The sequence below is a fragment of the Aeromonas sp. MR7 genome, assembly GCF_963899385.1.
Taxonomy (GTDB): domain Bacteria; phylum Pseudomonadota; class Gammaproteobacteria; order Enterobacterales; family Aeromonadaceae; genus Aeromonas; species Aeromonas bestiarum.
Map to the genome: position 1 here is coordinate 457,645 of NZ_CAWQXH010000021.1, position 56,232 is coordinate 513,876.

53 protein-coding genes and 1 pseudogene (2 of these 54 cut by a window edge) are annotated in these 56,232 nt (G+C 61.7%); 30 read left to right on the plus strand and 24 right to left on the minus strand.

Translation table 11 applies throughout. The annotated features are described in order from the left end of the window. The 3 genes from AACW87_RS13915 to glyA form a co-directional block, all read right to left on the minus strand. Window positions 1-218, minus strand: the 5' portion of a protein-coding gene (locus AACW87_RS13915) for an NIPSNAP family protein (protein ID WP_098982781.1). 115 nt of this gene lie to the left of the window's left edge; only the first 218 of its 333 coding nucleotides appear in the window; the start codon lies at window positions 216-218; its stop codon lies off the left edge, out of view. Between the two features lie 66 nt (window positions 219-284). Next, window positions 285-713, minus strand: coding sequence for a hypothetical protein (locus AACW87_RS13920; RefSeq protein ID WP_241325235.1), 429 nt, complete (start codon window positions 711-713; stop codon window positions 285-287). A 108-nt stretch (window positions 714-821) separates the two neighbouring features. After that, window positions 822-2,075, minus strand: a complete 1,254-nt coding sequence (gene glyA / locus AACW87_RS13925) for a serine hydroxymethyltransferase (RefSeq protein ID WP_043555030.1) — start codon at window positions 2,073-2,075, stop codon at window positions 822-824. A 350-nt stretch (window positions 2,076-2,425) separates the two neighbouring features. Between glyA and AACW87_RS13930 the strand changes: the two genes are divergently transcribed. The 8 genes from AACW87_RS13930 (at window position 2,426) to AACW87_RS13965 (ending at window position 9,065) form a co-directional block, all read left to right on the plus strand. Continuing rightward, on the plus strand, window positions 2,426-2,656 hold the full coding sequence (locus AACW87_RS13930) for a hypothetical protein (RefSeq protein ID WP_241325236.1): 231 nt from the start codon (window positions 2,426-2,428) through the stop codon (window positions 2,654-2,656). Beyond that, window positions 2,646-2,933 (plus strand): hypothetical protein, encoded by a 288-nt coding sequence (locus AACW87_RS13935; protein WP_241325237.1) that lies wholly within the window; start codon window positions 2,646-2,648, stop codon window positions 2,931-2,933. The genes AACW87_RS13930 and AACW87_RS13935 overlap by 11 nt, the downstream gene beginning before the upstream one ends. Before the next feature lie 23 nt (window positions 2,934-2,956). Beyond that, the gene (locus AACW87_RS13940) at window positions 2,957-3,361 is read left to right on the plus strand and encodes a GFA family protein (RefSeq protein ID WP_241325238.1); all 405 of its coding nucleotides are present in this window, start codon (window positions 2,957-2,959) and stop codon (window positions 3,359-3,361) included. Window positions 3,362-3,509: 148 nt separating this feature from the next. Next, on the plus strand, window positions 3,510-4,154 hold the full coding sequence (gene torD / locus AACW87_RS13945) for a molecular chaperone TorD (protein ID WP_043140137.1): 645 nt from the start codon (window positions 3,510-3,512) through the stop codon (window positions 4,152-4,154). A 4-nt stretch (window positions 4,155-4,158) separates the two neighbouring features. Then, complete coding sequence (locus tag AACW87_RS13950) at window positions 4,159-4,527, plus strand: hypothetical protein (protein ID WP_241278579.1); 369 nt, start codon at window positions 4,159-4,161, stop codon at window positions 4,525-4,527. A gap of 169 nt (window positions 4,528-4,696) precedes the next feature. After that, window positions 4,697-5,836, plus strand: coding sequence for a hypothetical protein (locus tag AACW87_RS13955; RefSeq protein ID WP_103470908.1), 1,140 nt, complete (start codon window positions 4,697-4,699; stop codon window positions 5,834-5,836). Then, window positions 5,826-6,464, plus strand: coding sequence for a MipA/OmpV family protein (locus tag AACW87_RS13960; RefSeq protein ID WP_241325239.1), 639 nt, complete (start codon window positions 5,826-5,828; stop codon window positions 6,462-6,464). Before AACW87_RS13955 ends, AACW87_RS13960 begins: the two co-directional genes overlap by 11 nt. 150 nt (window positions 6,465-6,614) lie before the next feature. Next, entirely contained in the window at window positions 6,615-9,065 is a 2,451-nt protein-coding gene (locus AACW87_RS13965) for a sensor domain-containing protein (RefSeq protein ID WP_241325240.1), read from the plus strand. 40 nt (window positions 9,066-9,105) lie between these two features. On the opposite strand, the gene AACW87_RS13970 is transcribed toward AACW87_RS13965, so the two are convergent. After that, window positions 9,106-9,405 carry a hypothetical protein gene (locus AACW87_RS13970; protein WP_241325241.1) on the minus strand — a complete coding sequence of 100 codons (300 nt, stop codon included), beginning with the start codon at window positions 9,403-9,405 and terminating at the stop codon, window positions 9,106-9,108. 168 nt (window positions 9,406-9,573) lie between these two features. On the opposite strand from AACW87_RS13970, the gene acs reads away from it, so the two are divergent. From acs to AACW87_RS14010, 8 genes are all read left to right on the plus strand, one after another. After that, window positions 9,574-11,520, plus strand: coding sequence for an acetate--CoA ligase (acs, locus tag AACW87_RS13975; protein ID WP_241325242.1), 1,947 nt, complete (start codon window positions 9,574-9,576; stop codon window positions 11,518-11,520). 2 nt (window positions 11,521-11,522) lie between these two features. Continuing rightward, entirely contained in the window at window positions 11,523-11,645 is a 123-nt protein-coding gene (locus AACW87_RS13980; RefSeq protein WP_277606776.1) for a hypothetical protein, read from the plus strand. Window positions 11,646-11,910: 265 nt separating this feature from the next. Next, window positions 11,911-12,360 (plus strand): type II 3-dehydroquinate dehydratase, encoded by a 450-nt coding sequence (gene aroQ, locus AACW87_RS13985; protein WP_043140128.1) that lies wholly within the window; start codon window positions 11,911-11,913, stop codon window positions 12,358-12,360. Window positions 12,361-12,396: 36 nt separating this feature from the next. Further along, on the plus strand, window positions 12,397-12,852 hold the full coding sequence (gene accB / locus AACW87_RS13990) for an acetyl-CoA carboxylase biotin carboxyl carrier protein (protein ID WP_043140125.1): 456 nt from the start codon (window positions 12,397-12,399) through the stop codon (window positions 12,850-12,852). Window positions 12,853-12,867: 15 nt separating this feature from the next. Next, window positions 12,868-14,208 (plus strand): acetyl-CoA carboxylase biotin carboxylase subunit, encoded by a 1,341-nt coding sequence (gene accC, locus AACW87_RS13995; RefSeq protein WP_042866664.1) that lies wholly within the window; start codon window positions 12,868-12,870, stop codon window positions 14,206-14,208. A gap of 127 nt (window positions 14,209-14,335) precedes the next feature. Next, a complete protein-coding gene (locus tag AACW87_RS14000) occupies window positions 14,336-14,599 on the plus strand; it encodes a YhdT family protein (protein ID WP_042866792.1) in 264 nt (87 codons plus the stop codon). After that, window positions 14,589-16,046, plus strand: a complete 1,458-nt coding sequence (panF, locus tag AACW87_RS14005) for a sodium/pantothenate symporter (RefSeq protein WP_103470904.1) — start codon at window positions 14,589-14,591, stop codon at window positions 16,044-16,046. Before AACW87_RS14000 ends, panF begins: the two co-directional genes overlap by 11 nt. An 89-nt stretch (window positions 16,047-16,135) precedes the next feature. After that, window positions 16,136-17,563 (plus strand): PTS transporter subunit EIIC, encoded by a 1,428-nt coding sequence (locus AACW87_RS14010; RefSeq protein ID WP_241325243.1) that lies wholly within the window; start codon window positions 16,136-16,138, stop codon window positions 17,561-17,563. A gap of 2 nt (window positions 17,564-17,565) precedes the next feature. Here AACW87_RS14010 and AACW87_RS14015 read toward each other — a convergent pair whose 3' ends face one another. Further along, complete coding sequence (locus AACW87_RS14015; RefSeq protein WP_043140115.1) at window positions 17,566-18,438, minus strand: LysR family transcriptional regulator; 873 nt, start codon at window positions 18,436-18,438, stop codon at window positions 17,566-17,568. A 100-nt stretch (window positions 18,439-18,538) separates the two neighbouring features. Between AACW87_RS14015 and AACW87_RS14020 the strand changes: the two genes are divergently transcribed. The 4 genes from AACW87_RS14020 (at window position 18,539) to AACW87_RS14035 (ending at window position 22,851) form a co-directional block, all read left to right on the plus strand. Beyond that, window positions 18,539-19,555 (plus strand): zinc-binding alcohol dehydrogenase family protein, encoded by a 1,017-nt coding sequence (locus tag AACW87_RS14020; protein WP_241325244.1) that lies wholly within the window; start codon window positions 18,539-18,541, stop codon window positions 19,553-19,555. A gap of 529 nt (window positions 19,556-20,084) precedes the next feature. Further along, window positions 20,085-20,963 (plus strand): 50S ribosomal protein L11 methyltransferase, encoded by an 879-nt coding sequence (prmA, locus tag AACW87_RS14025; protein WP_098982739.1) that lies wholly within the window; start codon window positions 20,085-20,087, stop codon window positions 20,961-20,963. Window positions 20,964-21,190: 227 nt separating this feature from the next. Then, window positions 21,191-22,165 carry a D-2-hydroxyacid dehydrogenase family protein gene (locus tag AACW87_RS14030; protein ID WP_241325245.1) on the plus strand — a complete coding sequence of 325 codons (975 nt, stop codon included), beginning with the start codon at window positions 21,191-21,193 and terminating at the stop codon, window positions 22,163-22,165. 110 nt (window positions 22,166-22,275) lie between these two features. Next, complete coding sequence (locus AACW87_RS14035) at window positions 22,276-22,851, plus strand: sugar O-acetyltransferase (protein ID WP_241325246.1); 576 nt, start codon at window positions 22,276-22,278, stop codon at window positions 22,849-22,851. A 402-nt stretch (window positions 22,852-23,253) separates the two neighbouring features. Here AACW87_RS14035 and AACW87_RS14040 read toward each other — a convergent pair whose 3' ends face one another. Further along, the gene (locus AACW87_RS14040; protein ID WP_065402631.1) at window positions 23,254-23,802 is read right to left on the minus strand and encodes an NAD(P)H nitroreductase; all 549 of its coding nucleotides are present in this window, start codon (window positions 23,800-23,802) and stop codon (window positions 23,254-23,256) included. Between the two features lie 100 nt (window positions 23,803-23,902). After that, entirely contained in the window at window positions 23,903-25,918 is a 2,016-nt protein-coding gene (locus AACW87_RS14045; protein WP_241325247.1) for an NADPH-dependent 2,4-dienoyl-CoA reductase, read from the minus strand. A gap of 331 nt (window positions 25,919-26,249) precedes the next feature. On the opposite strand from AACW87_RS14045, the gene sppA reads away from it, so the two are divergent. Continuing rightward, window positions 26,250-28,094 (plus strand): signal peptide peptidase SppA, encoded by a 1,845-nt coding sequence (gene sppA / locus AACW87_RS14050; protein WP_241325248.1) that lies wholly within the window; start codon window positions 26,250-26,252, stop codon window positions 28,092-28,094. A gap of 65 nt (window positions 28,095-28,159) precedes the next feature. On the opposite strand, the gene AACW87_RS14055 is transcribed toward sppA, so the two are convergent. Next, window positions 28,160-28,717: an NUDIX domain-containing protein gene (locus AACW87_RS14055; protein ID WP_241325249.1), complete on the minus strand. Its 558-nt coding sequence runs from the start codon at window positions 28,715-28,717 to the stop codon at window positions 28,160-28,162. Between the two features lie 5 nt (window positions 28,718-28,722). Further along, window positions 28,723-29,523 carry a DUF2989 domain-containing protein gene (locus AACW87_RS14060; protein ID WP_241325250.1) on the minus strand — a complete coding sequence of 267 codons (801 nt, stop codon included), beginning with the start codon at window positions 29,521-29,523 and terminating at the stop codon, window positions 28,723-28,725. A 197-nt stretch (window positions 29,524-29,720) separates the two neighbouring features. Between AACW87_RS14060 and AACW87_RS14065 the strand changes: the two genes are divergently transcribed. After that, window positions 29,721-31,151 carry a glyceraldehyde-3-phosphate dehydrogenase gene (locus tag AACW87_RS14065; RefSeq protein WP_241325251.1) on the plus strand — a complete coding sequence of 477 codons (1,431 nt, stop codon included), beginning with the start codon at window positions 29,721-29,723 and terminating at the stop codon, window positions 31,149-31,151. Window positions 31,152-31,212: 61 nt separating this feature from the next. Then, window positions 31,213-31,506: a YeaC family protein gene (locus tag AACW87_RS14070; RefSeq protein ID WP_043140085.1), complete on the plus strand. Its 294-nt coding sequence runs from the start codon at window positions 31,213-31,215 to the stop codon at window positions 31,504-31,506. A 251-nt stretch (window positions 31,507-31,757) separates the two neighbouring features. Here the strand turns inward: AACW87_RS14070 and ansA are convergent, their stop codons facing one another. Beyond that, on the minus strand, window positions 31,758-32,765 hold the full coding sequence (gene ansA / locus AACW87_RS14075; RefSeq protein WP_042866682.1) for an asparaginase: 1,008 nt from the start codon (window positions 32,763-32,765) through the stop codon (window positions 31,758-31,760). 472 nt (window positions 32,766-33,237) lie between these two features. Between ansA and gltS the strand changes: the two genes are divergently transcribed. Continuing rightward, window positions 33,238-34,437 carry a sodium/glutamate symporter gene (gltS, locus tag AACW87_RS14080; protein ID WP_042866683.1) on the plus strand — a complete coding sequence of 400 codons (1,200 nt, stop codon included), beginning with the start codon at window positions 33,238-33,240 and terminating at the stop codon, window positions 34,435-34,437. A gap of 237 nt (window positions 34,438-34,674) precedes the next feature. Here the strand turns inward: gltS and AACW87_RS14085 are convergent, their stop codons facing one another. Beyond that, on the minus strand, window positions 34,675-36,546 hold the full coding sequence (locus tag AACW87_RS14085; RefSeq protein WP_098982718.1) for a methyl-accepting chemotaxis protein: 1,872 nt from the start codon (window positions 36,544-36,546) through the stop codon (window positions 34,675-34,677). 252 nt (window positions 36,547-36,798) lie between these two features. Between AACW87_RS14085 and prfB the strand changes: the two genes are divergently transcribed. Together prfB and lysS are read left to right on the plus strand one after the other, a co-directional pair. Next, a protein-coding gene (gene prfB / locus AACW87_RS14090) for a peptide chain release factor 2 (protein ID WP_098982715.1) occupies window positions 36,799-37,897 on the plus strand; the annotation gives its coding sequence in 2 pieces (ribosomal slippage) (window positions 36,799-36,873 and window positions 36,875-37,897; 1,098 coding nt in all). 23 nt (window positions 37,898-37,920) lie between these two features. Continuing rightward, complete coding sequence (gene lysS / locus AACW87_RS14095) at window positions 37,921-39,459, plus strand: lysine--tRNA ligase (protein ID WP_042866684.1); 1,539 nt, start codon at window positions 37,921-37,923, stop codon at window positions 39,457-39,459. A 120-nt stretch (window positions 39,460-39,579) separates the two neighbouring features. Here lysS and AACW87_RS14100 read toward each other — a convergent pair. Then, window positions 39,580-40,385, minus strand: a pseudogene (locus AACW87_RS14100) (PhzF family phenazine biosynthesis protein). Between the two features lie 199 nt (window positions 40,386-40,584). Here AACW87_RS14100 and AACW87_RS14105 point away from each other — a divergent pair. The 3 genes from AACW87_RS14105 to AACW87_RS14115 are packed head-to-tail and all read left to right on the plus strand — an operon-like array spanning window position 40,585 to window position 44,895. Then, window positions 40,585-42,375 carry an assimilatory sulfite reductase (NADPH) flavoprotein subunit gene (locus tag AACW87_RS14105; RefSeq protein ID WP_241325253.1) on the plus strand — a complete coding sequence of 597 codons (1,791 nt, stop codon included), beginning with the start codon at window positions 40,585-40,587 and terminating at the stop codon, window positions 42,373-42,375. After that, complete coding sequence (cysI, locus tag AACW87_RS14110) at window positions 42,375-44,087, plus strand: assimilatory sulfite reductase (NADPH) hemoprotein subunit (protein ID WP_241325254.1); 1,713 nt, start codon at window positions 42,375-42,377, stop codon at window positions 44,085-44,087. Before AACW87_RS14105 ends, cysI begins: the two co-directional genes overlap by 1 nt. Next, entirely contained in the window at window positions 44,077-44,895 is an 819-nt protein-coding gene (locus tag AACW87_RS14115; protein ID WP_241325255.1) for a phosphoadenylyl-sulfate reductase, read from the plus strand. Before cysI ends, AACW87_RS14115 begins: the two co-directional genes overlap by 11 nt. Window positions 44,896-45,022: 127 nt before the next feature. Here the strand turns inward: AACW87_RS14115 and proX are convergent, their stop codons facing one another. From proX to AACW87_RS14150, 7 genes are all read right to left on the minus strand, one after another. After that, window positions 45,023-46,018 carry a glycine betaine/L-proline ABC transporter substrate-binding protein ProX gene (proX, locus tag AACW87_RS14120; protein ID WP_103472631.1) on the minus strand — a complete coding sequence of 332 codons (996 nt, stop codon included), beginning with the start codon at window positions 46,016-46,018 and terminating at the stop codon, window positions 45,023-45,025. After that, the gene (gene proW / locus AACW87_RS14125) at window positions 46,015-47,166 is read right to left on the minus strand and encodes a glycine betaine/L-proline ABC transporter permease ProW (protein ID WP_043140069.1); all 1,152 of its coding nucleotides are present in this window, start codon (window positions 47,164-47,166) and stop codon (window positions 46,015-46,017) included. The genes proX and proW overlap by 4 nt, the downstream gene beginning before the upstream one ends. Continuing rightward, complete coding sequence (gene proV, locus AACW87_RS14130; RefSeq protein ID WP_241325257.1) at window positions 47,163-48,359, minus strand: glycine betaine/L-proline ABC transporter ATP-binding protein ProV; 1,197 nt, start codon at window positions 48,357-48,359, stop codon at window positions 47,163-47,165. The genes proW and proV overlap by 4 nt, the downstream gene beginning before the upstream one ends. Before the next feature lie 475 nt (window positions 48,360-48,834). Next, complete coding sequence (gene folA, locus AACW87_RS14135; RefSeq protein ID WP_241325258.1) at window positions 48,835-49,329, minus strand: type 3 dihydrofolate reductase; 495 nt, start codon at window positions 49,327-49,329, stop codon at window positions 48,835-48,837. Window positions 49,330-49,353: 24 nt separating this feature from the next. After that, window positions 49,354-49,821, minus strand: a complete 468-nt coding sequence (locus tag AACW87_RS14140) for a threonine/serine exporter family protein (protein ID WP_042866694.1) — start codon at window positions 49,819-49,821, stop codon at window positions 49,354-49,356. Between the two features lie 106 nt (window positions 49,822-49,927). After that, window positions 49,928-50,725, minus strand: a complete 798-nt coding sequence (locus AACW87_RS14145) for a threonine/serine exporter family protein (protein WP_052159096.1) — start codon at window positions 50,723-50,725, stop codon at window positions 49,928-49,930. Between the two features lie 234 nt (window positions 50,726-50,959). After that, window positions 50,960-51,301: a DUF3135 domain-containing protein gene (locus tag AACW87_RS14150; protein ID WP_043140058.1), complete on the minus strand. Its 342-nt coding sequence runs from the start codon at window positions 51,299-51,301 to the stop codon at window positions 50,960-50,962. Between the two features lie 410 nt (window positions 51,302-51,711). On the opposite strand from AACW87_RS14150, the gene mog reads away from it, so the two are divergent. Continuing rightward, window positions 51,712-52,242 (plus strand): molybdopterin adenylyltransferase, encoded by a 531-nt coding sequence (mog, locus tag AACW87_RS14155; protein ID WP_043140056.1) that lies wholly within the window; start codon window positions 51,712-51,714, stop codon window positions 52,240-52,242. A gap of 34 nt (window positions 52,243-52,276) precedes the next feature. On the opposite strand, the gene AACW87_RS14160 is transcribed toward mog, so the two are convergent. The 5 genes from AACW87_RS14160 to AACW87_RS14180 form a co-directional block, all read right to left on the minus strand. Beyond that, the gene (locus AACW87_RS14160; RefSeq protein ID WP_277606777.1) at window positions 52,277-52,693 is read right to left on the minus strand and encodes a DUF2541 family protein; all 417 of its coding nucleotides are present in this window, start codon (window positions 52,691-52,693) and stop codon (window positions 52,277-52,279) included. 90 nt (window positions 52,694-52,783) lie between these two features. Then, the gene (locus AACW87_RS14165) at window positions 52,784-54,010 is read right to left on the minus strand and encodes a beta-ketoacyl-ACP synthase (RefSeq protein WP_241325260.1); all 1,227 of its coding nucleotides are present in this window, start codon (window positions 54,008-54,010) and stop codon (window positions 52,784-52,786) included. A gap of 91 nt (window positions 54,011-54,101) precedes the next feature. Then, complete coding sequence (locus AACW87_RS14170; protein WP_241325261.1) at window positions 54,102-54,827, minus strand: 3-ketoacyl-ACP reductase FabG2; 726 nt, start codon at window positions 54,825-54,827, stop codon at window positions 54,102-54,104. Then, window positions 54,824-55,297, minus strand: a complete 474-nt coding sequence (locus AACW87_RS14175; RefSeq protein WP_043140047.1) for an ApeP family dehydratase — start codon at window positions 55,295-55,297, stop codon at window positions 54,824-54,826. Before AACW87_RS14175 ends, AACW87_RS14170 begins: the two co-directional genes overlap by 4 nt. Then, window positions 55,294-56,232 carry the 3' portion of a beta-ketoacyl-[acyl-carrier-protein] synthase family protein gene (locus AACW87_RS14180; RefSeq protein ID WP_241325262.1) on the minus strand. 243 nt of this gene lie beyond the right edge of the window, so only the last 939 of its 1,182 coding nucleotides appear in the window; its start codon lies off the right edge, out of view — the gene reads right to left on this strand; the stop codon is at window positions 55,294-55,296. The genes AACW87_RS14175 and AACW87_RS14180 overlap by 4 nt, the downstream gene beginning before the upstream one ends.

The following is a 56,232-nucleotide window of genomic DNA, read 5'->3' on the forward strand; positions in this document are numbered from 1 at the left end:
CCATAGAATGCCGCCTGGGAGCGGTTCAGATGCTCAAGGTCATCGTAGGCCCGCATCAGAAAATAGGCGTCCGGATCATGCAAGGAGGGGCCATGGCTCACCACATCCATCCCCCAGGCAAGGTGCAAGGGCAGGCTCTGCTCGGTAACCAGCCGATGAAAAGCCGCACGGCTCCCGGCCTTGAGCCGATAGCTCCGGATCTCCAGCACTCGCTTCATCACGCTTTCTCCTGCTAAAAAATGGTGTAAAAAGGTCCGTATGGCGCCATTCGGTCGACCTGAGGCTCAATCGTCATAGGGCAAGGCGTCGGGGTCGCAGTCCACATGGTCGGGCGCAGGGTCTTGCTCGAACTGCACCGCATCGATATGGGTGTGGCCCTGCATCAGCGCCTTGCTCACCCTGTGCATGCCATCCATGACCCTGCCCGCACTGTCCAGAATGATGGGATAGGCGAGGTCGGCGGCCAGCATCAGCTGACAGTGCTCGACTATGCTGCGCACCGTGGGCCGGATGTTCCCATGCCCGTACCAGTGATCCCTATCGAGCTCCGCGATCTGCGAGAGCGGCACAGCTTGCACCGGCAGCCCGCGGCTCAGCCGCACCAGACGGCGCACATCCCATGCCAGCAGGCCCTCGGGGCTATCGCGAAAATGGTACTGGGCACGGATGGCAGAGATGAGTTCCTCATCACTGATCGCGGTCTGATTTGGCATGGTGCCTCCTCTGTCGGTCGAATGAGTACAGCCCTATGGCAAGGCCGGAGCAGAAACAACAATGCCACCCTGGGGTGGCATTGTTTTTATACCAGAGTCTCTGGCGTATCAGGCATAAACCGGGAAACGACGGCAGATATCCAGTACCTGCTCGCGCACTGTGGCCAGCACGGCATCGTTGTCATGGTTGTCCAGCACGTCGCAGATCCAGTTGGTCAGCTGGATGGACTCGGCTTCCTTGAAACCACGGCGGGTGATGGCCGGAGTACCGATCCGCACACCCGAGGTGACGAAGGGAGAGCGCGGGTCGTTCGGCACCGAGTTCTTGTTGACCGTGATGTTGGCCTTGCCAAGGGCGGCATCGGCTTCTTTACCGGTCAGCTCGCGGCCGATCAGGTCAACCAGCATCAGATGGTTGTCGGTACCGCCGGAGACGATCTTGTAACCACGCTCGATGAAGGTGGCCGCCATGGCCTTGGCGTTTTTCACTACCTGAGCCTGATAGGTCTTGAACTCGGGCTCAAGCGCTTCCTTGAACGCCACGGCTTTACCGGCGATGACGTGCATCAGCGGGCCACCCTGGCCGCCCGGGAAGACGGCGGAGTTCAGCTTCTTGTAGAGCTCTTCGTCGTCGGCGGCGGAGAGGATCAGGCCACCACGGGGACCGGCCAGGGTCTTGTGGGTGGTGGAGGTGACCACGTGGGCGTGAGGCACAGGGTTCGGGTAGACGCCAGCGGCAATCAGACCGGCCACGTGCGCCATATCGACGAACAGCCAGGCACCGATCTTATCGGCGATTTCGCGCATGCGCGCCCAGTCAACCACACCTGAGTAGGCGGAGAAGCCACCTATCATCATCTTCGGCTTATGCTCGACCGCCAGACGTTCCATCTCGTCATAGTCGATCTTGCCGGACTCATCGATGCCGTAAGGAATGATGTTGTACAGCTTGCCGGAGAAGTTCACCGGTGAGCCGTGGGTCAGGTGACCACCGTGGGCCAGGTTCATGCCCAGCACGGTATCGCCCGGCTGCAGCAGGGCCATGTAGACGGCGCTGTTGGCCTGGGAGCCGGAGTGCGGCTGCACGTTGGCATAGGTGGCACCAAACAGTTCCTTGGCGCGCTCGATGGCCAGGGTTTCGACCACGTCGACGTACTCGCAACCACCGTAGTAGCGCTTGGCCGGATAGCCTTCGGCGTACTTGTTGGTCAACTGGGAGCCCTGGGCTTCCATGACGCGGGGGCTGGTGTAGTTCTCAGACGCGATCAGCTCGATATGCTCTTCCTGACGACGGGTCTCGTCTGTGATGGCCTGCCACAGCTGGGGATCATAGCCTGCGATGGTCATGTCACGTTTCAACATCCGTTTCTCTCCTGAAAATCGTTTGCGCGTTAGGTGAAGTGGGCAGCGGCATTGTAACGTGAGCGAGATCAAAGAGACAGTCCAACCACCCAAAAATTTGTTTAAAAAATGTAAAATGTGTCGCAAGTATCCAAGCCAGCGTCAGTTGCCCAGTCTCCCGAGCGGGGGCCGGTCAAGGCCCTCTTTCCCATGCATCCTTCCCTGCTGTTCACTCCTCCACAGCGCAGCAAGCCGCCGCAAGCACAGCCAACAAACAGCAAAAACCAGAGCCGGATCATGGATATAGCGTTTACTAACAGATAACATCTTTGCGGGGCACAGTGGTTGCCCAGCCAAGATGGAGGCTAACAATGCCGAGCAAGGCCCTCACCCTGCTCCCGATGGATCTGGATCTGCACCTTCCCCTGGCGCGCCCCCTCCGCCAGCACACCTGCCGACCCTGGGTTGGTGGCGACGACCGCCTGACTGAGCCGCCCAGCCGCCGCCGGCCGCCCCATTGCAACGCCATGTTCCCGACCCACTTCCGCCTCTCTCTTCCTTCTCTGCACCGGCTCTATACGGGAGTACGCCATGATGGATAACCTGATGCTTTTTCTGATCATATCGGTATTCGCTGTTTTCTATTGGGTCTACTATACCGGCAGTCGCAAGAGCCCCTTTACCCACCAGTGGGAGGCCTTGCCCACCCGGGAGCAGTATCTGGCCGCCCATCCGGAGGCCATCGATGGCGATATCATCTTCTGCATTCATTGCGGCCATCATGAGCAACTGGACGTCGGCCTGCTGCATCAGACCGACTTCCGGCGCCAGCATATCTGCACCCGTTGCAAGCAGGCGCTCTACCGCGAAGAGCGCTGAATCATCAGCCAAGGAACCGCAAGATGAAACAATTGACCGCCAGCTGCCTGTGTGGCGCCGTGGCCCTGAGCCTGCCCGACCGGTTCGACTACCTGGGCAACTGCCACTGCTCCGAGTGCCGCAAGTTCTCCGGTGCCGATTACGCCCCGGTCGGCGGACTGGACGGTGACAAGGTCACTGTCACCCGTGGTGAAGAGGCCATCAGCCGCTTTCAGAAATCCCCCGAGACCCGCCTCGCCTTCTGCCGCCACTGCGGCTCCAGCCTGTTCAGCGAGAAGCGCAGCAGCGGCAAGCTGAACCTGCGCCTCGGCATCCTCAACGAGGCGCCGACCCAGCGACCCGGCTTCCACATCTTCGTTGGATCCAAGGCCCCCTGGCACGAGATCTGTGATGCGCTGCCGCAGTTCGAGGCCCGCCCCACCCCCTGACGCCGTCGCCGACATGCCCTGAAAACGTCGCCTCCGGCGGCGTTTTTGCTGGCCTGTTCGGTGAATTGTCACCTATGGGTTAACTTTTCTGCCAAAGCCGTTAGAATCGGGCTCACTCTGTTTCCCGCTTGCCATCCACGGAGGAAAAATGCAGGAATTTCTGGCCACTAGCGAACGTCGGGCCGAACTGTACTGGTGGTTTGCCACCCTGTTTAGCGCCCAGCTCAGCGATGAACAGATCGCCGAATACGACAGCTACGATGTGCGAAGCTTCCTGAAGAGCCTCTCCACGCTGGATCCCATGCGCCCGGCCGTCGCCGAGCTCAACGAGGCCATAGCCCGCCTGCTGGTGCGCCCGGATCGGGCCCGAGCCCTGGCAGCCGATTTCAAGGCGCTGTTTCTGGCCGACCCGGCCGTTCAGCCTTATGAATCCGCCCATCTGACGGCCGCATCCCTGCTACGCATGCAGCAACGGCTGGCACGGCTCGCCATCGACGTCAGCGCCAAGTACCCGCAGCCGGTCGATCATCTGGGAGTCGAACTGGATCTGATGGGCAATCTCATCATACGCGCCGCCGAAGCCACCAGTGCCGATCAGCGTGAGCTGTGGCTCGGCGAGCAGGAAGAGTTGCTGCACACTCATCTGCTGGTCTGGTTCCCCCATTTCGAGGCCGCCTGCCGCGCCGCCGATCCATTCGGCTTCTATGGCGCCAGCGCCCGCCTGCTGGGGGTATTCCTCACCATGGATGCCAACTACCTCAGCCTGGTCAAACCGGCCCCTTCCGCCGACTGAGTCGATGAAAACCGCCCTGTTGCTGATCGCCTGCTGGCTGCTGACCCTGATCCCGCAGGATCAGGGTCTGACGCCGCTCTTCAGCCTGCTGTTCCATCCGGACAGAGACTTGTATGGTACGGCACAGCTCACCGGCTTTGGCGGCATATTGCTGACCCTCTACCTCGCCAACCTGGGGGTGGAGGTGGTACTGCGCCGCCGCTTTCAGATAGCCGGCATGCTCACCCTGCTGGCCGCCTGGATAGGTTTTATCAATGCCAGCGGCAGCGAGGCCCACTGGCTCTTGTTACTTGCCCTCTCCCTGCCCTTTCAGGTGCTCGGCCTGCTGGTACTGGCGCGCGGCATTCAGGCATTCGGCCGCCAAAAGGGCTGAAAAAGCGCCAAAAGTATTACAAATCATGACAGCCGGATCCGCAGATACCCCGTTATCGCGGGGCTGACGCAACCACAGCCGGTAACATCCGCTTACATTCAGCTCCCATTCAGTTTTGTTGCAACCGTTATAGTGCCGCTCCTTTTCCCACCGATACAGGAGCAACCCCATGCCTCCACAGGACGCACGCATCACGGGTCTCGACCTGTTGCGAGGGCTCGTCATCTTCATGGCCGTCTTCGAGCACTACACCGGCTACCTCAACTACTGGTACATCGACTTCTTCACCCGGGAACAGGCCCTGTGGGACAGCTTCTATCTGTCGCACAAGGCCATGGCCGGCCATCTGCTGCCCATGGATCACACCACGGCCCAGGTCTCGGCCTGGCTCATTCCCTGGGTGAGCCAGATCTACCTGGCCCTGGCGGCCTTCAACCTGAGCCGTCGCGATCAGGCCAGCTTCAGACCGCAGCTGGGCGGCAAGCTGGTGCTGTTTGCCAGCATCATTCTGGTGCTCTATGTCGAAGGACTGGTCATAGCCCCCAACTTCGGCGAGGCCATCTCCTTCTATCCGGTCATGCTGTGGATGTGCCTGCTGGCGCTCTTCTCGCTGGTCTACGCCTGGTTCGGCATTCGCGGCATGCTGCTGCTGACCCTGCTCAGCCTGCTGCTGGATCAACTCGGCGTGCAGACCCTGCTCGGCCACATCGACGGCTGGATGAAGCTGCATGTGCACCCCGACTACGAGCTGGATGCCCGCCTCGATCTCTTCATGGCCAGCGGCTGCTTCGGCTTCCTGTATGGCTGGTGCTGGCATCAGCGCCCCCAATGGCGGGATCGCCTCAACAGCCTGGTGCTCACCCTCTCCCTCATAGCCCTCGCCGTTTACCTGGTGTTTGGCGAGAGCAGTTCAGTCGAGCTCAACGACATCTACGCCAACGAGCATGAGCTGGCGATGGACATGACGGGCCGCGCCGGGATCTGGGGCATGGAGTTTCTGGTGATCGGGGTCGTGCTCTGGCTGCATCAGCGCAACATCCGCCTGTGCTGGCGCCCGCTCAACTGGATCGGCATGTATTCGCTGACCGTCTTCATCTTCCACAAGAGCATCTTCGTGCACCTGTGGGGCCCCTTGCTGCTGTGGTGGACTGCGCGCCAGGGCACCATATTGCCCAACAGCTTCGGCCTCATCATGGCACTCAGCGCCACCAGCGTGCTGCTCATCTACGCCTTCCAGCGCTCCGGCATCATCTGCCACCTGATGGGCATGCATCAGGACAGAGACTGGGTGCGGCTCTATGGCAAGTAGTCATCGCTGGCTGCTGCTGGCCCTTGCCCTGGCGTTGCCCCTGTCAGCCAAGGAGCCGGACAACCAGTGGCAAGTGGGCGGCCAGTGGCAGCTTGGCAGCAATCAGGCGGGGGTCAGCACCGACGCCAGCATGCAGTTCTGGCTCGCCTATGAACGGGAGACCCAGGTCGGCCTGCTCTTCGCCGATGGCCAGAGCGCCGGGCTGGCCTTGCCGCTATATAAAAAGAGCTTCTTTGCGGTCGGCGTCGCTCCCATGCAGGTGGTCGATCGTACTCGCTTCAGCGCGCTCTGGCGCCTCGGCTGGCAGCTGGACGAGGATCATCAGCTGACCCTGGGCCAGCTCTATGATGTCACCGGCCGCTATGGCCAGATCTGGTATATGGAGCACAGCCTGCCGCTGCCGGCAGCCCTCTCCCTCAACCTCTGGCTGACCCGGGGCAGTCAGGCGCACATGGCAGCCTATGATGCCGATGCGGGTTGGCGGGACTGGGGGCTCACGCTGGAGCGCAGCTGGGCCTGGCAGCAGTGGCGGCTTGGCACCGAGCTCGGGGCCAAGCAGTGGCTGATCAAGGAGCACGACTGGCAGCCTGTGGTGTACCTGACCCTGAGCTATCGCTTCAGCTGGTAGCGCCCCCACCACGGCACCTTTGACAAGCCAACCCCTGAACGGGTCAGGCACCAGATAGGGGGCAAATGCAGCCCCCTCTCTTCCCTCCAAAGCGCTTCATGCCATACTGACAACACCTTAAATGACAATAAAGTCAATTCAGGAGCCGTCATGCGTGAAGAGACATCCGAATCCATGCCTGATCCGCCGATACCGGGTCAGCTGAATCCAAACGAGCTGCAGCAACTGTTCGAGCTGGCGCCGTTTGGCATAGGCGTATTCGACCGCCAATTTCGCTGCCGCAGCGTCAATCAGACCCTCGCCGATATCAACGGCCTCTCCCGGGAGGATCATTACGGCAAATACCTGCGTGAGATAGTGCCGACGCTGGCGCCTGTACTGGAACCCCTGTTCCAGCAGATCATCAGCAGCGGTGTCCCCCAGGTGGAGCTGAGCCTGAGCGGCCAGACGGCGGCGCATCAGGGCCAGCAGCGGCACTGGCAGGCCATTTACAGCCCCATGCGGGATGAGCAGGGCACGCCTGACGGCATCCTGACCATAGTGCGGGATGTGACCGAGCAGGTCGAGGCACAGCAACGGCTGCAACTGGCCATGAGCGCCGGCCAGGTCGGGGTCTGGGAGTGGCATGTGGCAGAGGATCGGCTGCAATTTGATGGCCAGGTCGAGCGCCTGCTCGGCACGCAAGCCAATCAGTTTCAGGGAGGAATGGATCAGTTCATCAAGCGCTTCGACCCGGTATCGGGGGAGCAACTCAGATCGGCACTCAAGGGCACGGCCCCCCTTCACCTGACCCTGAGCTACCTGGGGCCCGATCAGGTGCGGGGCTGGGTCGATCTCCACGCCGATCACGTGGCGGCCACCGACAGTCTGGGGCGTCGCATCATGGGGGTACTCCACGATGCGACCGATCGCTGCATTCAGGAGGACCGGCTGCGCCAGGCCAATGTGGTATTCGAAACCACGGCCGAGGGCATCATCATCATGGATGGCCAGCGCCAGATCATCTCGGTCAACCCGGCCTTCTGCAACATGACCCAATATGAAGCGGACGAGATAGTGGGCAAGTCGCCGGAATCCATCATGCATCCGCGCCGCCATACCGACATCGACTACCCCTGGCATACCCTGCTGCCCGGCAGTCATGCCTGGCACGGGGAGATGATGTGCCTGCGCAAGGATGGCGGCTACTTCACCTCCTGGCAGCACGTCAGCGCCGTCTACGACAGCCGCCACAACACCACCCACTACGTGATCGCCTTCTCCGACATCAGCGCCATCCGCAAGGCCGAGGCACAGCTCAATCACCTCGCCTATCACGATCCCCTGACCGAGCTCGGTAACCGCAACCTGCTGCAGGAGCGGCTCGAACTGGAACTCAAGACAGCCCAGCTCAACCGGCAGCGGCTAGCCCTGCTGTTCATCGACCTGGACGGCTTCAAGCTGATCAATGACAACCTGGGCCACAGGGCGGGGGATCAGCTGCTCAAGCTGCTGGCCGAACGCATCCGCCTCTGCCTGCGTCACAACGATGTGGCCACCCGGCTCGGTGGGGATGAATTCCTGGTGCTGATCCCCTATTTCGAGCAGCCAGAAGAGCTGGAGCGGCTCGCCGAACAGCTGCTGGCCCGCCTGCGCGAGCCGGTCGAGCTGGCGCACGAGCAGGTTGCCGTCTCCGCCAGCATAGGCATAGCCTTCTACCCGGAACACGCCCAGAACCCGGATGCCCTGGTCAGCGCCGCCGACAACGCCATGTACGAGGCCAAGAGTCAGGGCCGCAACGGCTATCTGTTCTACACCCCCGGCATGGCCGAGCAGATCCGTGAACGCATGAGCATGGAGCAGGGACTGATCAAGGCCATAGAACAGCATCAGCTCTGCATCCTGTACCAGCCCATGACGGATCTGACCAGCAACCGCCTGAGCGGGCTGGAGGCCCTGCTGCGCTGGCAGCATCCCGACGAGGGCATGATAGCCCCCGCCCGCTTCATCCCGGTGGCCGAGGAGTGCGGTCTGATAGAGCAGATTGGGGAGTGGGTGATGCGCACCGCCTGTCAGCAAGGGCAGACGTGGCTGGCGGCCGGGCTGTCGGTGCCACGGCTCTCGGTCAATGTCTCGGTGCGGGAGATGCGATCCCTTGGCTATGTGGAGCGGGTCGCCGCCATTCTGGCGGAGACAGGTTTCCCGCCTGAGCGGCTGGAGATAGAGGTCACTGAGAGCATCATACAGCGGGTCGATCAGAGCCTTTTGCTGTTCACCCGCCTGAAGGCGCTGGGGGTGCAGATCGCCATCGACGACTTCGGGACCGGCTTCTCATCCCTGAGCCTGCTGAAAAGCCTGCCCATCGATCGCATCAAGATAGACCGCACCTTCGTGCAGGCCCTGCCGGATGACAAGCACAGCCGGGAGCTGTGCCGCACCATCATCAACCTGGCCGACAGCCTGAACATGGCAGTCACCGCCGAGGGGATAGAAACCCAGGCTCAGCGCCAGTTTCTGCAATCCTTGCACTGCCAGGAGGGACAGGGCTATCTGTTCAGCCACCCCTTGACCGAACCCCATCTGGCGGCGCAGCTGGCTCCCCAGAAGGGAGTCTGGTGCTGAAACGGGTGTGGCAACAAATGCTCGATGACAGATAAACAACTCACTCGCTGAACGTCAATCGGGCACCCCATCCCTCACTCTGGCCCTGGGGCGAGTCTGCTAGCAGCGAATTCTGTGGATAGGGCGACTTTTTCTCTTCGAGGGTGACGGACACCGGCGGTTTGCGGGCCAGAAATGCACTCCCCATCTGCTCGGCGACACGCTCCCGCACCGCCGGCGAGCCCGTCTGTTCGCGGGTCACGGCAAACTCTTTAGGCTGGGGAGCCGCCAGTGCGGCGTCATCGGCAAGCGGGGGGGCATCGAACTGCCAGAGAGAGGTGCAAAGGAACAAGGACAGCATGGCTATCTCCATCGATAAAGCCGATGTTTTTACTCAATCACCGATGAATTGTCACTCATGGCGCTGTAAGCGGATGTTTCCACCTATCCAAAAGTCTAATTGCCCTCCCTCGCCAAAGGTATAAGTTGTTATCTAATCATTACGAGAATGTATTCAAAGGAGTGACAGATGAGCGAGAGCAAGGTCTACCCGGTCAAGGCCCACATCAGCAAGGGCGCCCTGTTGGACAAGGCAGGCTATGAGGCCATGTACCAGGCCTCGGTGCAGGATCCGGATGCCTTCTGGGGTGAGCAGGGAAAAATCCTCGACTGGATCAAGCCCTATACCAAGGTCAAGAACACCTCCTACGACCCGGGTCACGTCTCCATCAAGTGGTATGAAGATGGCCTGCTCAACGTCTCGGCCAACTGCCTGGATCGCCATCTGGCACAGCGCGGTGACAAGGTCGCCATCATCTGGGAAGGGGACAACCCGGCCGAAGATCGCAAGCTGACCTACCGCGAGCTGCACGCCGAGGTGTGCAAGTTTGCCAACGTATTGAAAGCACAAGGTGTGCATCGGGGTGACGTGGTCTGCCTCTACATGCCCATGGTGCCGGAAGCGGCCATCGCCATGCTGGCCTGTACCCGCATCGGCGCCGTGCACAGCATAGTCTTCGGCGGCTTCTCGCCGGAGGCCCTGGCCGGTCGCATCATAGACTCCGGCTCCTCCATCGTCATCACGGCCGATGAGGGGCTGCGCGGCGGCCGCCCTGTCCCGCTCAAGAAGAACGTGGATGAAGCGCTCACCAACCCGGATACCCAGGTCAGCAAGGTGATAGTGCTCAAGCGCACCGGCGGCAAGGTCGCCTGGCACAGCCACAGGGACATCTGGTGGCACGAAGCCATCGCGACCGTCAGCGCCGACTGCCCGCCCGAGGCCATGGGTGCCGAGGATCCCCTGTTCGTCCTCTACACCTCGGGTTCCACCGGCAAGCCCAAGGGCGTGCTGCACACCACGGGCGGCTATCTGGTCTATGCCACCCTCACCTTCAAGTACATCTTCGACTACCACGAGGAGGACATCTACTGGTGTACCGCCGATGTGGGCTGGGTCACGGGTCACTCCTATCTGGTCTACGGGCCGCTCGCCAACGGCGCCACCACCATCATGTTCGAAGGGGTGCCCAACTACCCGGCCACCAACCGCATGAGCCAGGTGGTGGACAAGCACCAGGTCAGCATCCTCTACACGGCACCGACCGCGATCCGCGCCCTGATGGCCAAGGGGCGTGATGCGGTCGAGGGCACCTCGCGTTCGAGCCTGCGCATCATGGGTTCCGTGGGTGAGCCCATCAACCCGGAAGCCTGGGAGTGGTACTACCGCACCATAGGCGAGGAGCGCTGCCCCATAGTCGATACCTGGTGGCAGACCGAAACCGGCGGCATCCTCATCAGCCCGCTGCCCGGCGTCACCGATCTCAAGCCAGGCTCGGCCACCCGTCCCTTCTTCGGCGTGCAGCCGGCGCTGGTGGACAACATGGGCGAGCCACTGGAGGGGGCCACCGAGGGCAACCTGGTGATCACCGACTCCTGGCCGGGTCAGATGCGCACAGTATTCGGCGATCACGAGCGCTTCGAGCAGACCTACTTCTCCACCTTCCCGGGCCGCTACTTCACCGGCGACGGCGCCCGTCGCGACGAGGATGGTTACTACTGGATCACCGGGCGGGTGGATGATGTACTGAACGTCTCGGGCCACCGCATGGGCACAGCCGAAATTGAATCTGCGCTGGTCTCCCATCCCAAGGTTGCCGAAGCGGCCGTGGTGGGTGTGCCCCACGAGATCAAGGGCCAGGGCATCTACGCCTATGTCACCCTGATCGCCGGGGAAGAGCCGAGCCGCGAGCTGCATAAAGAGGTGAAGGAGTGGGTGCGCAAGGAGATTGGTGCCATCGCCACCCCGGATGTGATCCACTGGGCCGAGGGGCTGCCCAAGACCCGTTCCGGCAAGATCATGCGCCGTATATTGCGCAAGATTGCCACCGGCGAGACCGACAGCCTGGGGGATATCTCCACCCTGGCGGATCCCGGTGTGGTCGACAAGCTTATCCGCGAAAAGTCAGAGGCGGCTTGATCATGCGCTCCATAATGCAGTGCAAGATTGCCACCGGCGAGACCGACAGTCTGGGGGATATCTCCACCCTGGCGGATCCGGGCGTAGTCGACAAGCTCATTCGCGAGAAGTCCGAAGCGGCCTGATCCCGCCCCTTATCCACCTCCAAAGCCGGCCCAGTGCCGGCTTTGTCGTCTCTGCTACTGAGCAACTTAACAGCGAACCGATAAGCTCAAAAAACAGACAGATGTAGAGATTAGACCAGTAAAATGCTGCTAATTTTCACGAAATCAATATAATTGCGAAATCTGTGTACCAGTGCACACCGAATTGCGCAGAAAATGGCTAGATTTCTGGTAGTCCACAAGATAGCTGATAGATAGCAGCATTATCATCGAGGATGTACTCAATATGTCGCAACATCACCGAATTCTCCTGCTCAACGGGCCGAACCTGAACCTGCTGGGCAAACGGGAACCGGGCATCTACGGCAGCAAGACGCTCGACGAGATCGTTGCCGATCTGATGCACAACGCCAGCGAACTCGGCGCCACACTGGAACACCTGCAATCCAACGCCGAACATGAGTTGGTCAGCCGCATTCACCAGGCCATGGGTCAGGTGGATTTTATCATCATCAATCCGGCCGCCTTCACCCACACCAGCGTCGCCATTCGCGATGCGCTGCTGGGTGTGGCCATCCCCTTTATCGAGGTTCACCTGTCAAACGTCCATGCCAGGGAACCCTTCCGTCATCACTCCTATCTGTCTGATGTCGCCAGGGGGGTGATCTGCGGGCTGGGTGCCGATGGCTACCAATTCGCTTTAACCGCGGCCGTGCATCAGTTGCGCGCGGCTTGATAATCACTGATCAGATAAAGAAGAAAGAGAATGCTAATGGATATCCGCAAAATCAAGAAGCTGATTGAACTGGTTGAAGAGTCCGGCATCGCCGAACTGGAAATCTCCGAGGGTGAAGAGTCCGTTCGCATCAGCCGTAACTTCTCCGGTCAGGTGACCACCGCCATGCCGCAGATGATGATGCAGCCAGCCATGGCCCCTGCCGCCGCACCGGCAGCCAGCGCCGCAGCACCGACCGCAGAGGCGGCCGCGCCGAGTGGCCATCTGATGCGCTCCCCCATGGTGGGTTCCTTCTATCGCTCCTCCAGCCCGGAAGCCAAACCGTTCGCGGAAGTGGGTCAGCACGTCAATGTCGGCGATACCCTGTGCATCGTCGAAGCCATGAAAATGATGAACCAAATCGAGTCTGACAAGGCCGGCGTGATCAAAGCGATCCTGGTTGAAAATGGTCAGGCCGTCGAATTTGACGAGCCGCTGTTCATCATCGAATAAGGGAAATTGCCACCCATGTTGGACAAAGTAGTCATCGCCAACCGCGGTGAAATTGCCCTGCGTATCCTGCGCGCTTGCAAAGAGCTCGGGATCAAGACAGTGGCCGTTCACTCCACCGCCGATCGGGAGCTCAAACATGTGCTCCTGGCCGACGAAACCATCTGCATCGGCAAGCCTGCCAGCGGTGAATCCTACCTCAATGTGCCGGCCATCATAGCCGCCGCCGAGGTGACGGGTGCCGTTGCCATCCACCCGGGTTACGGCTTCCTCTCCGAGAACGCCGATTTCGCCGAAGTGGTCGAGAAATCCGGCTTCATCTTCATCGGCCCGCGCGCCGAGACCATTCGCCTGATGGGTGACAAGGTCTCCGCCATCGAGGCGATGAAGAAGGCTGGCGTACCTTGCGTACCCGGCTCCGACGGCCCCGTCGACAGCGATGCCAAGCACAACGCCGCCATCGCCAAGCGCATCGGTTATCCGGTGATCATCAAGGCCGCCGGTGGCGGTGGTGGTCGCGGCATGCGCGTGGTGCGCAGTGAAGCCGAGCTGGCTGCCGCCATCGCCCTGACCAAATCCGAAGCAGGCCAGTTCTTCAAGAACGACATGGTCTACATGGAGAAGTACCTGGAAAACCCGCGCCATATCGAAATTCAGATATTGGCAGACGGCCAGGGCAACGCCCTCTATCTGGGCGAGCGTGACTGCTCCATGCAGCGTCGCCACCAGAAAGTGGTCGAAGAGGCGCCGGCACCCGGCATCACCGAAGAGATGCGCAAGTTCATCGGCGAGCGCTGCGTGCGCGCCTGTATCGAGATCGGCTACCGCGGTGCGGGGACCTTCGAGTTCCTGTACGAAAACGGCGAGTTCTATTTCATCGAGATGAACACCCGTATCCAGGTTGAGCATCCGGTCACCGAGATGGTCACCAGCGTGGATCTGATCAAGGAGCAGCTGCGCATCGCCGCCGGTCAGCCCCTGTCGATCACCCAGCAGGACATCCGCATCCGTGGCCATGCCATCGAATGCCGGATCAACGCCGAAGACCCGGCCACCTTCATGCCGTCTCCGGGCCTGATCCAGCGCTTCCACGCGCCGGGTGGTCTGGGCGTACGTTGGGATTCCCACATCTACGCCGGTTACAAGGTACCGCCTTACTACGACTCCATGATCGGCAAGCTGATCTGCTACGGCGAGAACCGTGACGTCGCCATCGCCCGCATGCGCCAGGCGCTGGACGAGCTGGTGGTGGAAGGGATCAAGACCAACGTCTCCCTGCAAAAAGAGATCATGAAGGACGAAAACTTCCAGCATGGTGGTACCAATATCCACTATCTGCACAAGAAGTTGGGTCTGTAAGGATCTAAGGCAGAACAATGACTTCCGATAGAAGTCAGCTCCGCAAGGAGCCTCTGTTGAAAAAGGGCCATGGCGACATGGCCCTTTTTTGTTATCCTTGCGCCCCTCAAAATTGTCGGAGGCCAAGGTGAATCGTTTCGCGCTCGCTCGCCGGGAAGCAGCCCTCTGCCTGCTGCTGACCCTGCTCTACTTCTTTGCCTGGTATGGCACTGCCTATTTCATCCCCGAAGAGATCGAATACTGGGACATGCCGCTCTGGTTCCTGCTCAGCTGCATGGTGATGCCGCTGCTGTTCATAGTGCTGTGCGGCCTGATGGTGGATCGCCTGTTTGTGGATATTCCCCTCGATACGCCTCATCCCCATGCCAAGGAGTCCACCCATGAATCTTGAGCTGATGCTGCCGCTCATCATCTATCTGGTGCTGGTGCTGGGAGTCGGCTTCTGGGCCAGCCGCCACCGCGCCGGCGGTGACTTCGTGCAGGAGTACTTCATCGGCAACCGCAGCATGGGCGGTCTGGTGCTGGCCATGACGCTGGTGGCCACCTACACCTCGGCCTCCTCCTTCATCGGCGGGCCCGGTGCGGCCTACAAAATCGGCCTTGGCTGGGTGCTGCTGGCGATGATCCAGCTGCCCACCGTCTGGCTCACCCTGGGGGTGCTCGGCAAGAAGTTCGCCATCATAGCCCGCCGGGTCAATGCGGTGACCATCAACGACATGCTGTGGGCCCGCTACCAGAGCAAGGCGGTGGTGGTGCTGGGCTCGGTCACCATCATCCTCGCCTTTATCGCGACTATGGTGGTGCAGTTCATCGGCGGCGCCCGCCTGCTGGAGACGGCCACCGGCCTCTCCTACCAGCAGGGTTTGATGCTGTTTGCCAGCTGCGTGCTGCTCTACACTGTGATCGGCGGCTTTCGCGCCGTGGTGATGACCGATGCGCTGCAGGGGATCATCATGCTGATCGGCACCGGCGCCCTGCTGGCGGGCATTCTGGTGGCAGGCGACGGCCTACCCAATCTCATCCACCAGCTCAAGGTGATAGATCCCAAGCTGGTGAGCCCGCAGGGGGCCGGCGACATGCTGACCCAGCCCTTCATGCTGAGCTTCTGGATCCTGGTCTGCGTCGGCGTGGTGGGGCTGCCCCACTCCGCCCTGCGCTGCTTCGGCTACCGCGACAGCAAGGCGCTACACAGAGGCATCCTCATCGGCACAGTAGTCAGCGCCCTGCTGATGTTCGGCATGCACCTCGCCGGCGCCCTGGGCCGCGCCATCCTGCCCGGCATGGACAGCCCGGACAAGATCATGCCCTCGCTGATGATGGAGGTGCTGCCCCCCTGGCTGGCCGGGGTCTTCCTGGCGGCGCCCATGGCGGCCATCATGTCCACCATCGACTCCCAGCTGATCCAGGCCTCCGCGACCCTGGTCAAGGATCTCTACCTCAACTACCTCAGCCCGAAGCAGGAGAAGCTGGAAGTGCGTATTCCCCGCCTCTCCCTACTCTGCACCCTGATCCTGGGCACGCTAGTGCTGCTGGCGGCGCTGCAGCCCCCCGAGATGATCATCTGGCTCAACCTGCTCGCCTTCGGCGGACTGCAGGCCGTGTTCCTGTGGCCGCTGGTACTCGGCCTCTACTGGTCGCGGGCCAACGGCCCCGGCGCCCTGGCCTGCATGGTGTCCGGCATCGTCTGCTATGGCGTGCTGAGTCAGTGGGGGATCAAGCTGGCCGGACTGCACGCCATAGTGCCGAGCCTGGGGCTGGGACTGGCCGCCTTCGTGGTGGTCAGCCTGATGACACCGCCACCCGGCCAGAGCGTGCGGCGATTGTTTGAACAGCAATAACAAATAGATTAATAAAGGGTTCCAAAACTATCCCCAAATGGGTGTTTTGCGGGTAAACTGTGCGCCAAGTCACAAAACGCCGCGCCCTTATGCCAGTACAGAACGCCAGACAGATCCTGACTCATGCCCTGCAACGACTCGGCTATGCCCTGTTGTTGCCGGTCTCCATACTGCCGCTGGCGGCCCTGCTCTATCGGCTCGGTCAGCCGGATGTGCTGGATCTGGCGGTGCTCTCCCTCACGGGGCGCGCTCTGTTCAGCCAGATGCCGCTCATCTACGCGGTGGCCATCGCCTTCGGCCTGAGCCGGCAGGGAGAGGGTACCCAGGCGCTGGCCGGGGCGGTCAACTTCCTGCTGCTGAGTTCGGCACTGGGCACCCTGGCCCCCGGCCTGCATGCGGACATGATCTGCGGCCTGCTGGCGGGCATGACCACGGCCATCGTCTACCCCTGGGTGAAACGGCACACACTGTCTGGCTGGTTGCAGAGAGTGAATGGGGATTTCCTCTGCCTGTTCGCCTCGGCGCTCAGCTGCCTGTTGCTGGCGTTCCCCCTCTCCCTGTTCTGGCCCCTGCTGGAACAGGGCATCACGCTGCTGGCCTCAGAGCTGCTCACCACCCCGCTGGGGGCCTTCTGCTATGGCGTGCTGAACCGCTTGCTGATCCCCCTCGGCCTGCATCAGGTATTGGGCAGCCTGATGGGGCTGGGCGAGAGCAACCTGCTGGCGCTGGCCAGCGCCCAGCCGCTGCACGAAGGCTATGTGGCCGGGCTCTACCCCATCATAATGTTCGGCCTGCCCGGCGCCTGCTTTGCCATCTGGCTGCACCGCCAGCGCATGCAGCGCCTGCCGCAGGGGGGCCTGCTGCTCACCCTGGCGCTCACCTCGGCGCTGGTGGGGATCACCGAGCCCATAGAGTTCCTGTTCGCCTTCACCGCCCCCTGGCTGTTTCTGGCCCACGCCCTGCTGACCGGGCTGTCGCTCGCCATCTGCAGTGCCCTTGGCATCCAGGTGGGCAGTTACTTCTCCGCCGGCCTGCTGGATCTGGTGCTGAGCTATCAGTCCGGCGAGCACAGCTTCTGGCTCATTCCGGTCGGCATCCTCTTCTTCGTCGCCTATACCCTGCTGTTCTATCAACTGCTGGAGCGCGCCCCCCTCAGCCTGCCGAGCAAGCCCATCGCAAAAGAGCATCCACGGCTGGCAAGCGTCGCCCCCTCGGATCCCCAGATGCTGGCGATCCAGTACCTCAAGGTGCTGGGCGGGATGGACAACCTGCAGGCCATGAGCGTCTGCCTGACCCGTCTCAGCCTGCGGGTGCGCGACATAGCGCTGGTGGATCAGTCCCGTCTGCTGGGGCTGGGCTGCCTCTCCTGGATCCAGCTCAACGACCATCAGCTGGTGCTGGTGCTGGGCCCCAATGCCAGCCTGATCGAGGGGCAGATCCGCATGCTGGCGGAGCGCCAGTCGGTGCCGCTCAGCCTCAAGCCCAACCAGGAGTCCGCCAGCCAGAGCAACTGGTAGCCTCAGGCAAACGGCAGCCGCTCGGCGACGAAGTCCATCAGCGAGCGCAAGGCGGGTGCCAGATGTTCCCGGCTCGGGTAGATGAGGTAGAAGGGATTGGGCGGTATGGGGTGATCCGGCAACACCTTGTGTAGCCGCCCCGCAGCCAGATCCTGCTGGCAAACGTGATGGGGCAACAGGGCAATGCCCCCCTCGTGCAACGCCAGCTCCCGCAACGCCAGCAAACTGTTGCTGATACAGGCCCCTTGCGGCCGCCAGCCCCCCTCCTGCAGTGGCCACACCGGCAATGCCGAGTGCACCAGACAAGGGTGGAGCCCCAGCTCAGACAGCTGCTGCGGCGCGCCATGGGTCGCCAGATAACCGGGAGCCGCCACCAGATGACGCGGCACCTGACCGATGCGCCGGCAGATGAGGCTGGAATCTTTCAGCGGCGCCGCCCGCAACGCCAGATCGTAACCCTCCCCCACCAGATCCAGCTGCTCGTCACTCAGGGTCAGCTCCAGCACCACCTCGGGGTAGAGGGCACGAAACTCGGCCAGGATCCGGCCAAGCAGCAGGGTGCCGGTCGCCTCGGGCGCCGTGATCCTTACCCGGCCTGCGGGGGCGGTGCGCAGCCGCGCCATCGCCAGGTTGGCACTGCGGGCCAGCGCCAGCAGCGCCCGGCACTGCTCCACGTAGATCTCTCCCTGCGGGGTCAGGCTCAGCCGGCGGGTGGTGCGCTGCAGCAGTCGCACCCCGAGCTGGGCTTCGAGCCGCGAGATCTTCTGGCTCACCGAGGACTTGGGCATGCCAAGCGCCTCGGCGGCACCGGTAAAACTGCCCTGCTCCACCACGGTAGCGAACAGCCCCATCAACTCCAGTTCAACATTGTTCATATATTCAAACAGTCTTTACCAATTACCCATCTTAATCAGGATAATCAATCAGACTAGAGTGGCTGGCAATCCCAATCCATCCGATTTGAAAGGAACTGCCATGAAAGCCATCGCCCTCACCCATTATCTGCCGAGCGATCACCCCCACTGCTTCATCGAGGCCAATCTGCCCGACCCGACCCCGAGTCCGCGGGATCTGCTGGTGAAAGTGACGGCAACCTCGGTCAACCCGGTGGACACCAAAGTCCGCGCTCCCAAGGCCAAGGTTGAGAGCACGCCCCGCGTACTGGGCTGGGATGCGGTCGGCGAAGTCGTGGCCGTCGGCCACGAGGTGAGCTTGTTCAAGGCGGGCGACAGAGTCTGGTATGCCGGCGACATCAGCCGCCCCGGCAGCAACAGTGCATTGCAGCTGGTGGATGAGCGCATCGCCGCCCTCGCCCCCACCAGCCTGACAGACCCGGAAGCCGCCGCCCTGCCGCTCACCGCCATCACCGCCTGGGAGGCGCTGTTCGAGCGCATCGGCCTTCACCGCGAGAGCACGGGCAAGCTGCTCATCATAGGCGGCGCCGGTGGCGTCGGCTCCATCGCCATCCAGCTGGCCCGCCAGCTCACCAACATGGAGGTGATCGCCACCGCCTCCCGGCCAGAAAGCCGTGAATGGTGTCTGGCAATGGGGGCCCATCAGGTGGTGAGCCATCACCAGCTGCAGGCAGAGCTCACCGCCCTTGGCGTCACCCAGCTCGATGCCATCTTCTGCACCAATGCCACCGAGCAGCACTGGGATGCCATGGCCAGCCTCATTCGCCCGTTCGGCCACATCTGTACCATCGCCGAATCCAGCGAGCCCTGGGATCTGGGCCTGCTCAAGAGCAAGAGCGTCACCTTCAGCCAGGAGTTCATGTTCACCCGCTCCCTGTTCCAGACCCCGGACATGATCGAGCAACACAAGCTGCTGGGCCGGGTCGCCACCCTCCTCGATCAAGGGGTGCTCAAGACCACACTCACCCGCACCCTGGCCGAGCTGACCCCGGTCACCCTGGCCCGGGCTCATGCCGAGGTGGAAGCGGGTCGCATGGTCGGCAAGCTGGTGATCGACATGAGTCGCTTCGGCAACTAATCCCTTATAGGTAAAAACTGCACCATCATGGGGTGAATTCACCAGTGACAGGCCCCATCAGTGCACAGTTCACAACAGGCACCAGACAGTCACCACGCAGCATCACTCCAAAAAACGATAAAAAAGGGGCCATCCCGCCGGGATGGCCCTAAATACCTGAACGTTGGGGTAACAATCACACACATATCCTTATGCAGGACATCTCCATCATTGCATCTTGTGTGCCAATCCCCTGGATCTGCGCCCTTTCTTCACGCGCATCCCCACACAGCAAGCCACGCAAGCCTGCTAACCGCCAGCAGGCAAAAAAAAAAAGCCACCCTAAGGTGGCTGAAAAAGATGACGGAACTTTCCTAGAGCAAAGCATTCAGCGGGAACAGGTTGCTTCCCGTCACCCAATGAGGAATACATTAACCGTGCCAACTTGGCAGAGTTCTCTTCCTGCGCCATGCCGACATGGGCAAACCACGACAGCACAGGCCCATGATGATAGAATCTCGCGGTTTCACATTTATGAAGAGTCGACGCCATGCCCTGGATACAAATTCGAATCAACGCCACTGCCAAGACAGCAGACAAGGTGAGCAACATGCTGCTGGGGCGTGGAGCCCAGGCCGTGACCTTTATGGATGCCCAGGATGTGCCCGTCTACGAGCCTCTGCCCGGTGAAACCCCGCTCTGGGGCGAGACTGAAGTGATGGGCTTGTTCGATGCCGAAACCGATCCGGCCCCCACCATCGCCTTCTTCCAGCAGATCTTCGGGGAAGACGTGGGCTACAAGGTCGAGCAGCTGGAAGACAAGGACTGGGTGCGCGAGTGGATGGATCACTTCCACCCCATGCAGTTCGGTGAGCGGCTCTGGATCTGCCCGAGCTGGCGCGATGTGCCCAACCCGGATGCGGTCAACGTCATGCTGGATCCGGGCCTGGCCTTCGGTACCGGCACCCACCCCACCACGGCGCTCTGCCTGCAGTGGCTGGACGGGCTGGATCTGGCCGGCAAGACGGTGGTCGACTTCGGTTGCGGCTCCGGCATCCTCGGCATCGCCGCCCTGAAACTCGGTGCCGCCCGGGTCATCGGCATCGACATCGATCCCCAGGCCATCCAGGCCAGCCATGACAACGCCGAGCGCAACGGTGTCGCCGGCCAGATCGAGCTCTACCTGCCGGCGGATCAGCCGCAAGGCGTGGAGGCGGACGTGGTGGTGGCCAACATCCTGGCCGGCCCGCTGCGCGAACTCGCCCCCCTCATCGCCGGCCACGGCAAAGCGGGCAGCCTGATGGCCCTCTCCGGTGTGCTGGAAAGTCAGGCCCCTGAGCTGGAAACCATCTACGGCCAGTGGTTCGACATGGACCCGACCGCTGTGAAAGAGGAGTGGTGCCGCCTCTCCGGCCGCAAACACGGCTGATAACACGGCTGATAACAGCCGGATTTCACCACCTCCCATACAAGCAGGGCTCCCATACGGGGGCCCTGCTTGTTTCAGTCCCCATGAAACCTGATCAGCCAATACGAGACTCGTTGGCTCGCCCATAGTGCCAGCCCGTCATGAAAAATATCCATTCGAGAACACATTCCGATTCTATTCCGGTAGGATGGCCATCAGACCAGAAATGATGGGAACGGAGACCCTTTATGCGCATTGCCATTCTGGATGACTACCAGGATCAGGTTCGTCATCTACCTTGCTTTGCCATGCTGGCGGGACATGATGTCATGGTACTCAACCAGAGTGAGCCAGATGCCGCACGTCTTGCTGCCAAGCTGGAAGGAATTGAAGCTCTGGTACTGATCCGCGAGCGTACTCGCATCGACGAACAACTGCTGATGGGGCTTCCCTCACTCAAGCTCATCAGCCAGACCGGCAAGATCAGCCAGCATATAGACCCGGTACTGTGCCAACGATACTGTGTTGCCATCGCTGAAGGGGTCGGCAGCCCCATTGCGCCTGCCGAGCTCTGCTGGGCCCTCATCATGGCGGCCTCACGCCATATTCCGGCTTACTGCGAAGCCCTGACCAAGGGGCAGTGGCAGCAATCCGGCACACTGGGGCTGGGCCGTACCTTGCAGGGGCTGACACTCGGCATCTGGGGCTACGGCAAGATAGGCCAGCGCATCGCTCGTTACGGCAAGGCATTTGGCATGTCGGTACTGATATGGGGCAGTGACTCATCCCGTCAGCGGGCAGAGCAGGATGGATTGGAAGCCGCTACCGACAAGGACACATTTTTCCGGCGGGCCGATGTCTTGTCCCTCCATCTGCGGCTCAACGAGATCACTCGAGCCTGCGTCACCCGTGCCGATCTGGCTCGAATGAAAGCAGACTCTCTGCTGATCAATACCAGCCGGGCCGAGCTCATCGAGCCGGGAGCCCTTTATGCCGAGCTCAGCGCCAATCCGACCAGGCAAGCTGCGCTGGATGTGTTCGATGTCGAGCCAGCCACGCCCGGCAGCGAGTCCCTGCTGCGTCTGCCCAACGTGCTGGCCACACCGCATCTGGGTTATGTGGAGCAAAGCAGCTATGAGCTCTACTTTCGCAAGGCATTTGAAAATGTGCTGGCCTTTGCCGATGGCAGGCCACAAAACCTAGTGATACCGGCTCTGGGTTGAGGCTCACGCTTATTCTGCTGGCAAAGCAGTAATATATGCCTCTGTCCGTACGCTTGTGCGGCAGCCTGCTGCCCTACTCGCCTCATGCCAATCAGAGATCAGGATGCCCCATGACCGAATATCAGAAGATGATCAGCAGCCAGCCCTATAACTGCATGGCGCCGGAGCTAGATGTCCTGCGCCGGGAGACGGCGCGCTTGTACCGCCGTTTCAATCGCAGCGACGAGGAGGAGGAACAGCTGGCGCTGCTGCGGGAGATAGTCGGCGAGCTGGCGGAGAACGCCTTTATCTGCCCGCCCCTCTACTGCACCTATGGCCGCCATATCAGCCTGGGGAAGGATTCCTATATCAACATGGGAGCCACCATGCTGGACAACGCACCGATCCGCATCGGCGCCAACGTCATGATAGGGCCGAACGTGCAGATCTATACCGCCGCCCACGCGCTGGCAGCCGATGAGCGCATCCAGAGGGTGGAGACGGCGCTGCCGGTGACCATAGAAGACAAGGTCTGGATCGGCGGCGGCGCCATCCTGCTGCCCGGTGTCACCATAGGGCGGGAAGCCATCGTCGGCGCGGGCGCCGTGGTCACCAAAGACGTGCCGGCCGGTGCCCGGGTGGTGGGCAACCCGGCCCGGATCCTGGCTGCCAAGGCAAACGTCACCCAGCAGCAAAGCTGCCCATAAAAATAAAGCCCAATGTCATAAAGACCACGCTGGTCTGTAAAAAGGGTTGCTTGCCGGGACTATGAAGCTGAGGGGCCGACACCAAAAAACGCAGATAAAAATGAAGCCCAATGTCATAACGACGTTGGGCTGTAAAAAGGTGCTACGGAATTGCGACTCTCATCGCAGAAAATTAGAAGGGGTCACCTTCTAAACTGGCACAGGGATATTAACGAGGCGCAAACGTTTTACATAGCGTAATCAACCAGGATTGAGAACAGCCTCTCACTATTTAAAAAATTCCCTGCCAAGCCCCATCCCCCTCTTGGCAAGCATTTATTTATCAGTACAGCCTAGGGCTCGTGATCGGGCGGGATCAAAAAAGCCCTGACAAGTCAGGGCTCTGGCTGAAATTGATACGGCTTAGAAGCGACGGACAAACTCATCCGGCGGCAGTTCGCGCAACTTGCGCGCCTCCAGCATGGGGGTGCCGAGGTAGAGGAAACCCACCAGTTGATCCTCCGGTGCCAGCCCCAGACCGGCGTTGACCCGCTCATCGAAGATGAACCAGCCGGAGCGCCAGATGCCGTTGAAGCCCTGAGCCTGAGCCGCCATCTGCATCGCCATCAGGGCGCAACCGGCGGAGAGTTCCTGCTCCAGTTTAGGTACCTTGGGGTGGGCCTGATAGCGGGTGGCGACGGCCACCAGCAAGGGAGCGCGCAGCGGCGCCTCCTGGCACTTCTTGATGCTCTCCTCATCTTCGCCACGGGCACGGGCGGCCTCGGCCAGCAGGGCCCCCAGCCGCTCCCGCCCCTCCCCTTCAAACAGGATGAACTGCCAGGGCGTCAGGGTGCCGTGATCCGGCGCGCGCAGCCCCGCTCTAAGGATATTGTCGAGCACCTCACCGCTGGGGGCGGGTGTGGTCAGGCGGCCACAGGAGTGGCGGTTGAGCAACAGAGTGAGGGCATCCATGGGCAAATCCTTGTCAGGGGCTGTGATGGCGCTACCTTAGCACAGCGCAGAATGAAGAAAACCCCTGAGCCTCAGGGGTTTATCGCAATGCCATCGCGAACTAGATGACGGCCGCCAGCTCGGCCCCCTGACGGATGGCCCGCTTGGCATCCAGCTCGGCGGCCACGTCGGCACCGCCTATGATGTGTACCGGCTTGCCTGCCGCCTGCAGACCGGCCTGCAGCTCCTTGAGCGGCTCCTGCCCGGCGCAGATGATCACCTGATCCACCGGCAGGCACTGCCGGATTTCACCCACCTGGATGTGCAGGCCCTCGTCGTCGATGCGCAGGTACTGCACCCCGGAGAGCATCTGCACCTTGCGGTTCTTGAGCACGGTTCTGTGGATCCAGCCTGTGGTCTTGCCCAGGCCATCCCCCACCTTGCTCTCTTTGCGCTGAAGCAGCCAGATCTGGCGCTCGGGGGCGTCGATCTCAGGGGCCATCAGGCCACCGCGTTCGCCAAACTGCTTGTCTATGCCCCACTCCTTGAGCCAGTGATCGCGGCTGCGATCCCCCTTGCCCTCTACCAGATATTCCGCCACGTCGAAGCCGATGCCGCCGGCACCGATCACCGCCACCTTGTCGCCCACCGGCTTGTGATCCCGCAGCACGTCTATGTAATTGAGCACCTTGGGATGCTCTATACCAGGTATGTTCGGAGTGCGCGGGCGTATGCCGGTGGCGAGGATCACCTCGTCAAAGCCGCCGCCGAGCAGGCTCTCGGCACTCTGGCGCTGACCGAGGTAGAGCTCGACGCCACACTTCTCCAGCCGTTTGGCGAAGTAGCGCAGGGTTTCGTGAAACTCCTCCTTGCCCGGGATCTGCTTGGCGAAGTTGAACTGGCCACCGATCTCGCTCGCCTGATCGAACAGGCTCACCTGATGGCCGCGCTCGGCGGCGTAGCAGGCAAACGCCAGCCCGGCTGGGCCCGCCCCCACCACCGCCAGCTTCTTGGGCTGGGGTACGCGGCCGAAGGTGAGTTCGGTCTCGAAACAGGCGCGGGGATTGACCAGGCAGGAGGCGCGCTTCTGCTTGAACACGTGATCCAGGCAGGCCTGGTTGCAGGCGATACAGGTGTTGATCTCGTCCGCCCGGTTCTCGGCGGCCTTGATGACAAATTCAGGGTCGGCCAGGAAAGGGCGCGCCATGGAGACCATGTCCGCCTCCCCCTGGGCCAATATGCGCTCGGCCACCTCGGGGGTATTGATCCGGTTGGTGGTGATAAGCGGCACATTCAGATGTTTCTTGAGCTCGGCCGTCACCCAGCTGAAGGCGCCGCGCGGCACGCTGGTGGCTATGGTGGGAATGCGCGCCTCGTGCCAGCCGATGCCGGTGTTGATCAGGGTCACGCCGACCTGCTCCAGCGCCTTGCCCAGCGCGATCACCTCTTCCAGGGTTGAGCCCTGTTCCACCAGGTCCAGCATGGAGAGGCGGAAGATGATGATGAAGTCCGTGCCCACCCGCTCGCGAATGGCCCGCACTATTTCCACCGGAAAACGCATCCGGTTCTCATTGCTGCCACCCCAGCCATCGGTGCGCTTGTTGGTGCGCTCGCAGATGAACTGGTTGATGAGATAGCCTTCCGAGCCCATCACCTCGACCCCGTCGTAACCGGCCGCCCTGGCCAGTTGCGCGGTGGAGGCAAAGTCGCGGATGGTGCCGCGGATCTGCCGCTCGCTCATGGCGCGCGGCTTGAACGGGGAGATGGGCGCCTTGAGGGCGCTCGGCGCTAGGCTGAACGGATGGTAGGCGTAACGGCCGGCATGGAGGATCTGCAGCGCTATCTTGCCTCCCTCCTGATGCACGGCCTGGGTCACCTTCTTGTGCCTGGCGACCTGCCAGGGGAAGCTCAGCTGCGAACCGTGGGGCACCAGCCGCCCACGCAGATTGGGGGCTATGCCGCCGGTGACGATGAGGCCAACGCCGCCACGGGCGCGCTCGGCATAGAAGGCGGCCAGCTTGTCAAAGCCCCCCTTCTCCTCTTCGAGGCCTGTGTGCATGGAGCCCATCAATACCCGGTTCTTAAGCTGAGTAAAGCCGAGATCGAGAGGGGTCAGAAGCGTTGGGTAGCGGCTCATCATGAACTCCTTTTCGAGGCCGGTGCGCCGGAATCCATACGCACTGCCCGGTTCTTGAGCTGGGTAACGCCAGCATCGAGGGGAGTCAGAAGCGTAGGGTAGCGGCTCACAGGGCCTCCGGTTAACTTTTTGTTATCAAATTGAAGCTAGAGTAAAGAATCGAAAATGCTTTTTCAAACAAATGTTTGGACATTTTTTCGGCGAACAGACGTGTTCCGAAGCAAGGAAGGAGAATCGCATCATCGATCGCACCCAAGCGGAAATGGCAATTGGCGGGTCAACTGGTTAATAATGGCCCTTCTCTACCCATTAACAGGGCGATAACGCGGCTATGTCTATTTTCAAAGGTCTGGGGTGGCTGTTTCGCAGCCTCTGGCGTCTGCTCAACTTTACCCGGCTGATGCTGGTCAATCTGCTGTTTCTCATCGTCGTGCTGGTCATCATTTTCAGCGTCAGCCAGAAAGAGGCGCCCAGCGCCCCCATCGAAGGGGCCCTCACCCTCAATCTCTCCGGCGTGCTGGTGGAACAGCGCTCGCAAACCGATCCTACGGTGCAACTGCTGCGCCAGGTGGACAACAGCGAAGAGCTGCCCAGCGAGATAGTCCTCTCCGATCTGCTGTGGGCCATTCGCAGCGCCAAGGATGACGATCGCATCAAGGCGCTGGTGATCAAGCCGCAGGGGCTGCAGGGTACCAGCTTCTCCAAACTGCAGGAGGTGGCGACTGCCATCGACGAGTTCAAGGAGAGCGGCAAGCCGGTCATCGCCATGGCCGACTACTACAATCAGGGCCAGTACCTGCTGGCTGCCCACGCCGATCACGTGCTGCTCAACCAGAGCGGCGCCGTGCTGATCGAGGGGCTGGGCGTCTACCAGACCTACTTCAAGTCGGCGCTGGAGCAGCTCAACATCACGCCCCACGTGTTCAAGGTCGGCACCTACAAGTCCTTCGTCGAGCCCTATACCCGCGACGATATGTCCCCCGAGAGCAAGGAGGCGAACCAGCGCTGGCTGGATCAGCTGTGGCAATCCTATGTGGCGGACGTGGCCGAGCAGCGGGAGATAGAACCCGAGGCCGTCGCGCCCGGCAAGGATCGCTTCCTCGAGCTGCTGCGCAAGGCCGGTGGCAACGCCGCCAACTACGCCCTCGACAACGGCCTGGTGGATCAGCTGGCCACCCGCGACGAGATGACCCAGGCGGTCATCAAGGAAGTGGGGGAAGACGAGGATCACGGCTGGAAAGGGGTCGGCCTGAAAACCTATCTGGCGGCGCTCCCCGAGCAATACCCCCAGAGCGGCAAGGATGAGGTGGGCCTCATCGTCGCCAGCGGCGCCATCATGGATGGCGTGCAGCCTGCCGGCACCATAGGCGGCGACAGCCTCTCCGATCTGCTGGCCGATGCCCGCCGTGACGACAAGGTGAAAGCCGTGGTGCTGCGGGTCGACAGCCCGGGCGGCAGCGCCTTCGCCGCCGAGCAGATCCGCGCCGAGCTGCTGGCTCTGAAGCAGGCCGGCAAGCCTGTGGTGATCTCCATGGGCAGCTACGCCGCCTCCGGTGGCTACTGGATCTCCGCCGATGCGGACAAGATCTTCGCCTCCCCCACCACGCTCACCGGCTCCATCGGGGTGTTCGGCATGTTCGCCACCATCGACAAGGCGCTCTCCCAGTACGGGGTGCACACCGATGGCGTCGGCACCACGGATTACGTCGGCGTCGGCCTGACCCGCGCCCTGCCGGATCACGTCGGCCAGGCCATTCAACTGAGCGTGGAAGACACCTATCAGCGCTTCGTCGGCCTGGTGAGCAAGGGCCGCGGCCTGAGCCCGGAAGAGGCGGAAAAAGCGGCCGAGGGCCGGGTCTGGACCGGTCAGGATGCCAAGGCGCTGGGGCTGGTGGATGAGTTTGGCAACCAGGAGGCCGCCATCAAGGCCGCCGCCGAGCTCGCCAACCTCAAGGAGTGGCAGGTCACCCCCATAGAAAAGGAGGAGTCCACCAGAGACAGGTTCCTGCGTCAGCTGTTCGACAGCAGCGCCCAGGCACTGGCCCCGCACCTGCAAAGCTGGTTGCCGGCAGGTTTTGGCAAGGCGCTGGCAGAGGTGAACCGCAGCCTGGATCCGCTGACCCGCTTCAACGACCCGCAGGGCACCTACGCCTTCTGCCCGGTCTGCGTGCCATAACCGGATACTCATAACAAAAAACCGCCCTCGGGCGGTTTTTTTACATCTGCCTCAAGGGGCCCGAGTCACGCCAGCAGGCCGGATTCGTGCCAGTGATGCAGCTCGGCCAGCACCCGGGTTTCGCGCGCCGTCCACTGGGGACAGGGGCCCGCCAGCTGGGTCTTGTTGGTCTGCAGGGCATCTTCCAGCTCGAACCAGCCGGGAGTGAAGCCGAGTCGCACCTCGTAGGGCTGGGGCCGCGGCTCGCTCCAGTCCTCTCCCACCTGGCAGAGGTAGTAGAAGGAGCGGATGCAGTAGGCGTCGTAGTCGGCCTCGCGGGCCGCGCGATACTCCCGGGTCTGGCCGAGCAGGGCACCGACCGCCACCAGCTCGGCGCCACACTCTTCCCGCAGCTCACGTGCCAGGGCGGCGCTGTGGCACTCCCCCTCCTCTATGCCGCCACCGGGAAACATGAGATCGCCGTTGACCCGGGAGTGAACCAGCAGCAGCCGGTCACCGCGCAGGACTATGGCCCTGACGGTGACGCGCTCCAGCTGGCGGCCACCCGGGGTCACCTGGCCGTGCATGAACTGGATATCGAAGGGGTGAGACCAGTCACTGGCCAGTTGTTCAATGTGATTCATCAGGTTCAGGGACGGTAAGTCCCGCTTTTTAGCTGCTCGACCAGGGTGGCTGCCTGGCTGTCCCAGGCCTCCTGATCGGCTTTGCTCAGGGAGTGATAGAGGCCGAAGCGCTTGGCCGAGACCTCGGGCGTATTCTGGAACGACTCGCTCACCTTGCCCCACAGATAGGCCAGACCGTACTCCTTCTGGCCCATGTAGAGGGTGCTGAGAGAGGTGAGGATCCGGCTGTTGACCGCATCCCCTTCCCGATAGAGGGAGAGCGCATGGTGCATGAGCGCGATGGCCTTCTGCGGCTCGTTCTTGGCATGGATGCCCCCCAGCGCCAGCTGCAACTCGGGCTCCTCCAGCACGGGCTGCCCCTCCAGCGCCATGAACTGCTGGCGTGCCAGCTCGTTGGTGTTGTTGGTCCAGTGCCAGAGCAACAGGTAGGGATCCTGCGAGTTGCGGGTAGCGGCATCGAGCCGGGCCAGCTGATCGCCGGCCGCCAGCATCCCCTCCACCCGAGGGCTCTTCTGCTCCCGGGCCGTCTTGTATTCGATATTGGTGGAGCGCTCGGCGCACTTGAGGTAACGCTCCAGGCTGCGCATCACATCATATTTGCGCCTGTCCGTCCCCTCTTCCTGCAGATGGTAGCGAGCCCGGATGACGTCGGTTCGCTCATAGCGACACCAGCCGTCGTCCACCAGGTCCTGACAGAGGGTCGGATGATTGCCGCAGATATTGTGGATCCTGTCGTCGTTGCAGGCCGTGAGGGTCAGGCCGCAACAGAGAGCGAACAGCAGGGAGCGCGCTGGAAAATGGGTCATGGTTCACATCTTGTTGGTAACAATTGCAGCCTGTCACGGCCACCCTTGGCTAGCAAACAGATTACATATCCATTACAATGCGCGCGCCGTATAAGGCCGCGACTGCAGAATAATATAACGAAATATACATCCCTACACTGATCTGCATTCGACGAATTTCTATTTGCCCCAACAACGTGAAATAAAGGATCTGGTTAATGACCCACGAGCACTACTTGCAAGCGTGGCAGGAGAGCCAGGAGCTCGCCGAAGCCATGCAACCCTTGATAGGTCGCCTCTACCGACAGCAAGGGATCGAGATCACCGTCTACGGACGTCCCCTGCAAAACGCCTCCACCATCGACATCCTCAAGGCCCACAGGGTCGTCCGCCGCCATCAGGGCGCCCCGCTGCCGATCCAACAGAGCTTCCCCCTGCTGCAGACCATCCTGGCCCTCAACCCGACCGCCGCCGAGATCGATCTGGGCAAGCTGGCCGTGGGTTACTGGCAGGATCACCAGGATGAGGCCGGTATCGACGACTACCTGCGCGCCAAGCTGGCACCGGCCCTGGGTCGCGGCGTGCCGGCCCCCACCGATGTTGTGCTCTACGGCTTTGGCCGCATAGGCCGCCTGCTGGCCCGGCTGCTGATCGAGCGCACCGGCGCCGCCAACTCCCTGCGTCTGCGCGCCATAGTAGTGCGCGGTGGCCGCGAGGGGGATCTGGAGAAACGTGCCAGCCTGCTGCGCCGCGACTCGGTGCACGGCCCCTTCAACGGCTCCATCGAGGTGGATGCCGAGCGCAGCGCCATTATCGCCAACGGCACCTTCATCCAGGTGATCTATGCAAACAGCCCGGCCGACATCGACTACACAGCCCATGGCATCCAGAATGCGCTGATCGTCGACAACACGGGTGTCTGGCGCGACGAAGCGGGCCTCTCTGAACACCTGAAAGCGCGCGGCGCCGCCCGGGTGCTGCTGACCGCCCCCGGCAAGGGCGAGATGAAGAACGTGGTGTTCGGGGTCAACCACGAGGTGATAGGTCCGGATGACAAGATCATCTCGGCCGCCTCCTGCACCACCAACGCCATCACCCCCGTGCTCAAGGTGATGCAGGACAAGTACGGCATCCGCCACGGCCACGTGGAGACGGTGCACTCCTACACCAACGATCAGAACCTGATCGACAACTATCACAAGGGCGAGCGGCGCGGTCGCAGCGCGGCCCTCAACATGGTGATGACCAGCACGGGCGCCGCCAAGGCGGTGGCCAAGGCGCTGCCGGCGCTCAAGGGCAAGCTGACCGGCAACGCCATCCGGGTGCCCACACCCAACGTGTCGCTGGCCATCATCAACCTGTCGCTGGAGCAGAGCACGGATCGGGATAGCCTCAACGCCTATCTGCAGCAGATGGCGCTGAGCTCGGCCCTGCATCGCCAGATCGATTTCAGTGCCAGCACAGAGCTGGTCTCCTCCGACATGGTGGGTTCGCGCTTCGCGGGCATAGTGGACTCCCAGGCCACCATAGCCGAGGGGGATCACTGCGTGCTCTACGTATGGTATGACAACGAGTTCGGGTACAGTTGTCAGGTAGTGCGGGTGATGGAGCAGATGGCTGGCGTAGTCCGCCAGGATCTACCGGCATAGTCCGCCAGGATCTGCCCGCCTGAACCCGCGTTCATGGCTCAATTTTCAAGGAGAAGGCCGGATGTCGTTTCAACAGGGTGAGTTTCAACAGGCCATCAGACAGATGCCCAAAGAAGTGTATGAGCGGCTCAAGACCGCGGTCGAGCTGGGCAAGTGGCCCGATGGCAAGCCCCTCACCGACGAGCAGAAGGCCACTTCCCTGCAGGCGGTCATGGCCTGGCAGGCGATGCACATCGATAACCCCGAGCACATGAACATAGGCCGTGACGGCGAGATAGTGATGAAGAGCAAGAGCGAGCTCAAGCGTCAGTATCGGGATGAGGAAGAGATAGTCCGCATCGAGATCAGTCACTGAGCCTTGTGGCGAGCCCAGGCTCGCACGCCATAGCAAAAAGGGGAGCCATTATGGCTCCCCTTTTTTTTCCTATCTATGCAGGATGACTCATCCCCCTCATCCCCAGCCCTTCTCCCGCAAGGGGAGAAGGGAGCAGGCTCGCACCTGCGAACAGTAAGCGGGCCACCAGCCGGCGATCTTCATGGCAAACCTCGCCACCTCGATCTATCCCCTCTCCCCTAGGGAGAGGGCCAGGGTGAGGGCCGCAACGCTCAGGGCGTCAGTTCGCCGCGCAGGGACTGCTGCATCAGCTCGCGGATGCGCGGGGCCGGCAGATCCTGGCTCAGCAGGAAGTGCAGCTTGGTGAGCGCCGCCTCGGCCGTCATGTCAAAGCCCGAGATGACCCCGGCACGGGACAAGGCATTGCCGGTGGCATAGCCGCCCATGTTGACCTTGCCGTGCAGGCACTGGCTCAGATTGACTATGATGACGCCGCGGGCCGAGGCCTCGGAGAGCAGCGCCAGCATGGCCGGGTTCTGCGGCGCGTTGCCCACCCCGAACGACAGCAGGATCAGCGCCTTCACCGGTTGCTGCAGAATATTGGCGATCACCTCGCTGGAGATGCCCGGATAGAGGGTCACCACGCCGATGGGCTGGGGAGTGATGTCGTGCAGCACCAGCGGCCGCTCGGACGGTGCACCCAGCTCGCCCGCTTCCAGCGAGATGGCGATGCCGGCATTGAGCAGCGGCGGATAGTTGGGTGAATCGAAGGCGTGGAAGCCATCGGCGTGCACCTTCTTGCTGCGGTTGCCGCGATAGAGCTGGTTGTTGAAAAACAGCGTCACCTCGTGGATCGGGTAGTTGGCCGCGATGTAGAGGGCGTTGAGCAGGTTCTGCTGACCGTCGGAGCGCAGCTCGGCGAGCGGGATCTGGGAGCCGGTGATGATCACCGGTTTGTGCAGATCTTCGAGCATGAAGGAGAGGGCCGAGGCGGTGAACGACATGGTATCTGTGCCATGCAGGATCACGAAGCCATCGTATTTCTCGTAGTTGTCTCGAATGTCCTCGGCGATGCGCTGCCAGTCCGCCGGCGTCATGTCGGAGGAGTCGATGAGGGGATCGTATTCGTGAATATGGTAATCCGGCATCTCGGGGCGATGAAACTCGGGCATCCGCGCCAGACAGTCTTCCATGAAGCCCGCCATCGGCACATAGCCGTGGTCGGAGCGCTGCATCCCTATGGTGCCGCCTGTGTAGGCAATGTAGATGGACTTCTTCACACCCTCTCCTCTTTGATGGGCACAACACCCATGTTAATGGGCTGAATACCCGCAAACCATGAATCCCATGGGAAACGAACCTGTGTCTTCACATTCCGTTCGTTGCCGCTGATGGGCTGGAAACCGGCGAATTATAGAGACTGGCGCCCCAAATGACAGCCGGGAAATGGCCTGCATGCCGTATTAAACGGCGACTAACCCAATAGTGTTAAATGTCACAATAAAGTACAAACCTGACCATTAATCTGACAAATCTGGATATAAGCGGTGCTTTTTGCTACTATCCGCCGGATTTTTCATAAATCTCATCTGGATGCCTGATCCGTTCAGGCCCACATCGATCCCATTTTTGCGTGGGACGGGGGCATGTCGCCCCTTCTTTGTTGGCACGTGAGCCACACTGTTTTTATCCCGGCTGAATCTGTGAGTCTTCATCAACGAAAGACACAGCCAATCAACATGGGAGTACTGAATGCTACAACTTGATTCCTACGCCACCCTGGTCGCAGCCACCCTGGTGCTGCTGCTCGGTCGTTTGCTGGTGACCCGAGTCGGGCTGCTGCGAACCTTCAACATCCCCAAACCGGTTGCCGGCGGCCTAGTGGTCGCCCTGGTGCTGTTGCTGCTGCGCTCGACCCTGCAGCTGGAGTTGCAATTCGACACCAGTTTGCAGACCCCGCTGATGCTGGCCTTCTTCGCCTCCATAGGTCTCTCCGCCGATCTCGCCAGCCTCAAGCGCGGCGGCAAGGCGGTGATCACCTTCCTGATGGTGGTGACCGGCCTGCTGCTGGTGCAAAACAGCCTGGGTGTGGGTCTGGCGACCCTGCTCGGTCTGGACCCGCACATGGGGCTGCTGGCCGGCTCCATCACCCTCTCCGGCGGCCACGGCACAGGTGCGGCCTGGAGCGCCACCTTCGCCGAGAAGTACGGGGTGCAATCCGCCGCCGAACTCGCCATCGCCTGTGCCACCTTCGGCCTGGTGCTGGGCGGCCTGATCGGCGGCCCGGTGGCCCGCTATCTGGTCAAGAAGGTGCAGGTGCCCGGTGAAGAGCACAACAAGGATGAGGCGCCCAAGGGCTTCGAGATGCCCGACATGGAGCGCCCGCTCACCACCTTCAGCCTGATCGAGACGCTGGCGCTGATCGCCATCAGCCTCAAAGGGGGCGAACTGCTCTCCGCCTCCCTCAAGGGCGGCGCGCTGGAGCTGCCGATCTTCGTCTGCGTGCTGTTTGTCGGTGTGCTGCTGCGCAACCTGTTGACCCTGTTCAACTGGCATGAGGTGAGCGACCGCGAGGTTTCCCTGCTCGGCAACGTCAGCCTGTCGCTGTTCCTGGCCATGGCGCTGATGAGCCTCAAGCTGTGGGATCTCGCCAGCCTGGCCCTGCCCATCTTCATCCTGCTGGCCGCCCAGACGGTGGCGATGGCGCTCTACGCCATCTTCGTCACCTTCCGGGTCATGGGCAGCAACTATGACGCGGCCGTGCTGGCGGCGGGCCACTGCGGCTTCGGCCTGGGTGCCACCCCGACGGCCATCGCCAACATGCAGGCCATCACCCAGCGCTTCGGCCCGTCCCATCTGGCGTTCCTGGTGGTGCCCATGGTGGGGGCCTTCTTCATCGACATCATCAACGCCATGGTGATCAAGCTGTTTATGGCGCTCCCCTTCCTGTAAACCGCTCGGCCAGACGTGATATGAACAAGAGCCCACCTCATGGTGGGCTCTTTGCTTGCTGGCATCCTGGCTGTGCGGCGCCATCGCCCGTTGGCACAACCACTCAGGCGACAGCGGCAAGCATGGCAGCCGCCTTCCTTGTCATGAAACAGCCAGACCGCAGATAACAAAAAGCCCCGCACCAGGATGCGGGGCTTTGTTCAGGATGGGACGCAGGCGTCCCATCGGCATCATCCCTTACAGGATGAAGGTCGACACCTGCTGGTTCAGGTCGGTGGCACGACCCTTGAGGCTCTGGGCCTGATCCAGATCGCGCATGGCGGCGGCGGTGATCTCGTCACTCACATCCTTGATGGCGGTGGTGTTCTGGGTGATCTCGCCAGTCACCTGGGTCTGCTCCTCGGCGGCGGTGGCGATCTGACCCGCCATGTCGGAGATGAGCGACACGGCCCGGGTGATCTCTTCCAGCGCGGCGGCGGCGGCATCGGCGTCTTTCACGCTGTTGTCGGCCAGCCCCTGGCTGGTCTGCATCAGGCTCACCGCACGGGCCGTGGTCTGTTGCAGCGTCTCTATGGTGGACTGGATCTCCTGGGTGGAGTCCTGGGTACGGCGGGACAGCACCCGCACCTCGTCCGCCACCACGGCGAAACCGCGACCCTGTTCACCGGCGCGCGCCGCTTCGATGGCCGCGTTCAGCGCCAGCAGGTTGGTCTGCTCGGCTATGCCCTGGATGGTGGAGAGGATGCCGGAGATGGCCTGGGCGTGACGGCTCAGCTCGCCGATCACCTCGGTCGCCTGCCCCACCTCTTCGGCCAGACCGTTGATGGACTGGCGAGTCTGGTTCACCAGCATCTTGCCCTGCTCACTGCTCTGGGCGGATTGCTGGGCGGCGGCGGCGGTGTTCTCGGCATTGCCGGCGATCTCCATGGTGGCGCTCGCCATCTCGGTGACGGCGGTGGCGACCATGGTCACTTCCTGCTGCTGACGCTGCAGCTCGTCCACGGCGGCCTGGTTGGTCACCAGACTGCGCTCGGCATCGGCATTCAGCTCGTTGGCCAGCTTGCGGATGTTGCCGATCAGCTGGTGCTGGCTGCCGACGAAACGGTTGAAGCTGTTGGCCAGCTGGCCCACTTCGTCGTTGGCGTCGATCTTGATGCGCTGGGTCAGATCGCCGTTACCGTCGGCGATGCGGGCCAGGGCCTGGGAGACCTTGCTGAGCGGGCCGAGCAGCAGACTCACCAGCCAGGAGATGGCGATGATGCTGCCCACCAGCACCAGCAGGGCCAGGCCAAGCTGGGTCATCAGCAGGGAGGAGAGCGGAGCTTCCAGAGTTTCCTTGTCCAGCACCAGCACCAGCTCCCAGTCGGTATCCGGGATATCCACGGCCCACAGCAGCTTGTCACGGCCTTCGTTGTCGAAGTAGGCCGGGATCAGGCTGTTGCTCGCCTTGCTCTGTTCGATCAGGGCGTTGGTCAGATCGTTGTCGATCTCGGTGGCCGGCTTCATCGCCTTGGCCGCGTCCTTGTACGCGATGACGGTGCCGTCCTTGTGCATCATGATGGCGATGCCGTCGGCGGGCAGCTTCATCCGGGTGACGTCTTCCACCAGGGAGGCGATGGAGAGATCACCACCGACCACGCCGCCCTGCGCCGGCTGGGCCAGGGTCACCACCATGATGTTGTAGGCCACGTCCAGATAGGGCTTGGTCACGATCAGGCCGCCCTTGCTCATGGCTTCCTGATACCAGCCACGGGAGCGCGGGTCATAACCGTCACGGTTGATGGAAGGGTCAGAGTCGTTCATCTTGCCGCTGCCCTCACCGAAGTAGGTGAGCTGGAAGCGACCCGAGACTTGCGCCTGTTGCAGGGCGTTGAGGGGGTCGGCACCGGCCTTGCTGCCGAGCGCCTGGATCACGTCGCGACGGGCGGAGAGCCAGTCACTGACACTGGCGGCCTGCTGGCTGCCGAGGCGTTGCACCTGTTCCTGACTGCCTTGCAGCAACAGGGACTTCTGGCTGGTATAGCTCTGCCAGGAGAGCAGCAGGATCACCAATGACAAGGCGATCACCACTGACAACAGTATCTTCTGCTTGAGTGATAGGTTTTTCATCATGATTTCTTCTTATGAGGTCAGGAACAGGATTTCCCAAAAGTGCACAGCACTGCATCGTTGTTAGCGACCCGCCAGGCCGAAACTGAACCTGAAAATGAGTCTGCGGGCGATATTTTCCACCGAGTTGGGGAAAACTGCACCAGAAATTGACTACAGGACGCGCACAAGGACAGGCGACCCTGTTTATTCCTTCCACAATTGGCTAGAATATCCCGTTTTTAAATCACATCGACCCCGAGAGTTTTCACGATGTTTGAAGTCAATCCTGTATTAAACAAGCTTAAGGAGCTGTCTGAGAGGACCGAGCTTCTTAGGGGGTACCTTTGACTATGACGCCAAGAAAGAGCGTCTAGAAGAGGTCAACGCCGAGCTGGAACAGCCGGACGTATGGAATGAGCCGGAGCGCGCACAGGCGCTGGGCAAGGAGCGCGTCACGCTGGAAAACGTGGTGGGCACCATAGACACCCTGACCCAGGGCGCCGAAGACGTCGAGATGCTGGTCAGCCTGGCGGTGGAAGGGGAAGACGAAGAGACCTTCAACGAAGCCGTGGCCGAAGCCGATGTGCTGGAAAGCAAGCTGGTGGATCTGGAATTCCGCCGCATGTTCTCCGGTCAGCACGACGCCTCCGACTGCTACATCGACATCCAGTCCGGCTCCGGTGGTACCGAAGCACAGGATTGGGCCAACATGGTGCTGCGCATGTACCTGCGCTGGGGCGATGCCCACGGTTACAAGCCTGAGCTGATCGAGCTCTCTGACGGCGACGTGGCCGGCATCAAGTCCGCCACCATCAAGTTCACCGGCGAATACGCCTTCGGCTGGCTGCGCACCGAGACCGGCGTCCACCGTCTGGTTCGCAAATCTCCGTTCGATTCCGGTGGCCGCCGCCACACCTCGTTCTGCTCCATCTTCGTTTATCCCGAGATCGATGACGACATCGACATCGAGATCAACCCGGCAGACCTGCGTATCGACGTCTACCGTGCCTCCGGCGCCGGTGGTCAGCACGTCAACCGGACCGAATCCGCGGTACGTATCACCCACATACCGACGGGTGTCGTGGTACAGTGCCAAAACGATCGTTCCCAGCACAAAAACAAAGATCAGTGTATGAAGCAGCTGAAAGCCAAGCTCTACGAGCTGGAAATTCAGAAGCAAAACGCTGAGAAACAAGCCCTCGAAGAGACCAAGTCCGATATCGGCTGGGGCAGCCAGATCCGTTCCTATGTGCTGGATGATGCGCGCATCAAGGATCTACGTACCGGCGTCGAAACCCGCAATACCCAGGCGGTACTCGACGGCGACCTGGACAAGTTTATCGAAGCTAGCCTGAAGTCAGGCCTGTAAAAAACAGAACAGCAGGAATCACCATGTCTGAACAAACCACAACTCCGGAAGTCGACCACACTCTCGAACTGAACAACGAGATGACGGAGCGTCGTTCCAAGCTGGCCGCCTTGCGTGCCCAGGGCAACCCCTTCCCCAACGACTTCCGTCGTGACAGCCTCTCCGGCGATCTGCACGCCGAGTTTGGCGACAAGAGCGCCGAAGAACTGGTGGCCTTGGGTAAACAGGTGAAGATTGCCGGTCGCATCATGACCCGCCGGATCATGGGCAAGGCGTCCTTCGCCACCCTGCAGGACATGGCTGGCAAGATCCAGGTCTACGTGACCCGTGACGATCTGCCGGAAGGCTTCTACAACGAGCAGTTCAAGAAGTGGGATCTGGGTGACATAGTCGGCGTGGAAGGGACACTGTTCCGCACCAACACAGGTGAACTCTCGGTGCACGTCTCCACCATACGTCTGCTGACCAAGGCACTGCGTCCGCTGCCCGAGAAGCACAAGGGTCTGACCGACCAGGAAGCACGCTGCCGCCAGCGTTACCTGGATCTGATCGCCAACGAAGAGTCCCGCAAGACCTTCATGATCCGCACCAAGGTGGTTGCCGGCATCCGCAAGTTCTTCAACGACAAGCGCTTCATGGAAGTGGAAACCCCCATGATGCAGGTCATCCCGGGTGGCGCCTCCGCGCGTCCGTTCGTCACTCACCACAATGCGCTGGACATCGACATGTACCTGCGTATCGCCCCCGAGCTCTATCTGAAGCGTCTGGTGGTCGGTGGTTTCGAGCGCGTGTACGAGATCAACCGCAACTTCCGTAACGAAGGCATCTCGGTTCGTCACAACCCCGAGTTCACCATGATCGAGTTCTACATGGCCTATGCCGACTACATCGATCTGATGGACCTGACCGAAGAGCTGCTGCGCACCCTGGCGCAGGACATTCTGGGCGACACCAAGATCCGTTACGCCAAAGAGGGCGAAGAGGGTCTGACCATCGACTTCGGTCAGCCGTTCCAGCGCCTCACCATGGTGGACTCCATCCTGAAGTACGCCGATGGCGTTACCCTGGAAGATCTCTCCACACTGGAGAGCGCCAAGGCCGTTGCCAAGCGTCTGCACATCGAGCTGATGAAGGGCTGGGAGCTGGGTCACGTGATCACCGCCATCTTCGAAGAGACGGTGGAGCACATGCTGCTGCAACCGACCTTCATCACCGAGTACCCGGCCGCCGTCTCTCCGCTGGCGCGCCGCAACGACGTGAACCCGGACGTGACCGACCGCTTCGAATTCTTCATCGGTGGCCGCGAGCTGGCCAACGGCTTCTCCGAGCTGAACGATGCGGAAGATCAGGCCAAGCGCTTCCAGGATCAGGTGAACCAGAAAGAAGCCGGTGACGACGAAGCCATGTTCTACGACGCCGACTTCGTGACCGCGCTGGAACACGGTCTGCCGCCGACTGCCGGTCAGGGCATTGGTATCGACCGTCTGGTCATGCTGTTCACCAACAGCCACACCATCCGCGACGTCATCCTGTTCCCGGCCCTGCGCCCGCAACAGAAATAAGCCCGATGCGCAGGCCTAGCCTGCACCTCGATGGCAATGAAACGCCCCGCAACTGCGGGGCGTTTTTTATGGCGAAGTCAGCCCGGTGGAGGATCCCCGAGGGTAACGCACGCCGGCACCTCACTGGGTGAGCGGCAGCAGCCACTCCCCCTGCCACAGGGTCAGCGCCTGGCCCGACATCAGCACGCGATCTCCCTGTAACTCGAGCACAAGCTCCCCGCCCCGCGCGGAGATCTGGCGTGCCCTCAGCTGCGTCTTGCCAAGCCGTTCTGCCCAGAAGGGCACCAGGGCGCAGTGATTGGAGCCGGTGACGGGATCCTCCTCCACCCCGACCCAGGGGGCGAAGTAGCGGGAGACGAAATCATCGTCGTCGCGACTGGACAGTGCCGTCACCATCAGGCCGCGACCTGGCAGGGCGCGCAGGGCGTGAAAATCGGGGGTGAGCGCACGGACTTCCTCCTCGCTTGCCAGCTCCAGCAGAAACTTGGCGCCAGCGGCCAGAGTCTGCACGGGTGTGCAACCGACCGCCGCCCCATAGGCAGGATCCAGCGCCAGAGGCGTGAGCGGGATGCGCGGGAAGTCGAGCCGGATCCACTCCCCTCGCGCCTGGCCAGCAGTTCGCCGCTGCGGGTCTCGAAGCGGATGACCTCTTGCGGTGCCACAGCCCCCGTCTGCCACAGCACATGGGCGGCCGCCAGGGTGCCGTGGCCACAGAGATCCACCTCCACCCTGGGGGTAAACCAGCGCAGCCGATAGTGCGCAGCCCCCAGGGGACTGAGGAAGGCGGTCTCCGACAGGTTGAACTCTGCCGCCATGGCCTGCATCTGCGCATCGGACTGGGCCGGCCCCAGTACCACCACGGCCGGGTTGCCACCAAAGGGCTGCCGGCTGAAGGCATTGACATGAAACAGTCTGATAATCGACATTCGCATTTCCTGTGACGCCACGACGGGGCTCATTCATCGCCGTTTATACCATGAAACCGGACCCTGCCCGAACGGACCCAGGAGCCCGTCAGACACGTTTTTAATGCACTAATAGAATAAAAAAGACATTTTTATTCTTTGTTGTTATCCATCACACCCCTTAACCTGACCAAAAATCAGACCATGGAAGACGAGTGTGATGCAATTGAAGGATTCTCTGACCAACCTAGCCCCCCTCTCTGATGAACAACAACGTCAGCTGAACCAGGCGCTCTCGACCCTCAATACCCAGCAACTGGTCTGGGTGAGCGGCTATCTCTACGGTCTCTCCCAATCCGGCAGCCAGCCTGCGGCAGCCAGCGGTGCGCCGGCGGCACCCGGCGGCAGCCTGACCATTCTCTACGGATCCCAGACAGGCAACGCCAAGGGCGTGGCCAGTGCCATCAAGGCGCAGGCCGAGGCACGCGGCCTGCCGGTGATCCTCACCTCCATGGCGGACTACAAACCCAAGCAGCTCAAGAAAGAGACCCACCTGCTGGTGGTAGTGAGCACTTACGGGGAGGGTGAACCACCGGAGAGCGCGGTCGATCTGTTTGAGCAGCTCAAGAAGGGCAAGGTCGGCAAGCTGGAGGGGCTCAAGTTCGCCGTACTGGGGCTGGGTGACAGCTCCTACGAATTTTTCTGCCAGACCGGAAAGGATTTTGACGGCCTGCTGACCAAGGCGGGCGCCGATCGCGTGCATGAGCTTGCCAGCCTGGATGTGGACTATCAGGAGGCCGCCAAGGCCTGGGGCGAGCAGGCGGTCAATGCCATTGCCACCACCCTCTCCGCAGGTTCGGCCAGCAGCAGCGTGACGAGCGCGGTGCAACAGGCGGTCGGCCACAGCCAGTACGACAAGGCCAACCCCTTCCCGGCCCGCCTGTCGCTGAATCAGAAGATCACAGGCCGCGATTCGACCAAGGATATCCGCCATGTCGAGATCAGCCTGGAGGCGTCCGGCATCACCTATCAGCCGGGGGACGCCCTCGGCGTCTGGTTCGACAACGACGCCGATCTGGTGGGCGAAGTGCTGGCCCTGGCCGGGCGTAGTGGTGACGAGGCGACCGCCCACGGCAGCCTGCGCGAGGTGCTCACCCGCAATCAGGAACTGACCCGGTTGCACGGCGGCTTCATCACGGGTCTCGCCGAGCTATCCGACAATGCGGCGCTCAAGGATCTGGCAGGTGACAAGGTCCAGGTCAACGCCCTGGTCGCCTCTGCCCAGGTGGTGGATGTGCTGAAACGCTTCCCGACCCCCTTGAGCGCAGAACAGCTGATCGGCCTGCTGCGCCCGCTCACCCCGCGCCTCTACTCCATCACCTCCGCCCAGAGCGAGGTGGAAGAAGAGGTGCACCTGACAGTCGCGGTGGTGCGCTACCCGCAGGAAGATGGCACAGTGCGCTCTGGCGCCGCCTCCTCCTATCTGGCGGACAGGCTCGCCGAGGATGCCGAGGTGCGGGTGTTCGTGGAGCACAACGACAACTTCCGCCTGCCGGCCAATCCCGATACCCCCGTCATCATGGTGGGACCGGGCACCGGCATAGCCCCCTTCCGCGCCTTTATGCAGGAGCGCGAGGCCCAGGATGCCTCGGGCAAGAACTGGCTCTTCTTCGGCAACCCCCACTTCACCCAGGACTTCCTCTATCAGCTGGAGTGGCAGCGTTATGTGAAATCGGGCCTGCTGTCGAAGATCTCGCTGGCCTTCAGCCGGGATCAGGCCAACAAGATTTATGTGCAGGACAGGCTGCGTGAAGCGGGCCTGGAGCTCTACCAGTGGCTGGAAGCAGGTGCTCACTTCTATGTGTGCGGTGATGCCAATCACATGGCGAAAGATGTGCAGGAGGCCCTTCTGGATGTGATTGCCGAACATGGCCACAAGAGCCGTGAAGAAGCAGAAGAGTATTTGAGCGAATTGCGTCGTGCCAAACGTTATCAAAGGGATGTCTATTGATGAGCAAGCAAACAATTCCGGGACCGGTAGAAGGACCGCTGGCCGACAACGAACGCCTCAAGCGCGAGAGCAACTTCCTGCGCGGCACCATAGCGCAGGATCTGCAGGATCCCCTCACCGGCGGCTTCAACGGTGACAACTTCCAGCTGATCCGTTTTCACGGCATGTATCAGCAGGATGATCGCGACATTCGCCCCGAGCGCACCGCCCAGAAGCTGGAGCCGCTGCACAACGTCATGCTGCGCGCCCGCCTGCCGGGCGGCATCATCACCCCGGCCCAGTGGCAGGTGATCGACAAGTTCGCCGAGGAGCACAGCCTGTACGGCAGCATTCGCCTCACCACCCGCCAGACCTTCCAGTTTCACGGGGTCTTGAAGCGCGACATCAAGCTGATGCACCAGACCCTCAACAGCACTGGCATAGATTCCATCGCCACCGCCGGCGACGTGAACCGCAACGTGCTCTGCACCAGCAACCCGGTGGAGTCAGCGCTGCACCAGGAGGCCTACGAGTGGGCTAGGCAGATCTCCGAACACCTGCTGCCCAAGACCCGCGCCTACGTGGAGATCTGGCTGGATGGCGAGAAGCTGGGTGGGGACGAGGAGCCGATCCTGGGTTCCAACTACCTGCCGCGCAAATTCAAGACGACAGTGGTGATCCCGCCCCACAACGACATAGACGTGCATGCCAACGATCTCAACTTCGTGGCCATTGCCGAAAACGGCAAGCTGGTGGGCTTCAACGTGCTGGTGGGCGGTGGTCTCGCCATGACCCACGGCGACACCAGCACCTACCCGCGCAAGGCGAGCGACTTTGGCTTTATTCCCCTCTCCCACGTGCTGGAGGTGGCGGCCGCCGTGGTCAGCACCCAGCGCGACTGGGGCAACAGGGTCAACCGCAAGAACGCCAAGACCAAGTACACGCTCGAACGGGTCGGGGTGGAGGCGTTCAAGGCCGAGGTGGAGAGCCGCGCCGGCATACCATTCGGGCCTGTGCGTCCCTATGAGTTCACCAGCCGTGGCGATCGCTTCGGCTGGGTGGAGGGGATAGATGGCAAACACCACCTCACCCTCTTCATCGAGAACGGCCGTTTGCTGGACTTCCCGGGCAAGCCGCTCAAGACCGGCATGCTGGAGATCGCCAAGGTACATCAGGGGGATTTTCGCCTGACCGCCAACCAGAACCTCATCATCGCCGGCGTCCCTGCCAGCGAGAAGGCGCGCATCGAAGCGCTGGCGCGCCAGTATGGCCTGCTGGATGACGGCGTGAGCGAGCAGCGCAAGCAGTCCATGGCCTGCGTGGCCCTGCCCACCTGCCCGCTGGCGATGGCCGAAGCCGAGCGCATGCTGCCGGCGTTTGTCACCGACATCGAGGGCTTGCTGGCCAAACACGCGCTGGCGGATGACGCCATCATATTCCGGGTCACCGGCTGCCCCAACGGCTGCGGCCGCGCCATGCTGGCCGAAGTAGGCCTGGTGGGCAAGGCGCCGGGCCGCTACAACCTGCATCTGGGTGGCAACCTGGAGGGGACCCGCATCCCGCGCCTCTATCAGGAGAACATCACGGAGCCGCAGATCCTGGCCGAGCTCGACACCCTGATCGGCCGCTGGGCCAAGGAGCGCGATGGTCACGAGTGCTTCGGCGATTTCGTGATCCGCGCAGGCATAGTGGCGCCAGTCATCGATTCCGCGAGGGACTTCTATGCAGCCTGAACTGACTGATGGCGGGCGGCTGACACTGACCGCCGATGGCAGGCTCGACCTCAATGCCCTGCTCTCCCTGAGCCGGGACGAGCAAACCAAGGCGCTGGCCCCTATCAATCAGGCTCTCGAGGCCATAAGCGCCCCCGAGCGGGTGCGCTGGGCGCTGGCGAACCTACCGGGGGAACACGTGCTGTCGTCTAGCTTCGGCATCCAGGCGGCGCTGATGCTGCATCTGGTGAGCCGCGAGCGCGGCGATGTCCCCGTGGTGCTGACCGATACCGGTTATCTGTTCCCCGAGACCTACCGCTTTATCGATGAGCTGACCGAGCGCCTCACGCTGAATCTGAAGATATACAGGGCCGAGTTGTCACCGGCCTGGCAGGAGGCACGCTTCGGCCTGCTGTGGGAGCAGGGAGTGGAGGGGATCAGCCGCTACAACCAGCTCAACAAGGTGGAGCCCATGGACAGGGCCCTGAACGAGCTGGGTGCCCAGACCTGGTTCTCCGGCCTGCGCCGGGAGCAGTCCGGCAGCCGGGGCGCGCTGCCTGTGCTGGCCATCGCGCGCGGCCGCTTCAAGTTCCTGCCGGTGATCGACTGGAGCAACAAGGACGTCTTCTACTACTTCAAGGAGTTCGACCTCCCCTACCACCCGCTGTGGGAGCAGGGTTACCTCTCGGTCGGCGACGTGCACACTACCGCCAAGTGGGAGCCTGGCATGAGCGAGGAGCAGACCCGCTTCTTCGGCCTCAAGCGCGAGTGCGGCCTGCACGAGGAGAGTGTCCAGGAAAGTGGCGAGCAGAGCGGCTCCGGCATCTGAACCTGCCGACAAGCCAGGATCCTGACAATAAAAAACGCCCGGCAACTGCCGGGCGTTTTTTTATTGCTGAGGTGCAGCGGCCAAGGTGCGCAGGGAAGTACGCCCTGCACACCGCCACGCCATCCGCTTACTGCACGGCGGCGCGCGCCTGGGTCAGCCAGTCGTTGACCAGGGCCTCATGCCCCTTGAGCCAAGCCTCGGCGTGGCGCTCAATATCCGCCGGTTTGTTCTGACCCTTGTTCATCAGCCCGTTCTGGATGTTGATGTCGTTCAGCGGCAGCTTGACGATGCTGAACAGCTTGGCCGCCGCCGGGTTGGCCTCGGTGAACGCCTTGTTGGCCACTATGTGCATTGTGTTGACCGGAAAGCCGTAATCCTTGCCGTTGGGCAGGCGGGTCTGGGCGGCATCCTTGGCACCGGCGGGCACTTCCAGCCACACCACGTCCCGTCCCGGCACCAGCTCACTGCTCAGCCAGTAGGGGGTCCAGGTGTAGTAGAGCACCGGCTTGCCACTCTGGTAACGGGCCCGGGTATCGGCGATCAGGGCCGCGTAGTTGCCCTGCTTGTGGGTGACGGTCGGGGTCAGGCCGAACTCGTCCAGATGATGGTTGATGGCCTCTTCACAGCCCCAGCCCGGGTTGCAGCCCACCAGATCGGCCTTGCCGTCGCCATCGCCGTCAAACAGCGCCGCCAGCTTGGGATCCTTGAGCTGACCCAGGTTGGTGATGCCGTACTGGGTGGCGGTCTTCTTGTCGATGAGGTAACCCTGGGCGGCGCCCGATACATAGGTGCCCTGGCGGAAGAACACCTTGTCGCCGCCAGCCTGTTCGTACTTGTTGTCCTGCAACGGGATCCAGTTGAAGGCCAGGAAGGTGCCATCGCCCTGCGCTACCGAGGCATAGGCCACGTTGTAATCCACCTCCTGCACCGCCTGGACGTCATAGCCCAGGCGGTCCATCAGCTTGCTGACCAGCAGGGTCTGGAAGGTCTCTTCCGGCAGTGAGCTCTGCAAGGGTTGAACGCGGATCCCCTCCCCCGGCAGTTCGGCGCTGGCCATGGCGACCGAACTCAGCAACAGGGAGTTCAGCACCAGGGCGCTCAGGGTCTTAGTGATGAGTCTCATGCGTTTACTCCTTTGTAATCAATAACGTTACGGCGACCGCGCAGGCGCATCAGCAGGGCCACGGGACCATGTTGATACCAGCGGCCTGTGTGGCTGCGATCCCGCTGTCCCATGGCCTGGGTCAGACGGTCGAGCACTATGGCCAGCAGCACTATGCCGAGGCCACCGATGGAGGCGAGCCCCATGTCGAGGCGACCTATGCCGCGCAGCACCATCTGGCCCAGACCACCGACCGCTATCATGGAGGCGATCACCACCATGGAGAGCGCCAGCATCAGGGTCTGGTTGACCCCGGCCATGATGGTGGGCATGGCGAGCGGCAGCTGTACCTTGAACAGCAGCTGGGAGGGGCTGGCGCCAAACGAATGGGCAGCCTCCACCAGATCCGCAGGCACCTGGCGGATCCCCAGCATGGTCAGCCGGATCATGGGCGGCAGGGCGAAGATGACGGTCACCACCACTCCCGGTACGTTGCCGATGCCGAACAGCATGACGATGGGAATGAGATAGACGAAGGCCGGGGTGGTCTGCATGGCATCCAGCAGTGGCCGGGTCCAGGTGGAGAGCCGCTCGCTGCGGGCCAGCAGAATGCCGACCGGCAAGCCGATCAGGATGCAGAAGAAGAGCGAGGTCAGCACCAGCGACAGGGTCACCATGGCATCGGACCAGGCACCTATGAGGCCGATCCCGACGAGAGAAAGCAGGGTTCCGATCGCCATGCGACCGTTGACCAGCTGCCAGGCGATCAGGGTCAGCATCCCTATCATCAGGGTGGATGGCATCGTCTGCAGCAGATGGGTCATGCCGTTGAGGGTGACCTCTACCGGTGCCCGGATCAGCTGGAATAGGGGACGCAGGTTCTCGACCAGCCAGCCGATGCCGCCCTCGACCCAGACATCCAGCGGTACCAGCGCCTGCTGGAAGGGATCCAGCCAGTCGACGGCCGCGGAAGTATCCGCCGCTTCAATCTGGCTCTGCCAGTCGGCGGCCTGGGTTTCGGTACTGCCCCAGGGATCCGTGGCCACAGTCGTGGCGGCCGTGGCGCCCCAGGGATCGGCCTGCGCCTCATCGGCCCGGGCGGGGGCGCTCGCCAATAACAACAGCGCCAGCAAGCCGGTCAGCAGACGATGAAAGGGTTTGATATTCATACCGGGGTACTCCTGTCCAGGGTGTTCAGCAAGTTGCCCTTGGAGATGAGCCCCAGGTAAGTGCCATCTTGCTCGACCACGGGCACCTGACAGGGCGCTGCGGCCACCTGACTGATGAGTTCGTTGAGAGAGGTGTCGGCCTGGATGGGCTGGATATCGGCCAGCAAGGCCTGCTCCAGGCTTCCCTTGTTTTGCACCGCCTGACCGAGCGACTCGACCGAGACGACGCCGAGGAAGCGACGGCTGCGATCTACCACGTAACCGAACTCCCGCTCCTGATCCTTGAGCTGCCGCAGGGCGTTGCCCGGCCCGTCCGTGGTGTGCTTCTTGATGAGCGGCATCTGCTTGCGACTGACGATATCGCGGGCACTGAACACGTTGGCCAGATCCACACCGCGAAAGAAGGCGCGTACATAGTCGTTGGCGGGCTGGCTCAGGATCTCGTCGGGGGTCCCGACCTGGATCACCTGACCATCCTGCATGATGGCGATACGATCGCCGATGCGCATCGCCTCGTCCAGATCGTGAGAGATGAAGACTATGGTGCGCTGATGGCTGGCCTGCAGCTTGAGCAGCTCATCCTGCATCTCGGTGCGGATCAGCGGATCCAGCGCGGAGAAGGCCTCGTCCATCAGCAGGATATCGGGGTCATTGGCCAGCGCGCGGGCCAGTCCGACCCGCTGCTTCATGCCACCGGAGAGAGCATCGGGGAAGGCGTCCATCCACTGGCCCAGGCCCACCTGATTGAGTGCCTGACGGGCACTTTCCTGGCGATCGAGAAGCGGCACCCCGGCCAGTTCCAGGCCAAAGGCGGTATTTTCCAGCACGGTCAGATGAGGCATGAGGGCGAAAGATTGGAACACCATGCTGATCTTCTTGCGCCGCACCTGACGCAGTTCACTGTCCGAGATGGCGGCAATGTCCTCACCGTCGATCAGCACCTGACCACGGGTCGGTTCGATCAGCCGGTTGAAGAGGCGCACCAGGGTGGATTTGCCCGAACCGGACAAACCCATCACCACGAAGATCTCTCCCTCGTGGATGGCCAGATCGACCCCATGCACACCCAGGGTCTGCCCGGTCTTCTGCAGAATGCTGGCGCGGTCGTGCCCTTTCGCCAGCAATTTGAACGCCTTTTCCGGCTGTTCTCCGAAGATTTTATAGAGTGATTTCACTTCGAGTTTGACTGTCATACTGTCCTTTTTTCATGGTCGACATCTTGGTAGTTAACCTGCCGAACGCGAACCAATTACTTTCTACACTAAGCAATTTTCATGAAAAACAAAAGAACCATAAGAGTCCACACAAAACAATAAAAACATAATACATTGATTTATATGATTTATTTTTGACAAGAAAAAGCCATAAATCGACAAGCATGGGCCATGCCAGCATGAATTATTTGATTAGATAACTAATCATAGTTCTGTTTTGACAGGCCAATAAGAGGGGAAAATCAGGCAGATCGGGGAATGCCACCGGGCAGGATCCCGAACAGGCTGCAGGGCAGGAAAAATCCTTACAGCCCGAATGATATGCAGGCAAAAAACGAGGGGATATAGGAGGGGGTTGAACGCAGCAATGTCAGAGGCCCTGCCCTTTGTTGCCAGAAAAAAGCCCCTGTGCAGCACAAGGGGCTTTTCGGCTTCAACGGTTATTCAATGCGGTTCAGCGCCGCTGCCAGGTTTCGAAGCAGTAGGGATGGGGGTTCTTCTCGTCGGGCTCATGGGGTTCGCGTTCAACGCAATGCCACTCGTCCTCCTCGAAGGCAGGGAAACGGGTATCCCCTGCCGCCGCCAGATCGATTCGGGTCAGATAGAGGCTGTCGGCCCGTGGCAGCAGCTGGCCATAGAGATGACCGCCACCTATTACCATCAGCTCGTCTACATTCCCGGCGCTTGCCAGCAGCGCCAGCGCGGCCTCGACCGAATCGACCACCTCCACCCCGTCGGCCTGGTAATCTGGGTTGCGGCTGATCACCAGATTGCGCCGCCCAGGCAGCGGCCGACCTATGGATTCGAAGGTCTTGCGCCCCATCAACACCGGCTTGCCCAGGGTCACCCGCTTGAAGTGGGCCAGATCCGCCGGCAGGTGCCAGGGCATCTGGTTATCCAGGCCTATCACGCGATCGTGCGCCATGGCGGCAATCATGGAAATCTTCATGGGGTCAGCCTCTCACACCGTCTGTCAAATAATGGGCCGGTTACGGTACACGACCAGGGAGGGGATCGCCAAACCGAAACTGAGGGCCCCCACGATGAAGAGTGCCTTGAGGCCGTTCTCCACCGCACTCTGGATAAGATCCATGGTCACCCCGGAGATGTTGAGCTCCACCACGGCGATCATCGCCTTGAACGCATAGCTGCCCGGGATCATGGGGATGATGGAGGCGACGCTGAACACGGGGCGCGGCGCCAGCAATCGGCGCGACCAGTAGACGCAGACAAAGCCGACCGTGGTCGCCGCCGCCAGGGTGGCCCACTCGATGGGCATGCCGTAATGAATGAGCAGGGTACGCAGGCTGTGGGCCAGGGCACCGCCCATGGCGCAGTACTTCAACATGCGCGGCGGCACGTTGAACAGCATGGCAAACCCTACCGCCGGAATGGAGGACCAGAAGGCATCCTTGGCCAGCAGCCAGACAAGATCCATCATGCCTTCCACCCCCAGATACCGGTGACCGACATGGCGAGAATAATGCAGGTATTGATCCGTGCGCTGATGGCCAGATCCTCTTGAGTCAGCATCGAGTCAACAACCATCATACTTTCCACCCCCAGATCCCGGTGACCGACATGGCGAGAATAATCCCTATCGCCGCGCTGATGGTCAGCAGAGTTGCCGTGCCCCAGCGCGCCAGCCCCATGTTGAAGTAACCCTTCACCATGTCGGAGACCGCATTGATGAGCGGGAAGCCCGGCACCAGCAAGAGCACGCTGGCGGCCATGGCGAGATAGGGCTGGGCGCCCCAGTTGAAGAAGGTGGCACTGGAGGAGAGCAGGGTGGCGATGAAGCCGGTCGCGGCAAAGTTGATGAGCGGGCTGTGGTGATGGCGGGCGATCAGCTGGCGCACTCGCATCGCCACGGCAGAAGAGAGGCAGGTCACCAGGAAGATGGGCCAGTCGCCGCCAAACAGCAGGCTGAAGGCGCCGCAGGAGAGCCCCACCATGGGCACCACCAGCCAGGGGTGGTAATGAAACGGCACTATGCCGTCGAGCCGCTGACGCACCTCGCGCGCACCGATCAGCTCCTTCTCCGCCATGATGCAGATACGCTGGATCTCGCACACCACCTGCATGTTGATGCCGTGCTCCCGCACCCGGCGGGTGGTGGTGACGCAACTGCCCTGATAGAGGCTGGTGAGCACTATGGCGCTGGAGGAGATGGCCATCTCGACGCTCTCCAGCCCCAGCGCCATGCCGAGCCGGACCGTGGTCTGCTCTATGATGCGACTCTCGGCCCCGAACTGGGCCAGCATCTGGCCCACCTTGACGATGATACGAGTGATCTCTGTCTGCTGCTCCCGCGACAGCACCCGTCTTGGTGTGATACTTCTCATAATCCCTTCGAGTCGTAGCAAAAATTAAAGTATCGCCATATTAGCCTAACTGTCGGCGCCATACATCCACACCGATCACGGCAATAATCAATTTTTAATAAAACAGCGAACGCCACGAAAATACATCAAATAGATTACAAATCACCCCAGATAAATTAACGTCGGCAAGCGGACCTCACCCGATGACAAATATATAATGCGGGATATTATTCAGCCATTCCATCAAGAGGATATTTATTTCTTCTTGCGATAATAATCGAAGAAAGAAACCACATTATTTTCTCTATAGACGGGAGCCTGGTCGGCATAGAGATTGGCATTAAGCTGGATCATCTCGCTGCGCATGGAATAAAAGGAGTCGTGCATCATGGCCGCAATACGAATACAGCTATCCATGTTGTTCTTGGCCAATTGACGCTGACAGTCGATACGAAACTGCAGGCCGCGCAATCGCTGCTGCTGCTCCGGACTGACTCGGTCGATCAACCCCTCTATCTGCTGGCGCAGCAACTCGTCGAGCCGCTCCGGCTCCGCCACTGCCAGTCGCCTCAAGGTATCAAAATCAGGCAACTCCATATGCCCTCCCGCGGCCAGCCGCTGCATGGTGATACTCAAACAACAACGATCAGTACAAGATTAAACCAACCGTATAATGAGTTATATAAGACGATTGCCCTCCAGGTTCAATCCATACCACGGCCTTTCGAGGCTGACTGCGCCAAAAAATGACCGCCGTTCGGGGACCTATTTTCTTATTCGTTATGGATCAACCAATTAATCACCAATATGGCGACTGCATTCGTTTATACATTTTTAGGACGGCAATGCCGGAGCCTTATGTCTTATTGAAAGGGCATCGGCAAGATTGTTTTTCATTCGACACTCCATCTTGTGCCCCAGCCTCGCCAACCCCTGACCTCGTTTAACATATCCCACTGATTATGTTATTTTATTTGCCACTTATTCCAGGCAACCAAGAGCAGACCATGAGCAAGGCAAGAATCGGCATCGTCACCGTCAGCGATCGCGCCAGTGCAGGCATCTACGAAGACCTCTCCGGCAAGGCCATCATAGACACGCTGAACGCATATTTGACCTCAGAGTGGGAACCCGTCTATCAGGTGATCCCGGATGAACAGGATCAGATCGAGGCGACTCTGATCCGGCTGGCGGACCAGGAACAGTGCAGCCTCATAGTCACCACGGGCGGCACAGGCCCGGCCAAGCGGGATGTGACCCCCGAGGCCACGGAGGCGGTGTGCGATCGCATGATGCCGGGCTTTGGCGAGCTGATGCGGGCCGAATCTCTCAAGTTCGTGCCGACCGCCATTTTGTCGCGCCAGACCGCAGGCCTGCGCGGCAGCTCCCTCATCGTCAACCTGCCGGGCAAGCCCAAGTCCATCCGCGAGTGCCTGGATGCCGTCTTCCCCGCCATCCCCTACTGCATCGATCTGATGGAAGGGCCCTATCTCGAATGCGATGAAGCCGTCATCAAGCCGTTTCGCCCCAAGAAATAGGCCCTGAGTGGGCGGGGAGATCCCCGTCCATTTCTTATTTGCGGCCGTATACCTTGACCCCTGCCTTGCTCCCCTCCGAATTGCCATAGACCTCGATCCGCTTGATGCAGAGCCGGCTACCGAGGGATTTCCAGCCGGACTCCTGATCCTCTTTCAGATCCTTGTCGAAATTGAGGGTCTTGCTGCGATCATTGCCGTAAAACACCTTGACCCTGTCCAGGGTCAATTCCCGTCCCGCCTTGACCATGATGGACTTGGCCGGTCGGCAGACGATGATGGGAATAATGGCGGCATGATCGCCGACGCCGAGCAGCATTGTGCTGCCCAGCCGAAATTCATCATCGGCCATAACAGGTGCAGGCAGCGCCAATAAAAGGGTGGACAGCACGAGCGCATTTAAGCCGCAGCGCAGCTGGGATCGAGCAGAAAAAACAGCAGATGGAGCGGACATTATGCCTCCCGAAAAATGGGAGGCATATTAATTCATCAAGGCTAAACCCAAGCTGTACCGGCGCCCTGCCCGCAGGCAAGGCGCACGGCCTCAGGACCAGCGCTTGAAGATGAGGGAGGTGTTGATGCCGCCGAAGGCGAAGTTGTTGGACATCAGGTACTCCACCGCCAGCGCGCGGCCATCACCCACCACATGATCCAGCGGGGCACAGGCCGGATCCGGCTCGGTCAGGTTGATGGTGGGGGCAAACCAGCCCTCCTGCATCATCTCCAGCGACAACCAGGCCTCGATGGCACCGCAGGCGCCCAGGGTATGGCCGAAGAAGCTCTTGAGCGACGATATGGGGGTCTTGTCGCCAAAGATGGCGGCGGTGGCGTGGCTCTCGGCTATGTCGCCGCGCTCGGTGGCCGTGCCGTGGGCGCTGATGTAGCCGATGTCGGCGGCCTCGAGCCCGGCCTGGGCCAGCGCCATCTCCATGCACAGCTGCATGGTCTCCTGCTGGGGCTGGGTCACATGGGCGGCATCGCAGTTGGTGGCAAACCCCACCAGCTCGGCGATGATGGTGGCCCCGCGCGCCTGCGCATGTTCCAGCTCCTCCAGCACCAGGGTGCCCGCCCCTTCGCCTATCACCAGCCCGTCCCGCTGCCGATCGAACGGCCGCGGCGCCAGCTCGGGGTTGTCGTTCATCTGGCTGGTGGCAAACAGGGTATCGAACACCACGGCCTCAGACGGACAGAGCTCCTCCGCCCCGCCGGCCACCATCAGGGTCTGATAACCGTGCTTGATGGACTCGTAGGCGTAGCCAATCCCCTGGCTGCCGGAGGTGCAGGCGCTGGAGGTGGGGATCACCCGCCCGCGCAGGCCGAAGAAGAGGCCGGTGTTGACCGCCGCCGTGTGCGGCATCATCTGCACATAGGTGGTGGCCGTGATGCTGGCGGTACTCTTGTCGTTGAGCATGACCCCGAAGGCGCGGATGGGATCCGTGCTGCCGGTGGAGGAGCCATAGGCGATGCCGGTGCGACCGTCGGTCAGCGCCGGGTGGTCGATAAGCCCGGCCCGCGCCAACGCCAGCTCGCTAGCCACGGTCGCCAACTGGGAGACCCGCCCCATGGCTCGCGTCTTCTTGCGCGGATAGCTGGCAGGCAGCACAAAATCGGCAATGGGCGCCGCCAACCGGGTGTTGAGTCCCTCGTAGATGGCCCACTCTGGCATGGTCACCACCGCATTGCGCCCCGCCTGCAACTTTGCCCGTACGCTCGGCCAGTCCTGACCGAACGCCGTCACCCCGGCCATGCCGGTTACTACTACCCGCTTCATACCATACCGCCATTCACAGAGATAAGCTGGCGTGCCACAGAGACAGCGCCATGTTGAGCCGACATCAGGCAAGCGCTTATAAGTATTCGCGTCATACCATGCCCCCGTTGATGGAGATGACCTGGCGCGTGACATAGCTGGCGATGTCCGACATCAGGTAGGAGACCAGGCCGGCCACCTCGTCGGCCTGTCCCATGCGCTTGAGCGGGATCAGCTTCATCGCCTCCGCCTGCACCTCTTCATCCACCATGCCGGTGTCGATGAGGCCGGGCGCCACGCAGTTCACCGTGATCTTGCGCTTGGCCAGCTCCAGCGCCAGCGCCTTGGTGGCCCCCATGATGCCCGCCTTGGCGGCGCTGTAGTTGACCTGGCCACGGTTGCCCATCAGGCCGGAAACCGAGGAAATGGTCACTATGCGCCCGCCCCGGCGCAGGCCTATCATCGGCATGATGCAGGGCTTGAGCAGGTTGTAGAAGCCGTCCAGATTGGTGTGCAGCACCCCGTCCCAATCCTCGTCGGTGAGGGCGGGGAAGGCGCCGTCACGTATGATGCCGGCGTTGCAGACCACACCGTAATAGGCGCCGTGTTCGGCCATGTCGGCTTCCAGCCGCTCGCGGCAGCCCTGGCGATCGGCGATGTCGAACTGGATCAGGCGCCCCTGCCCCCCGGCGGCTTGCAGGCTCGCCAGGGTAGCCTCGCCACCGGCGCGGTCGCCGTGGTAGTGCACGACAACGAGAAAACCATCGGCGGCCAGCTTGAGGGCGATGGCTCGGCCTATCCCCTTGCTGGCGCCCGTGACCAATACGCTAGAGATCATGAAACGTCCTTCGCTAACAAATCGGATAATTCGCCGGGTGCGGGCTGATAGGTCGAGAGGCGCGCGGTGGCGCACTCCTGCCCATCTTGCAGGATCCGGCAATCGAAACTGGCCATGCCGCCGTCTTGCAACAGGCAGCTGGCCTCAATGGTGAGCAGGGCCCCCGCCGCAAAGCGGGTGGGCTGGCAGCGGTATTTGCGGGTGCCGAGCAGCATGCCGATGCGCACCGGCTCGCCGCGCAATCGCCCCTGCATGCCGGCCCAGGCTGCTATGGTCTGGGCCATCAGCTCGATGCCGACCCAGGCGGGCAACGAACCCTCGCCATCGAGCAGCAAGGCGTGCCGGGCGCCGACCCGGGTCTCGCAGCACACCCGGCTCGCATCCACGGCGCAGAGCCTGTCCAGCAACAGCATGGGGGCCTGATGGGGCAAGAGAGTATCGATGGCGGGCAGCGGTACTAGCTCATTCATGAGGGTGATAATCCAAACAGCAGGCTGACATTGTTGCCACCGAAGGCAAAGGAGTTGGAGAGGACCCGGGGCGCCGCCAGCCGAGTGGCGCCACTCACCAGCCGTATGGACGCCAGCGCCGGGTCCTGTGTCGTCACCCGCTGGGGCGGCAACGGCAGGGCCCGCTCCAGCAGCAGGCAGGCGAGCGCGGCCTCGATGGCACCGGCGGCGCCCAGGGTATGGCCGGTGAGCGGCTTGGTGGAACTGCAGGGCACCTTGTCGCCGAACAGGCGATGCACGGCCTGGCTCTCCATGGCGTCATTGAGGCGGGTGGCCGTGCCGTGCAGGTTGATGTAACCCACCTGTTCCGGCGTCACACCCGCCTGAGCCAGCGCCATCTGCATGGCCGCCTCGGCACCCACCCCGTCCGGATGAGGAGCCGAGATATGCCAGGCATCGGACGACTCGCCCGCCCCCAGCAGCGCCAGCGGCGCGGGCTGGCGGCTCAGCAGAAACAGCGCCGCCCCCTCGCCTATGTTGATCCCCTGCCGGCCGTTGTCGAAGGGTTGACAGAGGGTGCCGCTCAGGGACTCCAGGCTGTCAAAGCCGTTGAGGGTCAACCCGCACAGGCTGTCGGCACCGCCCACCAGTACGGCGTCCACCAGTCCGGCCGCCAGCATCCGCTGACCGCTGATGAAGGCGCGGGCGCTGGAGGAGCAGGCGGTGGAGAGGGTGTAGGCGGGCCCTTCCAGGCTGAGATAACGGGCCAGAAATTCGGACGGGGAGCCCAGCTCCTGCTGGCGATAATCAAAGGCCGGGGGAATCGTCTCCCCCCGCCGGGCGGCGGCGATCGCCAGCTCGGCCTCGCCGATCCCGGCTGTGCTGGTGCCGAGCACCAGGCCTACCCGCGCGGGGCCAAACTCCGCCAGCGCCTTGTCCAGTGCTGGGCGGATCTG

What these genes read in the sequence shown, in the direction of transcription:
- AACW87_RS13920 (WP_241325235.1), bottom strand. Translation starts at nt 713, where the DNA reads ATGCCAAATCAGACCGCGATCAGTGATGAGGAACTCATCTCTGCCATC.
- glyA (WP_043555030.1), bottom strand. Translation starts at nt 2,075, where the DNA reads ATGTTGAAACGTGACATGACCATCGCAGGCTATGATCCCCAGCTGTGG.
- AACW87_RS13930 (WP_241325236.1), top strand. Translation starts at nt 2,426, where the DNA reads ATGCCGAGCAAGGCCCTCACCCTGCTCCCGATGGATCTGGATCTGCAC.
- AACW87_RS13935 (WP_241325237.1), top strand. Translation starts at nt 2,646, where the DNA reads ATGATGGATAACCTGATGCTTTTTCTGATCATATCGGTATTCGCTGTT.
- AACW87_RS13940 (WP_241325238.1), top strand. Translation starts at nt 2,957, where the DNA reads ATGAAACAATTGACCGCCAGCTGCCTGTGTGGCGCCGTGGCCCTGAGC.
- torD (WP_043140137.1), top strand. Translation starts at nt 3,510, where the DNA reads ATGCAGGAATTTCTGGCCACTAGCGAACGTCGGGCCGAACTGTACTGG.
- AACW87_RS13950 (WP_241278579.1), top strand. Translation starts at nt 4,159, where the DNA reads ATGAAAACCGCCCTGTTGCTGATCGCCTGCTGGCTGCTGACCCTGATC.
- AACW87_RS13955 (WP_103470908.1), top strand. Translation starts at nt 4,697, where the DNA reads ATGCCTCCACAGGACGCACGCATCACGGGTCTCGACCTGTTGCGAGGG.
- AACW87_RS13960 (WP_241325239.1), top strand. Translation starts at nt 5,826, where the DNA reads ATGGCAAGTAGTCATCGCTGGCTGCTGCTGGCCCTTGCCCTGGCGTTG.
- AACW87_RS13965 (WP_241325240.1), top strand. Translation starts at nt 6,615, where the DNA reads ATGCGTGAAGAGACATCCGAATCCATGCCTGATCCGCCGATACCGGGT.
- AACW87_RS13970 (WP_241325241.1), bottom strand. Translation starts at nt 9,405, where the DNA reads ATGCTGTCCTTGTTCCTTTGCACCTCTCTCTGGCAGTTCGATGCCCCC.
- acs (WP_241325242.1), top strand. Translation starts at nt 9,574, where the DNA reads ATGAGCGAGAGCAAGGTCTACCCGGTCAAGGCCCACATCAGCAAGGGC.
- AACW87_RS13980 (WP_277606776.1), top strand. Translation starts at nt 11,523, where the DNA reads ATGCGCTCCATAATGCAGTGCAAGATTGCCACCGGCGAGACCGACAGT.
- aroQ (WP_043140128.1), top strand. Translation starts at nt 11,911, where the DNA reads ATGTCGCAACATCACCGAATTCTCCTGCTCAACGGGCCGAACCTGAAC.
- accB (WP_043140125.1), top strand. Translation starts at nt 12,397, where the DNA reads ATGGATATCCGCAAAATCAAGAAGCTGATTGAACTGGTTGAAGAGTCC.
- accC (WP_042866664.1), top strand. Translation starts at nt 12,868, where the DNA reads ATGTTGGACAAAGTAGTCATCGCCAACCGCGGTGAAATTGCCCTGCGT.
- panF (WP_103470904.1), top strand. Translation starts at nt 14,589, where the DNA reads ATGAATCTTGAGCTGATGCTGCCGCTCATCATCTATCTGGTGCTGGTG.
- AACW87_RS14010 (WP_241325243.1), top strand. Translation starts at nt 16,136, where the DNA reads ATGCCAGTACAGAACGCCAGACAGATCCTGACTCATGCCCTGCAACGA.
- AACW87_RS14015 (WP_043140115.1), bottom strand. Translation starts at nt 18,438, where the DNA reads ATGAACAATGTTGAACTGGAGTTGATGGGGCTGTTCGCTACCGTGGTG.
- AACW87_RS14020 (WP_241325244.1), top strand. Translation starts at nt 18,539, where the DNA reads ATGAAAGCCATCGCCCTCACCCATTATCTGCCGAGCGATCACCCCCAC.
- prmA (WP_098982739.1), top strand. Translation starts at nt 20,085, where the DNA reads ATGCCCTGGATACAAATTCGAATCAACGCCACTGCCAAGACAGCAGAC.
- AACW87_RS14030 (WP_241325245.1), top strand. Translation starts at nt 21,191, where the DNA reads ATGCGCATTGCCATTCTGGATGACTACCAGGATCAGGTTCGTCATCTA.
- AACW87_RS14035 (WP_241325246.1), top strand. Translation starts at nt 22,276, where the DNA reads ATGACCGAATATCAGAAGATGATCAGCAGCCAGCCCTATAACTGCATG.
- AACW87_RS14040 (WP_065402631.1), bottom strand. Translation starts at nt 23,802, where the DNA reads ATGGATGCCCTCACTCTGTTGCTCAACCGCCACTCCTGTGGCCGCCTG.
- AACW87_RS14045 (WP_241325247.1), bottom strand. Translation starts at nt 25,918, where the DNA reads ATGAGCCGCTACCCAACGCTTCTGACCCCTCTCGATCTCGGCTTTACT.
- sppA (WP_241325248.1), top strand. Translation starts at nt 26,250, where the DNA reads ATGTCTATTTTCAAAGGTCTGGGGTGGCTGTTTCGCAGCCTCTGGCGT.
- AACW87_RS14055 (WP_241325249.1), bottom strand. Translation starts at nt 28,717, where the DNA reads ATGAATCACATTGAACAACTGGCCAGTGACTGGTCTCACCCCTTCGAT.
- AACW87_RS14060 (WP_241325250.1), bottom strand. Translation starts at nt 29,523, where the DNA reads ATGACCCATTTTCCAGCGCGCTCCCTGCTGTTCGCTCTCTGTTGCGGC.
- AACW87_RS14065 (WP_241325251.1), top strand. Translation starts at nt 29,721, where the DNA reads ATGACCCACGAGCACTACTTGCAAGCGTGGCAGGAGAGCCAGGAGCTC.
- AACW87_RS14070 (WP_043140085.1), top strand. Translation starts at nt 31,213, where the DNA reads ATGTCGTTTCAACAGGGTGAGTTTCAACAGGCCATCAGACAGATGCCC.
- gltS (WP_042866683.1), top strand. Translation starts at nt 33,238, where the DNA reads ATGCTACAACTTGATTCCTACGCCACCCTGGTCGCAGCCACCCTGGTG.
- AACW87_RS14085 (WP_098982718.1), bottom strand. Translation starts at nt 36,546, where the DNA reads ATGAAAAACCTATCACTCAAGCAGAAGATACTGTTGTCAGTGGTGATC.
- lysS (WP_042866684.1), top strand. Translation starts at nt 37,921, where the DNA reads ATGTCTGAACAAACCACAACTCCGGAAGTCGACCACACTCTCGAACTG.
- AACW87_RS14105 (WP_241325253.1), top strand. Translation starts at nt 40,585, where the DNA reads ATGCAATTGAAGGATTCTCTGACCAACCTAGCCCCCCTCTCTGATGAA.
- cysI (WP_241325254.1), top strand. Translation starts at nt 42,375, where the DNA reads ATGAGCAAGCAAACAATTCCGGGACCGGTAGAAGGACCGCTGGCCGAC.
- AACW87_RS14115 (WP_241325255.1), top strand. Translation starts at nt 44,077, where the DNA reads ATGCAGCCTGAACTGACTGATGGCGGGCGGCTGACACTGACCGCCGAT.
- proX (WP_103472631.1), bottom strand. Translation starts at nt 46,018, where the DNA reads ATGAGACTCATCACTAAGACCCTGAGCGCCCTGGTGCTGAACTCCCTG.
- proW (WP_043140069.1), bottom strand. Translation starts at nt 47,166, where the DNA reads ATGAATATCAAACCCTTTCATCGTCTGCTGACCGGCTTGCTGGCGCTG.
- proV (WP_241325257.1), bottom strand. Translation starts at nt 48,359, where the DNA reads ATGACAGTCAAACTCGAAGTGAAATCACTCTATAAAATCTTCGGAGAA.
- folA (WP_241325258.1), bottom strand. Translation starts at nt 49,329, where the DNA reads ATGAAGATTTCCATGATTGCCGCCATGGCGCACGATCGCGTGATAGGC.
- AACW87_RS14140 (WP_042866694.1), bottom strand. Translation starts at nt 49,821, where the DNA reads ATGATGGATCTTGTCTGGCTGCTGGCCAAGGATGCCTTCTGGTCCTCC.
- AACW87_RS14145 (WP_052159096.1), bottom strand. Translation starts at nt 50,725, where the DNA reads ATGAGAAGTATCACACCAAGACGGGTGCTGTCGCGGGAGCAGCAGACA.
- AACW87_RS14150 (WP_043140058.1), bottom strand. Translation starts at nt 51,301, where the DNA reads ATGGAGTTGCCTGATTTTGATACCTTGAGGCGACTGGCAGTGGCGGAG.
- mog (WP_043140056.1), top strand. Translation starts at nt 51,712, where the DNA reads ATGAGCAAGGCAAGAATCGGCATCGTCACCGTCAGCGATCGCGCCAGT.
- AACW87_RS14160 (WP_277606777.1), bottom strand. Translation starts at nt 52,693, where the DNA reads ATGTCCGCTCCATCTGCTGTTTTTTCTGCTCGATCCCAGCTGCGCTGC.
- AACW87_RS14165 (WP_241325260.1), bottom strand. Translation starts at nt 54,010, where the DNA reads ATGAAGCGGGTAGTAGTAACCGGCATGGCCGGGGTGACGGCGTTCGGT.
- AACW87_RS14170 (WP_241325261.1), bottom strand. Translation starts at nt 54,827, where the DNA reads ATGATCTCTAGCGTATTGGTCACGGGCGCCAGCAAGGGGATAGGCCGA.
- AACW87_RS14175 (WP_043140047.1), bottom strand. Translation starts at nt 55,297, where the DNA reads ATGAATGAGCTAGTACCGCTGCCCGCCATCGATACTCTCTTGCCCCAT.